The organism is Kitasatospora sp. NBC_00374 (assembly GCF_041434935.1).
GTDB lineage: Bacteria > Actinomycetota > Actinomycetes > Streptomycetales > Streptomycetaceae > Kitasatospora.
This window is the reverse complement of the sequence record NZ_CP107964.1, coordinates 7,688,773-7,743,996: the sequence shown is the minus strand read 5'-3', so window position 1 is coordinate 7,743,996 and position 55,224 is coordinate 7,688,773. Positions and strand designations below refer to the sequence as shown.

Here is a 55,224-nt window from a genome sequence, read left to right as displayed (position 1 = left end):
GCTGCAGACCTGGCTCGCCCCGCTGATCCTGGTCTGCACGCTCGGCTGCTGGCTGCTCGGCACCCTCACCGCGTACACGCTGCTGCTCTACGGCACCTCCGACCTCGGCTGGAACGTCTGCTTCCGGGAGGCCGGCTCAAGCCTCTTCACCCTCGGCTTCGCCAGCGGCGACCGGCTCCGGCTGTCGGCCCTCGACTTCCTGGCCGCCGCGACCGGCCCGCTGATCATCGCTCTGCTGATCGGCTACCTGCCGACCCTGTACGGCGCCTACAACCGGCGGGAGGTGGAGGTCACCCTGCTGCAGTCCCGCGCCGGAGCCCCGGCCTGGGGCCCCGAGCTGCTGGCCCGGCAGTCCCTGGTCGGCACCGAGACGGCGCTGCCCGAGCTCTACCGCGACTGGGAGCGGCTGGCCGCCGACATCGGCGAGGGCCATTCCAACTACCCGGTCCTGCTGTCGTTCCGCTCCCCGCAGCCGCACCGCAACTGGGTGGTCGGGCTGATCGCCGTCCTGGACGCCGCCGCGATGCAGCTCTCCCTCAATCCGCGCAGCGCCCCGCCGGAGGCCCGTCTGGTGCTGCGCGCGGGCTTCACGGCCATGCGCGACATCGCCGGCGCGCTGCGGATCCCCTACGACCCCGACCCCGAGCCGGACGGCCCGATCCGGCTCGGCTTCGCCGAGTTCGACGCCGCCGTCGCCATGGTGACCGCCAGCGGCTTCCCGGCCGAACGCGACGCCGCCGAGGCCTGGCCGCACTTCCGCGGCTGGCGGGTCAACTACGAGGCCATCGGCTACGAGCTGGCGCGCCGCAGCGACGCCGTCCCCTCGCTGTGGACCGGCCCGCGCGACTTCCCGGCCGTCCCGATCCCGCCCAGCCGCCCGGCCGACCGCCGGCCCAAGCCGGCCTGAGCCCGCCGCCGACCGGTCTCAGAGGGCGAGGCCGGCGCCGCCGTCCAGGGAGCGTTCGGCCGCCGCGAGGATCTCCACCACCCGCGCTCCGAAGGCCGCGTCACAGGGGTGTGCCGGGCCACCGGCGGCGGCCGTGTGCAGGGCGTCGATCGCCCGGCCGTAGGCCTCGACCGGGCCCTCGTTGCGGGCGGGCATCCTGGTCAGACCGGCGGCCCCGCGCAGTTCGAGGCCGACGCCGTCGACGGCGGCCTCGGGCGGGGTGCTCAGGCTGAGCGTGAGGGTGGAACTGGCGCCCGCGGCGTGCCGGAGCACCAGGTGCACGGTGTCGCCCGGGCCGCCGGCCGCGGTGACGTGCTCGACGTCTCCGAGGACGGGCAGCAGCATGGACAGCGCGTGCGGCCCGACGTCCCAGAGGGCGCCCTTCTCCTTACGCCAGGGCGAGGCCGCGTACGGGCTGTCCGGCGAGGTGAACACGGCGCCGAGCCACTCGCAGCGGGCCGTGAACCAGCCGTCCCGCGCGGCCTGCTCGGCCAGCCACCGGGACTGGTCGGCGTTGAAGCGCAGGGTGAAGAAGACGACCGAGGCCAGGCCCCGCCCGGCGGCGGTCTCCGCGACCCGGCGCGCCGCGGCGGGCTCCAGCGCGACGGGTTTGTCGAGCAGCAGATGACGCCCGGCCTGCGCCGCACGCAGGGCCAGCTCGCCCTGGACGGACGGCGGGAGCGCGACGGCGACCGCGTCCACCCCGGCCAGCAGCTCGTCCAGGTCCTCGTACACCGGTACGCCGTACGGCGCGGCCAGCTCGGCCGCCGCTGCGGGCCGCCGGCCCCAGACGCCGGCGAACTCGGTCCCCGGGTGGGCGGCCAGCGCGGGCGCGTGCACCCGGTGGGCCCAGGGCCCGGTGCCCAGCAGTCCGATCCTCATCGCGGCGGCCCTCAGTTCTCGACCCGGATCAGGGTGAAGCCGTCGTAGCCCTTGACCCCGACGGTCTGTACGGAGGTGGCGGTGACCCGGGGCTCGGCGGCGATCAGCTCGTGCATCCTGCGGACGCCGAGCACGGCGGCGTCGGTGGAGTCGGCGTCGGCGACCTTGCCACCGCGCACCACGTTGTCGACCACGATCAGTGCGCCGGGGCGGGTGAGCCGAAGGGCCCACTCGAAGTAGACCGGGTTGCTCGGCTTGTCGGCGTCCACGAAGACGAAGTCGAACGGCTCGGCGCCCTCCTCGGCGAGCCGGGCCAGGGTGTCGACGGCGCGGCCGACCCGGACCCGGGCCTGCCCGGCGAGGCCGGCGCGCTCCAGGTTGGCCTCGGCGACCTTGGCGTGTGCCGGGTCGATCTCCAGGGTGACCAGCGAGCCGTCGGCGGGCAGGGCGCGGCCGAGCCAGATGGTGCTGTAGCCGCCGAGGGTGCCGATCTCCAGGATCCGCCGGGCGCCCTGGGTGACGGCCAGCAGCTGGAGCAGCTTGCCCTGGTTGGGGGCGACGTTGATCTGCGGGAGCCCGGCCTCGTCGGCGGCGGCCAGCGCGTTCGCCAGCACCTCGTCCGGGCCGATCAGGACCTCGGAGAAGTAGTCGTCGACTGCCGTCCACTGCTGCTGGCTCATGGCCGCGCCTCCAGGCGTCCGCTCGGATGGATCGTCCGCAACCCTATCCGACCGGGGTGACAGCGGATCAGCTCCGGTCGGCGACCGGCTCCACCGGGGTTCCGCTCTTCTCCCCGACCACCTCGGGGTGGCCCTCCCTGGCCTTGGCCGCCCGGCGCTTCATCAGCCAGGCCGAGCCGCCGCCGACCAGCACGGCCGCCACCAGGCCGATCCAGGAGAAGCTCTTCAGCCACTTCTCGGCGACCTTGCCGACCTGGTAGACGAGCAGGGTGGTGCCGCCGGCCCAGGCGATGCCACCGAGCACGTTGGCGGTCAGGAACTTCCAGTACGGCATCCGCAGCGCGCCGGCCAGCGGCCCGGCGAAGATCCGCAGCAGGGCGACGAACCGGCCGAAGAAGACCGCCCACATCCCCCACTTCTGGAACGAGCGCTCGGCGCTCTCCAGGTGCTCGGGGCCGAAGTGCTTGGGGAACCTGCGGCCGAGCTTCTCGAACAGCGGTTTGCCGCCCTTGCGCCCGATCGAGTAGCCGATCGAGTCACCGATGATCGCACCGAGGATCGCGCAGATCGCCACCCACCACGGGCTGACGTGGCCCTGCGCCGCCAGCAGCGCGGCCGAGACGAGGGCGATCTCGCCGGGCAGCGGGATACCGAGGCTCTCCAGTCCGATGATCAGGCCGACGATGGCGTACACCGCGGCGGGCGAGACACCGTCGATCCACTGGTCGATGTGCAAGACGGACTACCTCCGTGGGCGTGGTGCGACAACTGCCGTGGTGCGAGAACGGCCCCACGCGCGCGGATACGGCGAGGCTCCCCCCGGAGAACCAGCCTAACCGGTCCGGCTGCCCCGACCTGAAACGCCTCGGGCCCGCCGCCGGTTCCCGCGCCGCGCCGGTCAGGGACGGCGCGCGGCCGGCGCGGGGGCGTCGGCGGCCAGCACCAGGCCGGTCCGGGCGCCGTCGGAGGAGCTGTCCGGCCCGGGCCACTCGGCCGCCGTCATGAACAGCGTCCGGCCGTCCTCGCCGCCGAGGGCGCAGGAGAAGCAGCCGCGGTCGAGCTCGATCCGGGCCAGTACGGCGCCGCCCTCGCGCACCCGGACGCAGCACCGGTCGGGCACGTCCGCGTACCAGACGGCGCCCTCCGCGTCGAGGCAGATCCCGTCGGGGGCGGCGCCCTCCACCGCGGCCCAGACCCGCCGGTTCGCCAGGCCGCCGTCGGGCCGGACGTCGAAGGCGGTGAGCCGGCCACCGTACGACTCGGCGACGATCAGGGTGGAGCCGTCGGGGGTGATCGCCATGCCGTTCGGGAACTCCAGCCCGTCCGCCACCTGCCGCGCGGAGCCGTCGGGGGCGACCAGGGCGAGGACGCCGGGGGCCGGTGGCTCGCCGGCCATCAGGTCGAAGCCGATGCTGTTGACGTAGGCGTTGCCGCGGCCGTCCGCGACCACCTCGTTCCACGGGCGGTCGCACACGCCCCGCAGGTCGGCGTGGGTGACCAGGGAACCGTCGGCGTCCTGGCGCAGCAGCAGCCGGTCGTTGCCGTGGACGACCAGCAGGGTGCCGTCCGGCAGCCAGTCGATGCAGAACGGGAAGGCCGCCACGCTCAGCACCACCTCGGGGCGGCCGGCCGCGTCCACGGCGACCAGTTCCCGGGCTCCCCAGTCGCAGAACCAGAGCCGCCCGTCGTGCCAGCGGGGCGACTCCCCGAGGACGAGGCCGGTCAGCAGCGTGCGGGGTTCGGTCACGGCGGGCTCCTGCGTCGGCGGAGGGGCTGGCGGCTCTCCCCATTGGACGACGGCGGGCGGCCCGGCCGGGTGTCCGACACGGGTGCGACACTGCCGCCCATGGATGCGAACCTGCACGGCGCCGCGCTGGTCGACCTGGTCGTCGCGACGGTGCGCCAGGACGGCTGGGCCTCCTGCGACGCCCCGATGCCCGATCGGCCCGTCCCGCTGCCGGCCGAGGTCCTCGACAAGCTCCGGCTGCCCGGAGGGCGTCCGCTGCCGCCGAGTCTGCGCCGCTGGCTGGCCTTCGACGCCTCCTGGTTGGCCGGCCTCGGCTGGTACCCGGATCCGGCCGCCCCCGATCTCGCCGGGCTCCCGTTGCAGGCCGCCACCGACCTGCTGTACGGCTTCGGCTCCGCGGACGCGGTCTGGTCGGAGATGGTCGGCGAGTTCGAGACGGTGCTGCCGGGCCGCTGCTTCCCGCTCGCGGGCGGCAGCGACTCCCGCCGGCTGCTGTACGTCGGCGAGCCGGACTCGGCCGGTGAGTACCCCGTCCTGGTCACCGACGTCGACGACCTGCCGTACGTGGCGGTGATGTACCCGGGGCTGGACGTGTACCTCGCCCACGAGGCCGGCGTGCTCGACCTCGACCTCGACACCTACACCGGCCTGGTCGAGCACCCCGAGTACGGGCCCCGGATGCGCGAGCACGCCGAACGCACCGGCCTCGGCCCGGACGGCCTGGAGATCCAGGACCTGTACGCGCGGTAGCGGCCCGGGGTCAGCGCGCCGGGGCGGTGCCCGGCCGGGCCGCGAAGCGCAGCGCCACCACCGAGGGGCGGTAGGAGGACACCACCGGCAGCCGGACGACCGCGTCCACGGCCGCACCGAGCAGGCCGGGGCCACCGGTCGGGCGGACGTCGCGGATCTCGACGACGGCCGGGTGGGCGGTGGCCAGCTTGGCCCGCTCGCCCGCGTCCATGGACCAGGGCATCGGCGGGGCCTGGTACCGGTGGCTGCGCATCTTCCCCTCGACGGTGAGCCGGCCGAACCAGCGCGGCACGGTGTCGAAGACCATGCCCGCGCCGGGGAAGCGCTCGGCGCAGCCCGCGATGAGGTCGCGGACCTGGCCCGGGCGCAGGTACATCAGCAGTCCCTGGGCGGTGATCAGGACGTCCTGGCCGGGCTCGACCTGGTCGGCCCAGCCGAGGTCGGTGGCCGATCCGGCCAGCAGGCGCTGCCGCGGACCGGCCGGGAGCACCCGCTCGCGCAGGGCGATCAGCTCGGGCAGGTCCACCGTGAGCCACTGGGCGCGGCCGTTGTCGACGCGCCAGTACTGGGTCTCCAGGCCCTCCCCGAGGCAGACGACCGTGCCGCGCGGGGAGCGGGCGAGGAAGTCCGAGACCTCCCGGTCGAAGCAGCGCACCCGCAGACCCTGCAGCCGGCTCTGGATCCGGCCGGCCCGGCTGTCGGCGGGGCCGAAGCGCTCGGCGAAGGGGAAGTCGAGGCTGTCGACGAGGTCGACGGCGGCCTGGTCGGGCAGCACGGTGTCGGGGCGGCGGGCCTCGGCCGCCCGGTGGTAGAGGGTCCAGAGCGCGGTCTCCGGGACCGCCTCCAGCTCGGCCCTGACCCGTGTCGGCTGATCGCCCGTCATGTCCCGCTCCTCCACCCGTCCGGTACTCCGGCATTGTGACATCAGGCCACCCGCTCGGCAGCCCAGGCGATCAGCCCACGCTGAACGCGCCGTCCGGGGGCGGCGGCGAGTCCTCGGCGCCGTCGTCGGTGACGGGCCGGGTGCGGCCGGCCAGCGCGGCGAGCTCGTCCTCGTCGGCGAGCCGGGCGGGGAACGGGTCGGCGGCCAGCCGGCGGCTGAGCTCCCGGACCGGCAGGGGTGCCGTGGAGCCGACCAGCAGGATGTTCCCGTACCGGCGCCCGCGCAGGACCGAGGGCTCGGCGACCAGGCAGGTGTACGGGAAGGCCTGGCGCAGGGTGGCCGCCTGGGCCCTGGCGAAGGCCAGCGGCGGACCGTCGGCGAGGTTGGCGGCGTAGCAGCCGCCGGGGCGCAGCGCGGCGGCTGCCAGGGCGAGGAACTCGACGGTGGTGAGGTGGGCGGGGGTGCGCGAGCCGTGGAAGACGTCGGCGACCAGCAGGTCCGCCGAGGCGGCGGGGGTGTCGGCGAGGGCGGCGCGGGCGTCGCCCACGGTGACCTCGATGCCGTCGGGCCAGGGCAGCCGGTCGGCGACGAACTCGACCAGCCGGCCGTCCACCTCGACGACCCGCTGCCGGGAGCCGGGCCGGGTGGCGGCCAGGTAGCGGGGCAGGGTGAGGGCGCCGCCGCCGAGGTGCAGGGCGGTCAGCGGCTGCCCGGCGGGCGCGAGGGTGTCGGCCAGGTGGGCGAGCCGCTGCACGTACTCGAATTCGAGGTGGGTCGGGTCGGCGAGGTCGACGTAGGACTGCGGGGTCCCGTCGAGGGTGAGCAGCCAGCCGCTCTCCCGGTCGAGGTCGGGCATCAGTCTGGCGGTGCCGAGGTCGACCGGCCGCTCGACCGGGCGCGGCTCCTCGCCGGGTGTGCTCACGCGCCGTCCGCCGGGAGGTAGGCGGTCAGCCAGCGGTCGAGCTCGGTGAAGACGCGGTTCCTGACCTGCTCGCCGGAGAGCACCAGGTCGTGCATGCCGCCGTCGATCCGGACCACGGTGACGCTGCGCCCGAGCCGGGGGCCGAGCGCGGCGATGTCGTCGGCGCGCAGGACGGCGTCGGTGCGGTGCAGGGCCGGGTCCCACCGGGTGGTGCTGGTGCTCGCGGTGGAGGCCATCAGCAGGATCGGGCACTCGATGCCCAGGCCTCGCCGGACGATGCGGTGGCCGCGCTGGATCGCCGCGAGCCAGCCGGCGTAGAGCGGGAAGCCCTCGGCGGGCTTGAGGGTGAGGTCGAAGTCCCAGTCGCCGCGGTGGTCGCGGTGCAGGCTGTGCACGTAGTGCGGGTTGAGCGTGGAGGGGAGCTTGCGGGTGCCGGCGAGCCGTCCCATCGCCTCCACGGCGGGGGCGCCGAGCGCGCGCACGGCGGGCGCGGCGGGCATCGACAGGAACGGGCTGTTGAGGAAGAGCGCGTCGACCAGGCCGCGCGCGGAGCGGCGGTCGGCCCACAGCGCGGTGATCAGTCCGCCGGTGGAGTGGCCGTTGACGAGCAGCCGGGTGTGGCCGTCGACCTCGCGGATGATCCGGACGGCCTCGTCCAGCTCCTCGTCGTAGGCGGTCAGGTCGCGGACGAAGTTGGGCGACTGGTGGGTCCGCAGCGAGCGTCCGTACTTGCGCAGGTCGAGGGCGTAGAAGGAGTAGCCCGCGGCGGTGAAGTGGTCGGCCAGGTGGGTCTGGAAGAAGTAGTCCACGTAGCCGTGGACGTAGAGCACGGCCCGCTCGGCGCCGGGCACCAGGCGGCGGACCAGGGTGGCGCTGACGTCGCCCTCCTCGTCGGGGCGCAGCGGGAGGACGGCGGCCTCGTAGGGCTCGCCGAGGATGTCCGTCCGAAACTCCATGCTCTGGTCAGCGCCCCTCTGATCCGTGCCGCGCCGCAGGTCCGTGCCTGCGGCGCCGTGACTTTCCCCGACCCTACCGCCCGGTTCGCCTCCGGGCTTCGGCGGTGCCGGTCAGCCGGCCCGGTGGGCCAGGAGCGTGGGGCGCAGCAGGGCGAGCGGTTCGGTCCAGTCGAAGGCGGTGCGGCCGCCGATCTCGGTGCCGCCCACCGGTGGCTGACCGCCGATCAGGACGCCGGTGGAGCGCAGGACGGCCAGGCTGGCGGGGTAGGCGGGGTGGGCGGCCTGGGCGGCGTTCAGGCAGGGCTGGACGGCGGTGGGGGTGCCCAGCCCCAGGGCCTCGCAGAGGATGCCGAGGGCGAGGGTGTCGCTGATGCCGGCGGCCCACTTGTTGACGGTGTTGAAGGTGGCGGGCGCGACGGCGATCGCGTCCGCCGGGGGCAGCGGCTTCGGCTCGCCCGGGGTGCGCAGGGCGGAGCGGACCGGGTGGCCGGTCAGCTCCTCGATCGCGGGCCGGTCGAAGAAGCCGAGGGCGGTGGGGGTGGCCACCACGCCGACCCGCCAGCCGTCGTCCCGGGCGGCGGTGATCAGCTCGCCGACGCCGCCGGCCACCCCGGCGGCGCAGACCACCACGTACAGGAACGGTGCGGCCGCCCGGCCGGGCACCGGGTCAGCTCCGCCCGGCATGCCACTCCTCGGCCAGCCGGCCGAAGATCACCTCGTCCAGGAAGGAGCCGTGGACCCACGCGGAGCGCCGCAGTTGGCCCTCCTGGGTGAAGCCGGCCCGCAGGGCGGCGCCGCGCATGGCCTCGTTGTCGGCGAGGGTCTCGATGCCCAGCCGCTGCAGGCCGCGCACGGCGAAGCCGTACTCGCAGAGCGTGCGGACGATGTCGGTGCCCAGGCCGCGGCCGCGGAAGGACGGGCGCAGGGCGAGGCCGATGTGGCCGGTGCGGTTGTGCGGGTCGATGCCCCAGAGGATCGCTTCGCCGGCGAGTTCGCCGGTGGCGAGTTCGACCGCGGAGAAGACGGCGGCGCCGTCGTCGTCGTCGGGCTTGCCGGGGGCGAACGGCGAGTGCTGGGCGGGGATCGGCCGCCAGGGCCGGGAGTCGCCGCGGGAGCGCCCGAGGACGTCCTCGTACAGCTCGGTGTGCAGGGTGGGGACGTCCGCCTCGGTGCGGGCCCGCAGTGCGATCTTGTCGCCGGTCATCATGCGTCAGTGCTACCGGAGTTCGCCGAGGCGTCGCAACAGGATTCCGGGTGGGCGGCGTCAGGGGGCCGGTCGGCCCAGCGGGCGGCCGCGCAGGACGGCGACGACGCCGAGGCCCGCGGCGCAGATCGGCACGGCGATCAGGGCGCCGATGATGCCGGCGATCCCGGCGCCGGCGACCACCGCGAACATGATGGTCGCGGGGTGCAGTTCGACGGTGCGGCTCTGGATCAGGGGTTGCAGGACGTTGCCCTCGACCATCTGGACCGCGAGGACGACGCCCAGGGTCCACAGCGCGATGCTGAGCCCGCCCTGGGCCAGCGCCACCAGGACGGCGACGGTGCCGGAGAGGAAGGCGCCGATGAACGGCACGAAGGCGCCGAGGAAGACCAGGGCGCCCAGGCCGGCGGCGCCGGGGACACCGAGGATCAGCAGGCCAATGGTGATGAACACCGCGTCGATCAGGGCGATCACGGTGGTGCCGCGCATGTAGCCGGCCATCGCCGTGAAGGCCTGCTGTCCGCAGGCGACGACGGTCTCGGCGTGGTCGGCGGACAGCACCGAGCGGACGAGGTCGGCGCTGCGGTGCCCGTCGCGGAGGAAGAAGAACACCAGGGCGAGGGCGAGGACGCCGCCGGTGACGAGTTGCACGGCGATGCCGAGGCCGGAGAGCACGCCGCCGGCCAGGGCGCCGACCAGCGAACTGCCGGCCGAGCTGCCGGAGGTCGCGGAGTCGGAGAGCGCCTGCTGGAGCCGGTCGCCGGCGGGCCCCAGCCAGGTGGCGAGCCGGTCGCCGGCCTGCCGCAGCGAGTCGGCGATCTGCGGGGCGCTGTGCACCAGGGAGTTGGTGAGGACGGCCAGCACGCTGCAGACCCCCGCCACCAGGACGACACAGGTCAGGCCGGCGGCGAGTCCGCGGCGCAGTCCGTGCGCCACCAGCCACGGCATCACGGGCTGCAGCAGCGCGGTGCCGAGCAGCGCGACGATCATCGGGATGGTGGCGGCGCGCAGCGCGACGAAGGCGTAGACGACCAGCGCGGCGACGGTGATGAAGAGGATCACCGCGACGGACCAGGCGGCGGCCGTCCGGACGGAGGGCGGAAGCGATTCGGAGGGTCGGCGCCCGCCGGGCCGCCCGGCGTCCGCGCCCGGTGGCGTGGGCTCCGCCGACATTCCCACCTCCGCCTGGCCGGCCGCTCCTGACCCGACCATCTCAGCAGACGATCTGCTGAACCGTCCGCAGGGCGGACTCCCGGCGCGTCCGCCGGCACGGCAGCGCCGCACGGGGCCTGACGGGAGGTCGGCGCGGCCCACGGCCGCCGGCGCCGCCCGCCCCGCGCTCAGGCCTCCCGGTCGACGGCCACCCGGCCGCCGGTGTCGCCGCCGAAGGCCAGGACCCGGGCGCCCTCGCCTTCGATCCCGGCCAGGTCCGACCGGCCGAGCCGGCCGAAGGCCCGCACCCGCAGGACGCCGTCCTCGATCCGCCAGACTCCGGCGACCAGGCCGTCGACCAGGACCGAGCCGAGCACGATGCCGTTCTGGGTCATGACCCGGGGCCGGTACTCCTCCGGGAGCACCCTGGTGCGGTCGGCGTGCGAGAGCAGCAGGTTGTCGAACGGGGCGAGCAGCCGGACCGGGGCGGGCGCCGACGGGTCGGGACGGGGGGCCTGCGGCAGGTCGTACAGGGTGCGGCCGTGGGCGTCCCGGAACAGCAGCAGCTGCGGGGCCAGACGTTTGAGGACGGCGCCGAGGCCGGTGAGCCCGCACCACTTCTGGGCGTCCGCCGCGGTGGCCGGGCCGAAGGCCGCGAGGTAGCGCAGCACCAGCTCGTCCGGCGAGGGGTCGGCGGCGAGCGGCCGGCCGAGCCAGTGCTCGGCGGTGGTGTGCGCGGCGGGCCCGCTGCGGCCCCACAGGCCGCGCGGCGGCACCTGGACGAGCGGCAGCCGGCAGCGGGCGGCCTGGGCGAGCGCGGCCGGGTCGCCGGCCGGGAACCGCTCGGCCAGCAGCGGGCCGAGGTGCTGGAAGGTCAGCGGCTCGGCCTCGACCAGGGTCCTGGCCCGCGACGCGACCCGGTCGAGGTCCACCCCGGGCAGCCGCTTGCCCCAGTTGGAGGCGAGACCGCGGTCCAGCATCGGCTGGAGCAACGGGCGCAGGGTCAGGCAGTCCTCGGCCGTGACCAGGTGGATGGTGCCGCGCTGGAGGGCGATCCGGACCACCCGGCGGCCTTCGATCAGGGTGGTCAGCTGCTCGGGGCGGAAGCCCTCGATCCGGGACAGCAGGCCGAGGTAGGGCGGCTCGGGGACGGCCTGGGCCTGGAGTCCGCCCAGGTGCCGGACCATCGCGAGGGGGTCGTGGGCCGTGCGCTCCAGCAGGTGCTGGCGGGCCAGCAGGGCCCGCCCGAGGGCCTGGGCACCGAGCTCGGGCAGCGTCTGCGACGCGGTCACCGGGCGGCGGCGCGGTCGAGGACCGAGCGCAGCAGCGCGATCCGGTTGGTGGTGACCGAGTCGACACGGGCCCGCAGCATCCGGACCATGGTGCGGCGCAGGTCGACCGTCCAGGTGGAGACGGCCAGGCCGGCGTCGTGCGCCGCCGCGGTGAACCCGGCGTCGACCAGGCCGAAGGGCGGGTTGATGGAGTGCGGCCGCAGGTCGTCCAGCAGGGCGCGGACGGGCAGGCGGGGCTGCTTCCAGGTGAGGGCGAGCTCGGCGGCGGGGGCGAGCTCGCGGACGGCCAGCATCGCGGTGGCCGGGCCGCAGTAGGCCACCCGGTCCTCGGCGCCCAGGGCGGCGACGGCCTCCACGGTGGCCGCGACCGGGCCCGGGGTATCCAGGTCGATCAGCAGCCGGGCGGCGGGGGTCTCGGCGGTGGCCTTGACGGCCTCGGCGAGGGTCGGCACCCGCAGGCCCGGGCTGCCGAGGTCGGCGAGTTGGTCCAGGGTGACCCGGTCGATCGGGCGCGGGTCGCCCCAGAGCCGCTCCAGGGTCGCGTCGTGCAGCAGGACCGGCACGCCGTCACGGGTGAGCCGGACGTCCACCTCGACCGCGTCGGCTCCGGCCGCGAAGGCCTGGACCACGGAGGGGAGGGTGTTCTCGCGGTGGCGGTAGGGATCGCCGCGGTGGGCGACGGCGAGCACGCGGCTCATGGACGGGACCTCTCTCGGTCGCGGGTCGGCCTGGCTTCGGGCTCGGGGTCAGCCGCGTTCGATCACGACGTTGGTCGACTTGATCACCGCGGTCGCCGGGGCACCCGGTACCAGGCCGAGCTCCTCGGCGGAGTCCCGGCTGATCAGGGAGACCACCCGGAACGGGCCGGCCTGGATCTCCACCTGGGCCGCGACGTCACCGAGCACCACGTCCGTGACGATGCCGGGGAAGCGGTTGCGGGCGGAGGACGGCCGGCCCTCGGCGACCGCGTTCTCCGGCTTGGCCAGTTCGCGGGCGAAGGCGGCGAGCTGGGCGCCGGGGATGATGCGGTGCCCGTGCTCGTCCCGCTCGGCGGCGACGCGGCCCGCGTCCACCCAGCGGCGCATGGTGTCCGCGCTGACGCCGAGCATCGAAGCGGCCTCGCCGATGCGGTACGGGTGGACCGGCCGGTGGGGCTGGGCCATGGGAGTGCTCCTGGCGGTGGTCGGACGGTGTCGCCGCCATCCTGCCCTACCGGGGGCGGCCCGGGCGACGTGCCGTCACCTCACGGGCGGTCAGCGACCCCTTCGGGTGCCCTTCGGCCCGGGCCGGAGGCTCACTCGCCCCCGAACAGGTCCCGCCTGGCCGCGTCGCCCGCCGTGAGCACCGCGCCCGCCAGTACCGCACCGCCGCCGGCCGTGCCGGCCCGTACCTCGGTGCGGAACGGCGAGAGTGCGGCCAGCCGCCGCTCCACCAGCTCCGCGAGCTCGGCGCCGCCCGCCCGGCCGAGCTCGCCGCCGAGCACGACGCAGCCCGGGTCGAGCACCACGCAGATCGCGGCCGCGCCGATGGCGATCCGTTCGGCGAGCTCCTCCAGGAAGGCGCCGGCGCCGGCCGTCACCGCCTGTCGCAGCACCAGCTCGGCCTGCTGGACCGGCCCGGCGCCGGGCTCGACCACGAGCCCGTGGCGTTCGGCCAGCGCGCACACCGCCGCGCTGCCGACCAGCGAGTGGAAGCCGCCCTCGCAGCCGGTGGCGCTCGGCAGCACCGCCGTGCCCGGCACCGGCAGGAAGCCGATCTCCCCGGTGCCGCCGGAGGCACCGCGGCGCAGCCGTCCGTCCAGGACGACCGCCGCGCCGACGCCGTGGCCGAGCCAGAGCAGCGCGAAGGTGTCCCGGCCGACGGCGGCGCCGAGCCGGTGCTCGGCGATGCCGGCCAGGTTGACCTCGTTCTCCAGGATCACCTCGGCGCGCTCCAGCGCCTCGACGCCCGTGCTGGAGCGCAGGGCCGCGAGCAGGTCGGTGTGCCAGCGCGGGAGTTGGCCGGAGTTGTTGAGCTCGCCGGTGGCCGGGTCGACCAGGCCGGGGGCGCCGACGGCCACGGTGTGCAGCCGGTCGGCGCCGGCCTCGGCGGCCGCGTCGAGCAGGGCCCGTACGGTGCGGCCGGCCAGGTCCTGGTCGTCCGGCCCGGCGGGTATCTCGGCGGTGGCGAGGGTGCGGCCGGTCAGGTCGGCGACGACCAGGGTGACGCCGGTGGAGCGGATGTCGATGGCCGCCAGGTGGGCGCGGTCGGCGGCCAGCGCGTACAGCCGGGCGTTGGGCCCGCGACGCAGTTGGGCGCTCTCCCCCGCCGGTGCCACGAGTCCGGCCCGTTGGAGGCGTTCCAGCAGGTCGGCGACGGTGGGCCGGGAGAGACCGGTGAGGCTGCGCAGCTCGGACGCGGTCAGCGGCCCCCGCTCCAGGAGGAGGTCGAGGGCCAGCCGGTCGTTGATGGCGCGGGCGGTGCTCGGGGTGGCCGTACGCGCGATGGTCATGAAGCTGCATCCTTCCAGAGGTTTCTATCAGGATCCCTTCCTGATAATTTATCGAACGTCCGCAGCACCACCGGCACGGGGAGGGCCCATCACATGGGACAGAAGTTGAAGGACGTGGAACGGGCCAGGGTCAGCGTGGCCCTGGTGTTCGCCGTGCACGGCGCCGTGACCGGCACCTTCGTCACCCGTATCCCGTGGATCCAGGACCACCTGGGGCTCAGCCCGGGCCGGCTCGGCCTGGCCCTGGTCATGCCCGCCATCGGCGCCTCGCTCGCCATGCCGCTGGCCGGGCGGCTGGTGCACCGCTACGGCGGCCGGGCCGCGGTGCGCGGTCTGCTGACGCTCTGGTGCCTGTGCCTCGTCGTGCCCGCGCTCTCCCCCAACCTGCCGGCCCTGTGCCTGGCCCTGTTCCTGTACGGGGCGACCGCCGGAATGGCCGACGTCGCGATGAACGCCCAGGGCGTGGAGGTGGAGGAGCGGCTCGGCCGGTCCGTGATGTCCGGACTGCACGGCATGTGGAGCGTGGGCGGACTGGTCGCCTCCGGGTTCGGCGTCCTCGCGGCCCACCGGCAGACCGACGCCAGGCTCCAGTTCGCGGTGACCGCGGTGATCCTGGCCCTGCTGGCGCAGGCGGTCTGCGCCGGCCTGCTGGACGTGCGGCCGGCCGCCGACGAGGAGGCGCCTCCCCGGTTCGCGCTGCCGCCCCGGGCCGCCCTGGCGATCGGCCTGGTCGGCTTCTGCGCGGTCTTCGCCGAGGGCGCCGCGATGGACTGGAGCGGCGTCTACCTGCGGGACGTCACCGGCTCCTCGGCCGGCACCGCCGCGGCCTGCTACTCGGCCTTCGCCGCCACCATGGCCGCCGCACGGCTGGCCGGCGACGCGGTGGTCCGGCGGTTCGGGCCGGTCCGCACCGTCCGCCTCGGCGGCGCCACCGCCGCTCTCGGCGGTCTGCTCGTGGTCGCCGCCGGCACCCCGTACCTCGCCATCCCCGGATTCGCCCTGATCGGCATCGGCATCGCGGTCGTCGTCCCGCTCGCCTTCGCGGCGGCCGGCCGGGCCGGCACCAATCCCAGTCAGTCCATCGCCGGCGTCGCCACCATCACGTACACCTCCGGGCTGGTCGCCCCGGCGATCGTCGGCGGCATCGCCCAGGCCAGTTCGCTGACCGCGTCCTTCGCCGTGGTCACCGTCCTGGTCGCCGCGCTGGTGCCGGGCGCACACGCCCTGCGGCAGCACACGACGGCCGAGCGCGAGCGCACCCCGGGGCTGGAACCGGCGGCCTGAGACCGCCCGAATCGGCCTGACCCGGCCCTCCCCACCCCTACGCTGGGCCCACGGGCCGTCGAGCCGGGCTCTTCGGCGGCGCGGTGGTCCCGGTCCCCGACCTCGCCGAGACCCTGCGCGGCCTCATCGCCCAGGTGCCGAGGGCAGCCGTCTGAACGCCGACGTACCGGGTCCCAGCGGGTCGCCGTCTCCGTTCGGCCGCATCCCGGGCCGATTCACCTCCCCGGCCGCCCTCGTGCGATGCTCCCCCGATGACTACCGCAGCCGCGCACCGCAACCCCGTCGGCGCCCACGTCCCGGTCGCCGGGCGCGGGCTGGTCGGGACGGGGCTGGCGTACGCGGAGAAGGTCGGTGCCGAGGCGGTGCAGGTGTTCGTCGCCAACCCGCGGGGGTGGGCGACGCCGGCCGGGAATCCGGCACAGGACGAGGCGTTCCGGGCGGCCTGTGCGGAGCGGGGCGTCCCGGCGTACGTGCATGCGCCGTACCTGATCAACTTCGGCTCGGGCTTGGCCGCGACCCGGGAGCAGTCGGTCGGATCGCTGCGCCACTCGCTGCTGCGGGGGCACGCGATCGGCGCGCTGGGCGTGGTGGTCCACACCGGCTCGGCGCTCTGCGCGGACGGGCGCACCGGGGCGCTGGCGCAGCTGCGCGCGGACGTGCTGCCCCTGCTGGACGAGCTGGACGGCCTCGGCCCGGACGCACCGTGGCTGCTGCTGGAGCCGACCGCCGGGCAGGGCAGCTCGCTCTGCTCGCGGATGGGCGACCTGGCCGAGTACGTCGAGGCGCTGGAGCACCACCCGAGGGTCGGCGTCTGCCTGGACACCTGCCACGCCTTCGCGGCCGGGCACGACCTGGCCGAGCCGGGCGGGGTCGCCGCGATGCTGGACGAGCTGGTGGCGGCCGCCGGCCCGGGGCGGCTGCGGCTCATCCACGCCAATGACTCCAAGGACGTCGCGGGCGCCCGCAAGGACCGGCACGAGAACATCGGCGCCGGGCACATCGGTGCGGAGCCGTTCCGGGAGCTGATGGCACATCCCGCGACGGCCGGCGTGCCGCTGATCATCGAGACACCGGACGGGCGGCACGACCCGGACCGGGTGGAGGGGGTCCGGCATGCCGCGGACATCGCCCGGCTGAAGGACCTGCGTGCACCCCTGCCGCAGGCCGCTGGTTAGGCTCGCCCCGTGCCCAAACTCCCGCCGATCACCCGCTCCGCCTGGCTGCGCCTCGCACTGCTGCTGGCCGTCCTGGCCGCGCTGGCCTGCTCCCTGCTGCTCTGGGACCCGGCCGCGGTGCTGTCCCGGGCCGGCGGGCCCTGGCGGCTGCCGATCGCCACGGTGGTGTACGCCGTGGGCACCCTGGCGTTCGTCCCCAAGCCTGCGCTGAACGCGGCCGCCGGGCTGCTGCTCGGGATGGTCCAGGGGCTGGCGCTGGCCGTCGTGGCCACCACGCTGGGCGCGGTCCTGGCCTTCTGGCTCGGCCGCGCGCTGGGCCGGGACGCGATCCGCCCGCTGATCCGCACGAGGTGGCTGACCGCGCTGGACCAGCGGCTCACCGAGCAGGGGTTCCGCAGCGTCCTGCTGATGCGGATCGTTCCCGGGCTGCCGTTCCAGGCGGCGAACTACGGGTGCGCGCTGTCCGGGGTGCGGTTCTGGCCGTACACCTGGGCCACGCTGCTCGGCGTGGCCCCGGGCACCGCCGCGTACGTGGTGGCGGGTGCGAGTGCGGGTTCGCCGACCTCGCCGGCCTTCCTGATCTCCGCCGCGGTGATCGTGCTGATGTGCGCGATCAGCGTGGTGACCCTGTGGCGGGCGCGCGCCGCGGCCCGGGCCGCGCGGCCTGCGGACGCTACCGCGTGATCGACGGGTGCCACTCCCCGAGCACCCGCAGGATCGCGGTGTTGACCACCGTCACGGCGCCCAGCATGGTCGCCCACGCCGGGTACCCGCCGAGCGCGAGCGCGGCCACGGCCCCGCCGAACACCAGCAGCTGGGTCAGGTACCAGGCGGGCGGGGACTTCACGGTCGCCCGCGGCGAGGCGTAGCGGCCCCAGAGCAGCGCCGCCGCGAGGGGCAGAGCCACCGCCAGCAGGACCCGCACCGCGAGCGGCGCGTCCACCCGGTAGCCGCCGATCCCCAGCGCGACCAGCGCGCAGATCTCCAGCAGGAAGCGGAGCGCCAGGTTGGCTCCGGTCATCGCCTTGCGCACGGACGTGCCCCCGTCCCCGGCCGCCACGGCCGAAACGCGGCACATCCTAGGCGAGACCCGCCGCCGATCGGCCCCGGTTCGACGGATCGGCCTTGACGGAGCAATTGATTAGGTGCCATATTACTTCTCATGAACGAGGACGCACCGGGCGAGGACGCGCCGACACTGGACCAGGCCCGGCGCCAGATCCGGCACTACGGCCTCGACGCGGACCCGCAGTCCGTCCTGGTCGCCGTCCGGCTGATGGCGGCCGGTGCCCGGCTGGGCCAGGCGAGCGAGGCGCACTTCGCACGGTACGGCCTGTCCACGGGACGCTACCGGCTGCTGGCCGAGCTGGAGGACAGCGGCGGGGAGAAGTCCCCCTCGCGCCTGGCCGCCGGCCTCGGCGTGTCCCGCGCCACGGTGACCGGCCTGGTCGACGCCCTCGCACGGGACGGGCTGGTGGTACGGCGCCCGTCGGCCGAGGACGGGCGCTCGGCCGAGGTGGTGCTGACCGCCCGGGGCGCGCAGAAGCTGCGCGACCTGGCCCCCGACCACTTCGGCCGACTGCAGGCGATGGTCGGTGAGCTCAGTACCGAGGAGCGCACCGTCTTCCTGGATCTGCTCGCCCGCGTCACGCGGGGCATCACCGCACTGACCGAGCCGTAGCCGCAGCCACGGCCGCGGGCCCCGTGCGGGCCCACGGCCCCGCACGCCGGGCGGGGCCTTCGCGCGCCCATATAGTTAGGCACCTAATCACATGCACTCAATCGCAGGCCCCGAGCAGCACGCCCGGGCGGAAATCGAGGACACCATGGGAAAGCGACGCGGCGGCCCGACCGACCGGGCCGGCACCGCCCCCAAGCGCTTCGCACTCGGGCGCGAGGTACTGGTCGCGTACGCCGCCCCGGCGCTCAGCGCCGGCGCGGGTGGCCTGATCACCGGGCAGACCGGCCTGGCCATCGCCGCCGGCACCTCCATCGCCGGCGGCTCGGCCCTGGCCGCCGCCCTGACCGGCGGCTGGCTCCAGCGCGGCCGCACCCGCCGGCGATGGCCGGCCAGAGCGCCGAAAGCGCTGCTCGCCGGGGGCGCCGCCCTGGCCGCCGCCGCCGTCGCCGCCCTGGCCGCCCACCTCACCACCACCGGCCTCGACGGCCGGACCGGCGTACACCTCACCCCCGTGCTCGACCGCCTGCCCATGGACCTCCCGGTCTCGGCCGCCCTCGCCGCCGCCATCGTCAGCTGGCGCTGGCGCGTCCTGCACCGCGAGCCGGACGGCGGCCCGCACAGCGCGTCCTGACCCACCGTCCGCCACACCCCCCTGAGAGGAACCACCGATGATCGTCGTCATGGGAGCCACCGGAGCCACCGGCAGCGCACTGCTGCACCGCCTCACCGAGCTGGGCGTACCGGCCCGGGCGCTGAGCCGCGACCCCGACCGGCTCCGGGCCCGGCTCGACCCCGCCGCCCCCGTCGAGGTGCGGGCGGCCGACGCCGCGGACCCGGCATCCCTGCGGGCCGCGTTCGAGGGTGCCGACCAGCTGTTCCTGACCATGGCCAACAGTCCGTTCCAGGTCGAGTTGGAGATCCGGGCGGTCGAGGCCGCGGCCGCGAGCGGCATCGGACACGTCGTCAAACTCTCCGCCCCGGCGGTCGGTCCGGACTCCCCCGTCGCCGTCTCGCGCGGGCACCACGCGATCGAGGAACGCCTGCGGGCCCACGGCCTCGCGCACACCCTGCTGCGGCCGTACGCCTTCATGCAGAAGCTGCTCCTGCTCGCACCGGGGATCGCCGCGCGGGACGTCGTGCACGGCACCCTGGGCGACGCCGCCCGCAACTACGTCGACTGCCGTGACATCGCCGACGTCGCCGCCGCGGTCCTGACCCGTCCCGAGCTCGCCGGGCGGATATACCCGCTGACCGGCGACCGGGCCTACAACCACCCCCAGCTCGTCCACCTGCTGGGCAGCCTGCTGGAGCGCCGGATCCACTACGCCGACCTGCCCGCCGACGCGTTCCGCCGGCACCTGGTCGAGCAGGCGCGGATGCCCGGCTGGCTCGCCGACCACGTGGTGGAGATCCAGCGACTGGCGGCCGCCCGGCCCGAGCGGCCCGACGACACCGTCGCACGGGTGCTGGGCCGGCCTCCGCGCAGCCTGGAGGCCTTCCTGCGCGAGCACCTCGGCCACTTCCACGAGGGTTCGCCCCGGGAGCCCGGGGCGGCGCCGGCCCGCGGATAACTACTGGCCGCCTCCGCACCGGTCGAGCATCATGGCGGCCATGACGACGACTCCCCGCATCGACCCCCCGTTCGCCGCCGACGAGAGCACCATGCTCCACTCCTGGCTCGACTACCACCGCGCCACCCTCGCCGTGAAGTGCGAGGGCCTGACCGACGATCAGCTGCGCGCGCGCTCGGTCGAGCCGTCCACCCTCTCGCTGCTCGGCCTGGTGCGACACATGGCCGAGGTCGAGCGCCAGTGGTTCCAGGGCATCCTGGCCGGCACCGACCTCGGCGGCAGCGGCCTGTACTGGAGCGAGGCGGAGCCGGACGGCGACTTCGACGGTGTGGACACGGCGGACGTGGCGGCGGACTTCGCCGCCTGGCGGGCCCAGGTCGAACTGGCCCGCCGGGCGGCGGCCGGTCTCCCGCTGGAGACGGTGGGCAAGTCGCTGCGCCGGGGCGAGGAGGTGACGCTCCGCTGGATCCTCGTCCACATGATCGAGGAGTACGCGCGGCACAACGGGCACGCCGATCTGATCCGCGAGCGGGTCGACGGCGCCACCGGCGAGTGAACCCGTTACACGATTGTTGACAGGCAGTCAACCACGGCCTGACGCACACCGATATGGTCTACGCGCGCAACCAGCACCGGACCTGGGGCGTCGAATGGATCATCCGGACAATCACGGATTTCCCGCTCGCCACAACTCGTCCGGCGGTCGCGAGCGGGCACCAGACCGGTGATCAATGCGATACTCGGACAGTTCCAACAAGTGGATGACGTGTCAAGAAGACGCGGAAACCCGGGGGACACGTACGGGACGGGACAGGGAGGCGCGGCATGGGAGCACTTCGCGACGAGCACCACAACGGGTGGCTGATGCCCTCCGGAAACTACTCGGCTGCGGTGTACGAGGAGCCGTGGGACGGCGAGGAGACCCTTCAGAACGTGGCGCCCGCGCCCGCGAAGATCGTCTCCCTGCGGCCGACCGGCTTCGAGTCCGCCCGCACCGTCGGTGAGCACATCCGGGCCTCGGTGCCGGTCGTCATGGACCTCACCGAGATGAGCGAGGCGGAGGCCAAGCGCATGGTCGACTTCGCCTCCGGACTGATCTTCGGCACCCGGGGCGGGATCGAGCGGATCGCCCGCCGGGTCTTCCTGCTCACCCCCGCCGACGTCGAGGTCACCGTGATCGACCGGCCGCTCGACGAGACCGGCTTCTACAACCAGAGCTGACCGGAGCCAGAGCCGACCGGCCGGGTCGGAGCTCCTCCCGGCCACGACTTCCGATCTTCCGAAACCGGGGGCGGCACCACGCCGACCCCGGTTTCCTGCTGTCCGCTCACAGCCCCACCACCCCCGGACGGCTCTCAGATGAGTCGCCATTGAATCTCGTGAGACATTGATGTCTCAGATGCTCTACACTCGGCTCATGGCCACCGATCGTGACTCCGTCCTCGAAGCCGCCGTCGGCGTGCTCTCCCGCCGCCCGACCGCCCACCTGGACGAGATCGCCCGGGCCGCCGGCATCAGCCGCGCCACCCTGCACCGGATCTTCCCGGGCCGGGAGGCCCTGATCCGCGAGGTCGGCGCCCTCGGCCTGCGCAGGTTCGCCGACGCGCTCGACACCGCCCGGGTCGAGGAGGGCGACGCCCAGGCCGCGCTCAGACGACTGATCGACGCGCTGGTGCCGGACGCCGCGCTCTGTGCCTTCCTCGCCGGCGAGAACCAGCTCTACGACGACCCGGAGATCAACGAGCTCTGGGAGCTCCAGGACGCCCGCGTCCGCGCCCTCTTCCTGCGCGGCCAGCAGGAGGGCGTCTTCCGGATCGAGCTCTCGGCCGGCTGGCTGAGCGAAGCCTTCTTCGACCTCGTCGCGGGCGTGGGCTGGGCCGTCCAGGACGGACGCCTGGCCCCCCGCGACAGTGCCCACTCGCTCGCCGAGCTCTTCCTCGGCGGCGCTCTCAGGAGACCTGATAACTCATGACCGGCAAGCCCCACCTCCCTGCGGTCGCCCGGCGGCGCTGGGCCGGTCTCGGCGTGCTCGTGCTCGCCGTCACCCTGGTCGCGGTCGACGCGACCGTCCTGTCCCTGGCCATCCCCTCCATCAGCGAGACCCTCGACCCCAGCGGCACCCAGCTGCTCTGGATCGGTGACAGCTACTCCTTCGTCCTGGCCGGCCTGCTGGTCAGCATGGGCGCGCTCAGCGACCGGATCGGCCGCAAGAAGCTCCTGCTGATCGGCTCCACCGGCTTCGGCGCCGCCTCGCTGCTCGCCGCGTACGCCCCCGGCCCCGGCTGGCTGATCCTCGCCCGTGCCCTGCTCGGCGTGGCCGGCGCCACCATCATGCCGTCCACCCTCTCGCTGATCCGCACGCTGTTCCCGGACGCCCGGGAGCGGGCCACCGCGATCGGCATCTGGGGTGCCGGCGCGACCGCCGGCGCCGCCCTCGGCCCGCTGGTCGGTGGCGTGCTGCTGGAACACTTCTGGTGGGGCTCGGTCTTCCTGCTCAACCTGCCGGTGCTCGCCCTGCTGCTGGTGTTCGGCTCCTGGCTGCTGCCGGAGTCCAAGGACCCCGAGCCGGGCCGCTGGGACGTGCTCAGCGTGCTGCTCTCCATGGTCGGTGTGATCAGCGCGGTCTACGCCGTCAAGGAGGCGGCCGCGCACGGACTCGACACCTGGGCGGTGCCGGTCACCTTCGCCGTCGGCGTCACCGCGCTGACCGCCTTCGTCCGCCGCCAGCTCCGGCTGGAGACCCCGCTGCTGGACGTCCGGCTGTTCGCCGACTCGCGGTTCACCGCGGCCGTGGTCGCCTCGCTGACCGCGCTGATCGGGCTCTCCGGTGTGATCTTCTTCATGTCGCAGTACCTGCAGCTGGTCCGCGGCTACAGCCCGCTGGAGGCCGGCGTCGCCGAGATGCCCGCCTTCGTCGGCGCCGTCGTCGGCGGCCTGCTGACGGCGCAGGTGGCCCGGCGCACCGGCAGCCGGGCCACCCTGACGGCCGGCCTGCTCGCCATGGGCGCGGGCATCGGCCTGCTCGGCTGGGTCCACGAGGACACCACGTACCTGCTGCTCGGCGTCTCCTTCCTGGTGGTCGGCACCGCCGAGGGCGTGGTCTACACGCTCGCCTCCGACCTCGTGCTCGGCGCCGCCCCCGCCGACCGGTCCGGCGCCGCCTCGGCCGTCTCCGAGACGGCGTACGAGCTGGGCACCGCGCTCGGCATCGCGCTGGTCGGCTCGGTGCTCACCGCGATCTACACCGGGGCGCTGGCCGTTCCCGCGGGGACGGATCCGGCCGCGGTGGCCCGGGCCGGCGAGTCCATCGGCGGCGCGGTGGAGGCCGCCGGCTCGCTCCCGCAGCCGCTCGGCGACCAGCTGCTCACCAGTGCCAAGGACGCCTTCGTCCAGGGCATGAACCTCGCCGCCTGGCTGGCCGCCGGCCTGCTGCTGCTGTCCGCGGGGCTGTCCTGGTACCTGCTGCGCGTCCGCGGCCGGAAGCCCGGCCCGGGCGGCCCGACCGGTCCGTACGGCTCGGGCGTCCCGGGCACCGTGGAACCCGCGGCGGACCGCCTCAGCGCCTGACACCGGGCCGGCGCGCCCTACGGCCGCGGTCGGTGGACGACGTCCGCCACCAGATCGCGGACGAAACCCAGGCCGGCCATCACCCCGAACAGACCCAGCGCCACGGCTCCGCCGACCACCGTCCCGACCGCGATCAGGCCGACCACCAGCGCGGAGATCCGGGCGCCCGAACGCTCGGCGCGGCCGTCCCGGTCCTCCTCGACGTCCCCGTCCATCGCCACCCCCGCAGCAGCATGCCCCCGGGCGGCGGCCGCGGCACCATCCGCGACGGACACGATCGGGCGACGGTCGCCGGGCAGCGGCCCCGGCCGTCCGGTGCCCCCGGACGGCCGGGGTCACTGCCGGTTGAGCGAGCGGCTGACCCCCGCCAGCAGGGCCGTGGTGAGCACCCAGCCGGCCGCGACCAGCCCGTAGCCGAACCACTCCTGCGGGCCCGTCCAGTACCAGGCGGTGCGCTGGCCGAAGCCGCCGATCGGGAGCAGCAGGTCGAGGGTGTAGATCAGCCGGTTGAACGGCGCCCCGCCCTCGGCGGACGCGGGGGTGGGGTCGGCGGTGCTGAAAACGGCGCAGCCCAGGGCCGTCAGGGCGAGCAGCCAGACACCGGCCAGCCAGGGGCGGTAGCCGTACCCGACCGTCACGTCGAGCAGGCGGCCCCAGGCGCGGCCGACCGGGTGCAGGGTCCGCCGGCGGCGGCGCTGCTTGGCGAGCAGGACCCGGCGGGCGGCGTCGTCCTCGCCGGACCGGCGGTACCAGGCGGCCAGTTGCTCGTACGGCTGCGGCGCGTAGCTCGGCAGCGCGGCGAGCCAGGCCAGCCGGCGGGCCGGCGAGGCGGGGGTGGCGCTCTGCAGGGAGGTGTAGGTGAGGCCGTCCAGGCGGGTGTCCCCGGGCCAGCTGCGTTCGTCGTCGTGGAGGACGGAGAGCTGGGCCTCCCGCAGGTCAACGGTGCCGAGGGGAGTCGCGACCGGGGTGAGCCGCAGCTCGCCGACGTGCAACCGGCCGGCCTCCAGGGCCACTTCGGTGCCCCCGAGGACGGCGCCGGCCAACGAGAGCCGGCTGCGGACGGTGGCCCCGGGCAGCCGGATCGCGCCGTTGGCGGTGAAGCCGTCGGCGAGCACCATGGAGCTCGCGCTCAGGTCGTCGCCGCTCAGGGCGTCGCCGCCCGGGTTGTCGATCCGGGCGCCCTCCATGAACAGCCCGCCGTTGAACTGGGCGCCCACCAGCCGCAGTCCGCCGCGGGAGGTGAAGCCCTTGCGGGCGAAGCAGCCCCCGTCCAGGACCATGCCACCGGCCCACAGCGCCCAGACGCCGGGGGCGCGGGCCTCGTCGGGGTCGGTGGTGTCGACGAGTTCGGCAGCGGTCAACCGGACGCCGCTGAGGCGGAGTTCGCCGGTGATGTGGGCCCGGGTGAGGGTGAGGCGGCCGTCGATGACCGAGCCCTCGAAGAACAGGTTGCCGTCCAGGTTGAGCAGCCAGCCGTCCAGGCCGGGTATGCGGCAGCCGACCAGTGCGGTCGAGCGCATCGCGGCTCCCCTGAGGTTCACCTGCTGCTCGAAGTGGCAGCCGCTCAGCGCCAGTTCGTGCTCCGTCCGGGCGCCCGCGAGGTCGAGCCGGCCGGTGATCCGGGCGCCGGTCAGCCGCAGCGCGGCCACCGAGCCGGGAGCGGCGGTGTGTGCACCGAGCAGCAGTGCCGAGAGCACCTCGGCCCGGACGGTGCGCGGCGGCCCCCATCCGGCGCCGCCGGCCGGGTCGTCCCGCTCCGCCCGCCCCTCGCTCAGGTCCACCGCGGCACCGGTCGGGAACGCGTCCCACACCTGCCGCTCGGCCCCGGTCAGTTCGTCGTACGCCAGCACCGCGCCTCCCCCGTTCCGCCCCGACCGGATGCACCCTAGCGAACCCGGCCTCGCCGGAGCGGGTGCGGTCGGGGTCAGAGCTGCAGGTCGCCGCGGTGGCCGAGGTCGATCTCGGCCCAGACCACCTTGCCGTTCCGGGTCTGACGGGTGCCCCAGCGGTGGGCGAGTTCGCTGACCAGGTGCATGCCGCGGCCGCCCTCGTCCTCCTCCGCCGAACTGCGCATCCGGGGCGACTGCCGTCCGGCGTCGGAGACCTCCAGGGTGAGGTAGCGGTCGCGGAACAGCCGCAGCCGGCGCGGCGCGTCGGCGTGCAGCATGGCGTTGGTCACCAGCTCGCTCACCATCAGTTCGGCGTAGTCGCTGACGGCGGACAGGCCCCAGGCCGCCAGGGTGGCGCGGGTGAAGCGGCGGGCCCGGCCGGGCAGCGGCCCGTCGCCGGCGAGCGGGAGGGTGGCGATCCGGTCGGAGGGCACCGGGAGCACCCGCGCCATGATCATGGCGATGTCGTCGTCGGTGCCGTCGGCGACCAGGGCGGCGAGCGCGGCGTCGCAGCTCTCCTCCAGGGTGCGGCCGCGCACCGCGAGGGTGCGTGAGAGCAGGCCGATGCCCTCGTCCAAGTCCCGGCCGCGCTTCTCGACCAGGCCGTCGGTGTACAGGGCGATCAGTCCGCCCTGCGGCAGGGTGAACTCGACCGCGCTGAAGGCCACCCCGCCGACGCCGAGCGGGACGCCCGGGGGCACGTCCAGGGTGCGGGCGGAGCCGTCGGGCGCGACGGCCACCGGCGGCAGGTGGCCCGCGGAGGCGATGGTGCAGGTGCGCTCGACCGGGTCGTAGACCGCGCAGACGCAGGTGGCGAACTGGCCCTCGCCGATGCCCATGGCGGTCTCGTCCAGCCGGGTGAGGACCTGCTCGGGTGCCAGGTCGAGGGTGGCCAGTGTCCTGGCGACGGTCCGCAGTTGGCCCATCGTGGCGGCGGCCCTGATGCCGTGTCCCATGACGTCGCCGACCACCAGGGCGACCCGCCCGCTGGACAGCGGCACCACGTCGAACCAGTCGCCGCCGACCTCGCTCACCACGCTGCTGGGCAGGTAACGGTGGGCGATCTCCAGGCCGAGGGTGCGGTGGATCTCCTGCGGCAGCAGGCTGCGCTGCAGCGTCAGCGCGGTCTCCCGCTCGCGGCGGTAGAGCCGGGCGTTGTCGATGGCCAGCGCCGTGCGGGCGACCAGTTCCTCGGCGAGCGCGACGTCGGCGGCGGTGAACGCGTCGGGGTTGCGGGTCCGGACGAACTCGGCGCCGCCGAGCACCATGCCGCGGGCGATCACCGGCACCAGCAGGTACGAGTGGATGCCGGCCGCCATGGCGGGCCGGACCCGGTCGGGCGAGGGCACCAGGCCGCTCAGCGTCTCCTCGTCCACGTGCGCCCTGAGCAGCGGCCGGCCGCTGAACAGCGTCCGGGCGTACATCCGCTTGGCGTCGTACCGGGAGACCAGGCCGACCGCGTCCGCGGCCTGGGTGAGGCCCGAGCCGAAGGCCTCGCCGACGGCGACGGCCCGGACCTGGACCGAGCTGTCCTGGCGCAGCGGGCCGGGCTCCTCACCGCCGAGCACGGACTCCAGCAGGTCGACGGTGGCGAAGTCGGCGAACCGCGGGACGACCGCCTCGATCAGCTCCTCGGCGGTGCGCTGCAGGTCGAGGGTGGTGCCGATCCGGGCGGTGGCGGCCGCCAGCATGGTGAGCCGCTCCTGGGCGCGGGAGGCCCGGGCCTCGGCCTGGAAGCGCTCGGTCACGTCGATGATCGAGGAGCTGACGCCGAGCACCCGGCCGGTGGAGTCCTCCAGCCGGAAGTAGGACGCGGACCACGCCCGGTCGCGCCGCGGGTCGCCGGGGGTCTGGCCGTGCGAGCGGGCGTCCACCACCGGTCTGCCGGTCAGCAGGACCTGGCGCATCACCGCCTCGATCTCGCTGCTGTTGATACCCGGCAGTACCGCGCTGATCCGCCGCCCGAGGTGGTCCTCGACGGGCAGGCCGTTGATCCGCGCGAGCGCGTTGTTCAGCCGGACGTAGCGCAGGTCGGTGTCGTAGACCGCCAGCCCGATCGGCGACTGGGTGAAGAAGCCGTCGAGCACCGCCAGGTCGGCCTCGACCTCGCGCAGCACGTTGAGGTCGGAGGCGGTGGCGAGCAGCAGGGGCCGGCCGTCCGGGCCGCCGAGCGGGTAGGTGTGGAACTCCAGCTCCACCAGGTGACCGTCGCGGTGCCGGACCGGGTAGCTGCCCGACCAGCCGCGGCCGGACATGATCTGCCGGAACAGGCCGAGCACCTTGGGCCGCTCCGAGTCGCCGAGCAGCAGCTGAGCGGCGTAGGAGCCGATCGCCTGGGCGGCGGGGTAGCCCAGGAGCGCCTCGGCCTCCTGGCTCCAGTGCAGGATCCGGCCGTCGTCCTGGAGCAGTACCGTGGCCAGCGGCACGAGCCGGTGGCCGGCCAGGCGCGCCGAGGCGGCGCCTGCCGCGCCCCGGCCGGCGCCGTCCGGCGCGCTCCGCTCGAATCCGTGCATGATCAGGTGGTCACCTGCCAGGTACCTTCCCGCTCGGAGCCCGGGCAACCCGGCTTTCCACCAGACTGCACGGCGTCCGCCCGGACGGCTAGTCAGCTCACACGGGCAATTGGATCGATCGACATCGCGGGGTACGGCGCCGGGGCGCCCGGCACGGCGATCCCGGGCGTCGGCGTGGGAGCCCCGCTCATCCGCGCCAGACGGATGTACCAGGGGCTCCGGCGGCCTCCGGGGCCGGTCGCCGGTGGGCTCAGCCGCCGGTGAGCACCGTGTCGAGCATCCGGGCCCACTGCCGGACGATCCCGGCCCGGCGCGGGCCGTCGTCGGTGAGCAGATTGGCCAGCCCCAGGCCGCGGGCCAGGTCGAGGGTGGCCTGGACGGTCTCGCGGACCCCGGGCACGCTCTCGTCGGCGCCGAGGAACTCCACCGCCGCCAGGTGGGCCTCCCGGCCCACCTGGTTCTCCAGGGCGACGATCCGCTCCCGCAGCGGCTCCTCGGTGGCGGCGGCCACCCACAGGTGCAAGGCCGCCCGGAACAGCGGACCGGTGTAGAGGCGGACGATCATCTCGGCCACCGCCTCGGTCCTGGCCGGCCCGGCCGGCGGCAGCTGTCCGCTGTGGGCGCGCACCGCCGCCAGCCGCTCGGCCGCCACGTGCTCGACGGCCGCCGTGAAGAGGTCCTCCCTGGTCGGGAAGTGGTGCTGGGCGGCGCCCCGGGTCACCCCGGCCCGTTCGGCGACCACGGTGACGGTGCTGCCGTTCCACCCGAGCTCGGCCAGGCACTCCACGGCCGCCTCCAGCAGCCGGCGCCGGGTGGCGCGGCTCCGGGTCTGCTGGGGGGTGCGGGAGGCGGCATGGGTGGCGTTCATGGCTGCTTTCCGATGGGGGCCGGTGTCCGCCCGATACTGTCAGACCTGCCGGGACAGGGCGCGCAGCTCCCTGCGGAGGATCTTGCCGGCCACCGACTTCGGCACGGCCGGGATGAACTGCACCGACCGCACCTTCTTGTACGGGGCGACCTGGGCCGCGACGAACTCCGTCACCTGCTGCTCCGTCAGTGCGCTGCCGGGCGCCCGCACCACGTACGCCCTGGGGCGCTCCTCGCCGTCCTCGCCGATGACGCCGATCACGGCCGCGTCGGCGATCTCCGGGTGGGTCAGCAGCAGCGCCTCCAGCTCGGCGGGGGCGACCTGGTAGCCCTTGTACTTGATGAGCTCCTTGACCCGGTCGACCACGAAGAGGTAGCCGTCCGCGTCGACGTGGCCGATGTCGCCGGTGTGCAGCCAGCCGTCCTCGTCGATCATGGCGTCGGTCTCGGACTGGCGGCCGAAGTAGCCCTTCATCACCTGAGGTCCGCGGAAGACCAGTTCGCCGTCCTCGCCCGGGCCGAGGTCCTTGCCGGAGCCGTCCAGGGCCACCACCCGCAGCTCGGTGCTGGCCACCAGCCGCCCGACCGTGTCACGCGGGGCGCCGGTGTCGGCCAGCGGCAGCACGTTGGTGACCGGGGAGAGCTCGGTCATGCCGTAGCCCTGGCGGATGTTGGGCAGGCCGAGGCGGCGGGCACAGGCGGCGGCCAGGTCGGCGTCCAGCGGGGCGGCCGAACAGAGCACGAACTTCAGCGAGGAGAGGTCGAAGCTGTCCACCAGCGGATGCTTGGCCAGGGCCAGGGCGATCGGCGGCGCGACGAACACGCCCTCGATCCGCTGCTCCTGGATGGTGCGCAGGAACTGCTCCAGGTCGAAGCGGGGCAGCACCACCACCGTGGAGCCGCAGCGCAGCGGGTGGTTGAGCAGCGCGGAGAGCCCGTAGATGTGGAAGAACGGGAGGACGGCGAGGATCCGCTCCCCGGGCCCGGTCGAGTGGACGGGGTCGACCTGGGCCATGTTGGAGGCGATCGACCGGTGGGTCAGCATCACCCCCTTGGGCAGGCCGGTGGTGCCGCTGGAGTACGGGAGCGCGGCGACGTCCTCGGCCGGGTCGATCAGCGGGGTCGGCTCGGGCGCCGTGGTGGCGGCCAGGTCGGCCAGCGAGCGGTGGCCCGGGGCCGTGTCGCAGACCAGGATCTCCGCGATCGGGGTGCCCTCCGCCGCGAGTGCGGCGGCCGCCTCGGTGGCCACCGGGAGGAACGGCGAGACGGTGATGATCCAGCGGGCCCGGCTGTCCCGCAGCTGGCCGGCCAGTTCGTGCGCGGTGGTCATCGAGCTGACGGTGGTGACGGTCGCGCCGGCCCGGGTGGCACCGTAGAAGGCGACCGGGTACACGATGGTGTTGGGGCTGTACAGCGCCACCACGTCGCCCTTGCGCACACCCGCCTCGGCGAGCCCGGCGGCGGTGCGGCGGGTGGCGGCGTCCAGCTCAGCGTAGCTGATCGACTGCCCGGTGATCCCGTCGACCAGGGCCGGTATGTCGGCGTACGCCGCGGCTCCGCCCAGCACCGCCTCGTGGATGGGCAGGTCGATCGGGTCGATGTCCGGGTAGTCACTGCGAAATGCCATGCTGCTGGTCTCCTGACCGGTCGGGTGCAGCCTCAAGAGTGGCGGCTGCGGGCGGCCGCGGACAGGGTGCGTGCCGATCGCGACCCGTGCGACCAAGGAACACTGCCCCGCCCGGGCCCGCCCCACCGCGCCCGCTCAGTACGACCGGGGCAGCCCCAGGGTGTGCTGGGCGACGTAGTTGAGGATCATCTCCCGGCTGACCGGCGCGACCCGGCCGACCCGGGTGGCGGTGAGCAGCGCGCCCAGACCATACTCCTGGGTGAGGCCGTTGCCGCCCAGGGTCTGCACCGCCTGGTCGACGGCGCGGCAGGCGGCCTCGCCCGCCGCGTACTTGGCCATGTTGGCGGCCTCGCCGGCGCCAGGGTCGTCACCCGCGTCGTAGAGGTGTGCGGCCTTCATCATCATCAGCCGGGCCAGCTCGACCTCGATGGTGCACTGGGCCAGCGGGTGGGCGATGCCCTGGTGCGCGCCGATCGGGGTGTCCCAGACGGTACGGGACTTGGCGTACTCGACCGCGGTGTGCAGGGCCTGGCGGGCGACGCCGAGCGAGAAGGCCGCGGTCATGATGCGTTCGGGGTTCAGCCCGGCGAACAGCTGGAGCAGACCGGCGTCCTCGTCCCCGACCAGGGCGTCGGCGGGGAGCCGGACGTCGTCCAGGAAGACCTGGAACTGCTTCTCGGGGGTGACCAGCTCCATCGGGATGGCCGTGTACTCGAAGCCCGGGGTGTCGCGCGGGACGACGAACAGGGCGGGCTTGAGCCGTCCGGTGCGGGCGTCCTCGGTGCGGCCGACGAAGAGCACCGCGTCCGCCCGGTCGACACCGGAGATGAACACCTTGCGGCCGCTCAGCACCCAGCCGTCGCCGTCCCGGCGGGCGATCGTGCTGATCCGGTGCGAGTTCGACCCGGCGTCGGGCTCGGTGATGCCGAAGGCCATCCGGCGGGTGCCGTCGGCGAGGCCGGGCAGCCAGCGCTGCTTCTGCTCGTCGGTGCCGAAGCGGGCGATCACGGTGCCGCAGATCGCCGGGGAGACGATCATCATCAGCAGCGGACAGCCGGCCGTGCCCATCTCCTCCAGCACGATGGCGAGTTCGGCGATCCCCGCGCCACCGCCGCCGTACTCGGTGGGCAGGTTGACGCCGAGGTAGCCGAGCTTGCCGGCCTCGGCCCAGACCTCGTCGGCGGGCTCGCCGGCCCGGGCCTTGGCCTGGAAGTAGCTGGGGCCGTAGCGGCGGGCGAGGTCGCCGACGGCCTGGCGCAGGGCGCGCCGTTCGGCGGACTCGATCAGGGGGTTCTCGGTGGCGTCGGTGGTGTCGGCGGCTTCGGTGGTGGTGCGCGGTGCGGACATGGTGGTCCTTCCGGGCGGAGGGTGGTGGTGGCGGGGCGTGGGTGTGAACGTGCGTGTGGGAGTGGCGCGTTGGAAACGGGCTCGGGCTCAGGCGGGCTCGGCGACGACGGCGAGCAGGGTGCCGGGCTCGACCTGGTGGCCGGGGGCGACGTGCAGGTCCGTGAGGACACCGTCGGTGGGGGCGGTGATGCGGTGCTCCATCTTCATCGCCTCCAGCCAGAGCAGCGGCTGGCCCGCCACGACCCGTTCGCCGACGGCCGCGGCGACCCGCACCACGGTGCCGGGCATCGGGGCGAGCAGGGCGCCGGGCTCGGTGTGTTCGACCGGATCCGGGAAGCGGTCGAGGGCCGTGAGCACGGTGGCGCCGGCCGCCGAGTCCAGGTGGACGGTGGTTCCGTACACGGCGACCGCGTAGCTGCGGCGCAGCGGTCCGACGGTCAGGACCACCCGGTCCGGGGCGGCTTCGACCAGCGCGGTGTCGGGATGGCCCTCGGCCCGCAGGCCGTCCCGGGTGAGGCGGTAGCGGACCTCGTGTTCGGTGCCGTCGGCGGCGAGGTACCGCTTGACCTGCGGCTGGGAGGGCAGGTTGCGCCAGCCGGACGGCAGGTGGGTGCGGCGCCCGGCAGCGTCGGCGAGGGCGGCGGCGAGGGCCGCGAGCGGGGCGTCCTTGTCGGCGGGGCCGGCCGGCTCGGCGGTGAGTTCCGCGGCGTGTTCGGTGAGGAATCCGGTGTGCAGCCGTTCGGCCAGGAACGCGGGGTGGCGCAGGGTCCGGGCGAGCAACTCCCGGTTGGTGCGCGGTCCGTGGAGCCTGGCCCGGGTGAGTGCGTCGGCGAGCAGGCGGGCGGCGGCCGGGCGGGTGGGCGCCCAGGCGATGACCTTGGCGAGCATGGCGTCGTAGTGCACGGTGACGGTGGAGCCGGCGCTGACGCCCGAGTCCAGCCTTAGGCCGGAGGCCGTCCGGCCGGTGGTGAACTCGACGGGTGCGCCGGGGAGTTCGATGTGGTGGAGGCGGCCCGTCTGCGGCTGCCAGTCCTGGTCCGGGTCCTCGGCGTAGAGCCGGGCCTCGATGGCGCAGCCGCTGGTCGCGGGCGCCTGCTCGGGGAGCTTCCCGCCTTCGGCGACGGCGAGTTGGAGGGCGACCAGATCGAGCCCGGTGACGCACTCGGTGACGGGGTGCTCGACCTGGAGGCGGGTGTTCATCTCCAGGAAGAAGAAGCGGCCGTCGGGGGCCAGCAGGAACTCGGCCGTGCCGGCGCCGGTGTAGCCGATCGCCCGGGCCGCGGCGACGGCGGCGGCGTGCAGGTCGGCGCGCAGGGTGTCGGACAGACCGGGTGCCGGGGCCTCCTCGACGACCTTCTGGTGGCGGCGCTGCAGCGAGCAGTCGCGGTCGCCGAGGGCCAGCACGGTGCCGTGGGTGTCGGCCATCAGCTGGACCTCGATGTGCCGGCCGGCCGGCAGGTAGGGCTCGCAGAACACCTCGTCCGATCCGAACGCCTTGGCGGCCTCGGCGCGGGCGGCGAGCAGCGCGTCGGGCAGTTCGGCGAGGGCCCGCACGATCCGCATGCCGCGCCCGCCACCACCCGCGGCCGCCTTCACCAGCAGCGGCAGGTCGGCCTCGGTGGGCTGCGCGGACGCGGTGAGCACGGGCACCCCGGCGGCCGCCATCAGCCGCTTGGCCTCGGTCTTGGAGCCCATCGCGGCGATGGCGGCCGGCGGCGGGCCGATCCAGGTCAGACCGGCGTCCTCGACGGCCCGGGCGAACTCGGCGTTCTCGGACAGGAAGCCGTACCCGGGGTGGACGGCGTCCGCCCCGGCGGCGCGGGCGGCGGCGACGATCAGGTCGGCGCGAAGGTAGGTGTCGGCGGGGGCCGCGCCGGGCAGCCGGACGGCGGTGTCGGCCTCGCGGACGTGCGGGGCGTCGGCGTCCGGGTCGGAGTACACGGCGACGGTGGCGATGCCGAGGTCGCGGCAGGTGCGGAAGACCCGGCGGGCGATCTCGCCCCGGTTGGCGACCAGCAGTGAGGTGATCATGTGTGAGTTCGCCCTTACATCCGGAAGACGCCGTAGCCGCGCGCGCCCTCGACCGGGGCGCTGTGCACGGCGGAGAGGCAGATGCCCAGTACGGTGCGGGTGTCGCGGGGGTCGATGACGCCGTCGTCGTACAGCCGCCCGGACAGGAACGCCGGCAGCGACTCGGCCTCGATCTGCTGCTCGACCATGGCGCGGATCGCCGCGTCCGCGTCCTCGTCGTACGGCTGCCCCTTGGCTGCCGCCGACTGCCGGGCCACGATCGACAGCACGCCGGCCAGCTGCTGCGGCCCCATCACGGCCGACTTGGCGCTCGGCCAGGCGAACAGGAAGCGCGGGTCGTAGGCCCGGCCGCACATGCCGTAGTGGCCGGCGCCGTAGGAGGCGCCCATCAGCACCGAGATGTGCGGGACCCGGCTGTTGGCCACCGCGTTGATCATCATCGCGCCGTGCTTGATGATGCCGCCCTGCTCGTACGCCTGGCCGACCATGTAACCGGTGGTGTTGTGCAGGAACAGCAGCGGAATGTCGCGCTGGTTGGCGAGCTGGATGAACTGTGCGGCCTTCTGCGACTCGGCGCTGAACAGCACGCCCTGGGCGTTGGCCAGGATGCCGACCGGGTAGCCGTGCAGGGTCGCCCAGCCGGTGGCCAGGCTGGTGCCGTAGAGCGGCTTGAACTCGTCGAAGTCGGAGCCGTCCACGATCCGGGCGATCACCTCCCGAGGGTCGAACGGGACCTTGAGATCGCCGGGGACGATGCCCAGCAGCTCGTCCTCGTCGTACTTCGGCGGTTCGACGAGCCCGGCGGGCGCGGGGCCGGACTTGGTCCAGTTCAGCCGGCGGACCACCCGGCGGGCGAGCCTGCAGGCGTCCGGCTCGTCCAGCGCGAAGTGGTCGGCCAGGCCGGAGGTGCGGGCGTGCATCTCGGCGCCGCCGAGCGACTCGTCGTCCGACTCCTCGCCGGTGGCCATCTTGACCAGCGGCGGGCCGCCGAGGAAGACCTTGGCGCGCTCCTTGACCAGGATGGTGTGGTCGGACATGCCCGGAACGTACGCGCCGCCGGCGGTGGAGTTGCCGAACACCACCGCGACGGTCGGGATGCCGGCCGCCGAGAGCCGGGTCAGGTCGCGGAAGAGCGCCCCGCCCGGGATGAAGATCTCCTTCTGGCTCGGCAGGTCCGCGCCGCCGGACTCCACCAGGTTGACCAGCGGGAGCCGGTTGCGCAGCGCGATGTCGTTGGCGCGCAGGGCCTTGCGCAGGGTCCACGGGTTGCTGGCGCCGCCGCGCACGGTGGCGTCGTTGGCGGTGATCACGCACTCGGTGCCCTCGATCACCCCGATGCCGGCCACCATCCCCGCACCGACCGGGTACTCGCTGCCCCAGGCGGCGAGCGGGGAGAGTTCGAGGAACGGCGAGTCCGGGTCGACCAGCAGCTCGATCCGCTCGCGTGGCAGCAGCTTGCCCCGACTGCGGTGGCGCTCGACGTACTTGGGGCCGCCACCGGCGAGCGCCTTGGCGTGCTCGGCGTCGAGGTCGGCCAGCTTGGCGAGCATCGCGTCGCGGTTGGCGCGGTGGTCGGGGGCCGCCGGGTCGAGGCGGCTGGGCAGCACGGTCACAGCAGGGCCTCCGGGATGTCGAGACGGCGGGCCCGCAGCCACTCCCCCAGGGCCTTGGCCTGTGGGTCGAAGCGGGCCTGGGCGGCAACTCCCTCGCCGAGCAGTCCCTCGACGGTGAAGTTGACGGCGCGCAGGTTGGGCAGCAGGTGCCGGGTGACGGTCAAGTCGGCTGTTTCGGGCAGTAGTTCGCGGAGCAGCTCGGTGGTCAGGGTGTGCGCCAGCCAGCGCCAGCCCTCCTCGCTGCGGGCCCAGACGCCGAGGTTGGCATCGCCGCCCTTGTCGCCGCTGCGGGCGCCGGCCACCAGGCCGAGCGGGGCCCGGCGGGTGCGGCCGGGCGCGAGCGGCTCCGGCAGCGGCGGCTCGGGCAGGGGCTCCAACTCCCGTACGGCCGGGGGCGGGGGCACCGCGATCCGGAGGCCGTCGGGGGTCACCGCCGTGTGCTCGACGCTCTTCGCGTCCAGGAAGGCGGGCTCGAAGACACCGTACGGGCTGCCCGGCCCGGGCAGGGCGGCGAGGTGGAAGCCCGGGTAGCTGGCGAGCCCGAGTTCGACGGCGGCGGCGCCGACGGCCCGGCCGACCTTCTCGGCGTCCCGGTCGCGGACGGTGAGGTGCAGCAGCGCGGCTGCGGCCTGCTCGGTGTCCGCGTCCGGGTGGTCGGTCCTGGCCAGGGTCCAGCGCAGCTCGGCCGGCGGGTCCGTGAGCGCGTCCGTCAACTGCCGCTGGACGAGCGCCGACTTGGCCTCGATGTCCAGCCCGGTGAGGACGAACACCACCTCGTTGCGCCAGCCGCCGAGCCGGCTGAGACCGACCTTGACGGTGGGGGGCGGCGCCTCGCCGCGCACCCCGTCGATCCGCACCCGGTCCGGGCCGTCCTGGGTCAGCCGCACGGTGTCCAGCCGGGCCGTCACGTCCGGACCTGCGTAGCGGGCTCCGCCGGTCTCGTACAGCAGCTGGGCGGTGACGGTCTCCGTGGTGACGGCGCCGCCGGTACCCGGGTGCTTGGTGATCACGCTGCTGCCGTCGGCGCTCAACTCGGCGATCGGAAAGCCCGGGTGAGCGATGTCGTGCTCGGCGAAGAACGCGTAGTTGCCGCCGGTCGCCTGCGCCCCGCACTCCAGCACGTGCCCGGCGACCACCGCCCCCGCCAGCGCGTCCAGGTCCTGCGGCCCCCAATCGAAGTGGGCGATGGCCGGGCCCACCACCAGCGCCGCGTCGGTGACCCGGCCGGTCACGACGACGTCGGCGCCGCCGCGCAGGCACTCGGCGATGCCCTGCGCGCCGAGATAGGCGTTGGCGGCAAGCAGCCCGGAGCGCCCGAACTCGGCCGCCCGGGGCAGCAGATCGTCGCCGACCACCTGGCCCACCCGCAGCGGGATGCCCTGCTGCGCTGCCAACTCGGCGAGCTCCTTGGCGAGTTGTGGCGGATTGAGGCCGCCGGCGTTCACCACGATGCGGACGCCGCGCTCGACCGCGATGCCCAGGCACTCGGCCATCTGCCGCAGGAAGGTCTTGGCGTAGCCGAGTTCGGGGTTGCGGAGTCTGTCCTTGGCCAGGATCAGCATCGTGAGCTCGGCCAGGTAGTCGCCGGTCAGGACGTCGAGCGGCCCCTCGGTGAGCATCTCCCGGAACGCGCTGAACCTGTCGCCGTAGAACCCTGACGCATTGCCGATCCTCAGCACCGCAAGCCTCCTTGCCGCCGATGTCGTGAGCAGCCTGGCAGTGGGCGGGAGATAAATCAAGCATGCATGCTTGTTTTTGGCGGGCCACCACGGGCGGGGCAGTCACCTGCTGTGACCGGAACTCATGGTTGGCCACTGGAAGTGGTAGCCGGCCACGCCTGGGACCGGCTACGACGGGTCACCCTCTGGGCCATGACGCCGCCGTGGGAAGCTGGTTGCGACCGTTGGAGCTGGGCACCCGTCCCTGCGAATGTCGGCCTCGCGGAGAGGCCAACCAGCCGGAAGCCACCGGCTCACCCGAGTTGCGGCCCCATGACGCGGTTCGTCGGTGGCGTGCCATAGGGTCCGCTCATGATCGCGCGTCCCACTGGGCAGGCGGAGGGGCCGCACGACGCCGCCTTCCTGCCACGCCAGCAGATGATCCTCACCGCCGCCGAGCAGCCGATCGCCGAGCCGGTGGCGAAGTTCGGTGGCCAGCCCGTCTGGCTGTCCGAACCGGCCTGGCCGGTGGACCCCACCTCCGGTGAGCCACTGGTGTTCATCGGGCAGTTCCCCATCCCGGGTCCCGAGCTCCGGCTGGCCTACCTGTTCCTCCACGAGGAAGGCGTCATCATGGGAGGCGTCCACCCGGAGGCCGGCGACGCCGTACTGCTGGTCCAGCCGGATGGTCGCATCCCGCACTTCGCGGTCATCGGGCCACCCGGAACACGCGGGCGGACTCTGTGGCGCTGGGGGCCCGACGACACCGAGATCCCCGTCGAATGGCGCGTCGACCTGCAGCCGGTACCGCCCGAGATCGACCGCTCGATCGACGAGATGGCGGCATACCAGCGGGGCATGCGCGGCGACGGTCCCGATGTCGAGCTCCCCGGCGGGGAGGATCTGCACGACTACCTCGGCGGCACCGCCTGCTACCCCAACGACGAAGCGCGAGTCGACTCCCCCTGGCGGTTTCTCTTCAAGATCAGTGACGCCGGCGAAGGCGAGGACGATCCGTACTTCCTCAACTTCGGATACGGCTACGGCTTCGCCTTCGTCAGCCCTGACCACCGCGAAGGCCGCTTCTTCTGGGAGTGCTCATAAGGTGGCAGCCCAGACTGTCCGCATGTCTGCCCCATCAGAGCTCCCGGGACGGCCGGCTCGCGGCGTGGACTGCCCCGTCGCCGGCCGATGCCTTCGAAGCAGCCGGGAAACCCACGCGACCGCCGTCGGCCTGTGATGCGAGACTCGGCCCCATGAAGCCCAATGATCCCAAAGGCGATCTGCACCGCTACCTCAAGGCGGCCCGCGAAGCCGTCGTCTGGAAGCTGGACGGACTGTCCGATTACGACAGCCGCCGCCCCCTGACGCCGACCGGCACCAACCTCCTCGGCCTCGTCAAGCACCTCGCCAGCGTCGAACTCGGGTACTTCGGCCCGACCTTCGGCCGCCCACACAACGAATCCCTCCCCTGGCACGAGGAGGAGGCCGAGCCCAACTCGGACATGTGGGCACGCGCCGACGAGTCGCGCGAGGACATCCTCGGCCTCTACCACCGCGCCTGGGCACACGCGGACGCGACGATCGAGGAGCTGCCGCTCGATGCGATGGGCCACGTCGCGTGGTGGGGCGAGAACGGCGACGTGACGCTTCAGCGGATCATGCTGCACATGACTGCCGAGACGAACCGTCACGCCGGCCACGCCGACATCGTCCGCGAGCTGATCGACGGCAGAACCGGCATGCGGGAGACCAACAGCAACATGGACGGCGGCGACGAGGCCTGGTACCGGGAGTACTGGACCAGGCTGGAGGCGTCCGCCAAGGAGGCCCAGGCCAAGTACGACAAGACCCCGGACGGCTACTGAGACTGTCGGCGGTTCCGGCTCGGCCGGGCCGGTTCCGGGTAGGGTCCGGGCATGACGAGTGACCCGGCCGACGGTGGCTTCGTCGTCGTGACGACCACGCACGACGAGGAACCGAAGGCCCGCGCCCTGGCCGGCGCCGTGGTCCGCGCGCGGCTGGCGGCCTGCGCCCAGCTCTACCCGGTCCGGTCGGTCTACCGGTGGGACGGCGAGGTGCAGGGCGCCGCCGAGTGGCGCATCGACTTCAAGACCCGCGCCGAACTCTTCGACCGGCTGGCCGCGTTCATCGGTGAGCAGCACGACTACGACACTCCCGAGATCCTCGCCGTTCCCGTCACCACCGGCTCCGCCGCCTACCTGGCCTGGGTGGAGCGCGAGACCATGGGCTGAGGTCGGCGGCGGCGCGGAGATCCGGTGGCGGGCCGCCCTTCGGCGGGGCACCCAGCGACCAGGGTGGGGACGCCACCATGGCCTCGGCCAGTCCGGGGGCGGTCTTGACCTCAAGTGCGGTTCACCTTCTACGGTCGTAGCCGACCCGCCTCCCCACCCCGAACGGAGCACCGCAGCCATGATCTTCACCCCCGAGGAGCTCGACTACCTGGCCGGCCAGCGGCTCGGCCGGCTGGCCACCGTCGGGCCGGACGGCTCACCGCAGGTCAGGCCGGTCGGCTTCCGGCTGAACGAGGACGGCACCGTCGACATCGGCGGGCCGGGGATGACGGCCAGCCAGAAGTACCGCAACGTGGTCCGCGTCCCGCAGGTCTCGTTCCTGGTGGACGACATGACACCGGCCGACGACCCGGACGCGCCGGCGCCCGGCTGGGGGCGCGGGGTGGAGATCCGCGGGCGCGTGGAGCTGCTGACGGTGGAGGTGCCGCCGGTGGCGCCGGGATTCTTCTCGCACGAGATCATCCGGGTCCACCCGGAGCGGATCATCAGCTGGAACCTGGCCGAGAAGGGCAGCACCGCGCATAACGTCGGCCGGTGAGGCGGGCCGGGCATCGGCGCGCAGCGTTCAGACCGCCGGCGGGTCGACCAGCCGGGTGCCGTCCATCAGCATCCCGGCGCGTTTGACCGTCCGGAGCACGGGCACCACCTCGACCTGCTGGACGGCCTTCAGTCCCCCGATCCGCTCGGTGAGATAGCTGTAGAGCGCGTCGGTGTCGCGGCAGACGACCACCGCCAGCAGGTTGGCCGAGCCGGTGATGGCCGCCGCGAACGGCACCTCGGGGTGGCTCGCGAACGCGGCACCGGTGGCCGCCAGTTCCGCCGGTGGCACCGAGACCAGCAGCGCGGCCTCGGCGTGGTAGCCGAGCAGGACGGGGGCGATCTCCACGTCGAAGTAGATCGCACCGCTGTCCCGGAGCTGCTCCAGCCGGCGGCGGACGGCGGATTCCGACAGTCCGGTGGCACGGGCCAGTTCGGGGTAGCCGGCGCGGCCGTCCCGGCCCAGCACGGTGAGCATGGCGAGCGCCGCGTCGTCCAGTTCGACCCGCAGGCCGGGGCCGAACACCCAGGGCCGCTCCAGGTCCTGGACCTGACGATCCGTCAGGATGTCCAGCCCCGCCCAGCGGCCCGGGCCGCCGATGAAGGTGCGCAGGATGCTGTGCGCGGAGATGCCGGTGACCCGCCGGGTGCCGGGCAGTTTCTGCAGCAGCAGGGCGTCCCGGTCGCCCCGGTTGCGAGCCTTGCTGACGCAGTGGATCTCGGTGCCGCCGGAGTTGAGCGTCACCCAGGCGATGTCCCGCCGCCGGGCCAGCCCGTCGGCGACCTGGACCGCGGCGTCCGGGGTGCACTGCACCCGCAGCCAGGACTCGTACAGGCCCACCCGGTGGCCCACCGGCAGGCCGACCACCCGCAGCAGCCCGGTGGTGCGCAGCCGCCGGTAGCGCCGGATCACCGTCTGGTCGGATACCTCCAGGACCTCGGCCAGTCGGCTGAACGGGGCCCGGCCGTCCATCATCAGCGCCTGGACGAGGGCCTTGTCCAGGCCGTCCAGCTCCTCCACCTCATGCATGGTTTCCATCATTCCACGGCATGCCTGTGTCGGATTCCGCCGTGAAGTCCGGCCTGGTTCGGCCGATCCGCGACCCACCTGCCAGGTTCTGCGGTGTGAGACCGGGCGGCGGACGCCCGGCCGCGAGTACGAGGAGAACCCGATGCGCAAATGGCTGCCGCTGATCGCGGTCTGCCTGGGAGCGTTCATGCTGCTGGTGGACGTCACCATCGTGACGGTCGCGCTCCCCGACATGGCCACCAGCCTGCACACCACCTTCGCCGACCTGCAGTGGGTGATGGACGGCTACGCGCTGGCCCTGGCCGCACTGCTGCTCGGCGCCGGCTCGCTCGCCGACCTGATCGGACGGCGCCGGGTGTACGTCGCCGGGCTGGTCATGTTCGCGGTCGCCTCGCTGGCCTGCGGACTGGCGTCGGGCCCCGGGCAGCTGATCGCCTTCCGGGCCCTGCAGGGGGTGGGCGGCGCCGCGATGTTCGCCACCACGATGGCCCTGCTCAGCCACGCCTACCAGGGCCGTGACCGGGGTGTCGCGTTCGGTGTCTGGGGTGCGGTCAACGGCGCCGCCGCGGCGGCCGGTCCGATCGTCGGCGGTCTGCTCACCGAGCACCTGGACTGGCGGTGGATCTTCTGGGTCAATCTGCCGGTGAGCGTGGTCGCCGTGGCCGTGACCCTGCGGGTGGTCAAGGAGTCCCGCAACCCGCAGGCGGCCGGGGTCGACCTGCCCGGGACCGCGACCTTCACGCTGGCCGCCGGGTCCGTCACGTACGCGCTGATCAAGGCCGGGGACAACGGCTGGGGCTCCACCACCACGCTCGGCCTGCTCGCGTTCGGCGCGCTCGCGCTGCTGGCCTTCGTGCTGATCGAGGCCCGCAGCAGCCGGCCGATGCTGGACCTGCGGCTCTTCCGCAGCCCGTCCTTCGTCGGGATCATGATCGGCGGGCTGCTGCTCTCCGCCTCGGCCTTCGCCTACCTGGTCTACGCCTCGCTGTGGTTGCAGTCGGTGCGCGGCATGGGCCCCGTGACGGCCGGCCTCGCCCTGCTGCCGATGAGCGTCCTGGCGTTCCTGACGGCCGGTATCGGCGGGCGCAGACTGCACGGCGTCCCGCCGCGGCTGACCATCGGCGGCGGCCTGCTGCTGATCGGCGTCGGCGCGCTGCTCCAGGCCGTCATCGACGCCGACTCCGGCTGGAGCGTGCTGGCCGCCGGTCTCGCCGTCAGCGGCATCGGGGTCGGCCTCGCCACCCCGGCGATGGCCGCGGCCGCGATGGCCGCCGTCCCGCCCGCCCGGGCCGGCATGGCCGGCGGGGCGCTCAACACCGCCCGTCAGCTCGGCCACGCGCTCGGCATCGCCCTGCTGGGCGCGGTCTTCCAGGCGGGCCTGGCCCGCTCGCTGGAGGGCGGCAGCGGCGTCGACGACCCGCACGGCATGGCGCAGGCGCTCAGCGGCGGGCAGGCCGGAGCGGTCGTCGCCCGGGCGGCGGACGGTTCGCGCCCGGCGGTCGAGCACCTCGTCCACGGTGCCTTCGCCGACGGCCTGCGGGACACCTTCCTGGTGTCGGCGGCGTTCGGGCTGGCGGGCGGCGTGCTGGTGCTGCTGATGCTGCGCCGCCCGGCCGTCCCGGCGGCCAACGCGCCCGTCCCGGCCGGCGGCACGGCGGGCGACCCGGCCGTGGCCCCGCGCTGACCCCGCCCGCACCGGGCCGCCCCGCCGTACACCAGGCGGGCGGCCCGGTGCGGTGGCGAGAATGGAGTGATGTCCCGCCGCGGCTGGAGGCCCCATGGCGAGCGAAGACGACCCCCGCCGCCGGCTGCCCCCGGCGGCCTCCCCCCGCTGGGGGAAGCTGGTCGTCTGCGCCTACCTGCTGATCGCGCTCGCCCTGCTCGGCGACATCCTGACCGCGCCCGACGTCACCTTCTCCCCCCTGCTCGCCGCCGTGCCCGTGCTCGCCGGCACCGGCACCCGACGGGCCTGGGTCCCGCTGGTCGCGGGCTTCGCGGCACTGGCCGGGGTCGCCGTGCTGGCCCTGCTGAACAACCAGGTGGACTCCGTGGTGCACGCGACCTCCGCGGCGGCGGTCGCGGCGGTCACGGTCTCCAGCGCCGCCTCGGTCGCCCTGGTGGCCGACCGGGAGCGGCGGCTGGCCCGGCTGCGCTCGGTGGCCGAGGCCGCCCAGCAGGCGCTGCTGCGCCCGGTCGAGCCCCGGGTCGGCGGGCTGGAGGTCGCCGTGCGGTACGCGCCCGCCATGGCCGAGGCCCGGATCGGCGGCGACCTCTACGCGGTGGTGGACTCCCCGTTCGGGGTGCGGGTGCTGCTGGGCGACGTCCGGGGCAAGGGGCTCGGCGCGGTCGAGACCGCGGCGGACGTCATGGGGGTCTTCCGGGAGGCCGCCGTCTTCGAGTCCGACCTGTCGGCCGTCGCGGGCCGGCTCGACGCGGTGGTCGCCCGGCGGCCCGGCGACGAGGAGTTCGTGACCGCCGTCCTGGTGTCCGTCCCCGCGGACGGCTCACCGGCCGGGCTGGTCAACTGCGGCCACCCACCGCCCCTGCTGCGCACCGGCCACCTGGTCAGTGAGGTCGACCCGCCCGCCTGGTCGCCGCCGCTGGCGCTGCTGGGGCTGACCGGCGGGCGCTACCCCGTCCAGCGGCTCCCGCTGGACCCGGGCGACGTGCTGCTGCTGTACACGGACGGCGTGTCCGAGGCCCGCGACGCGTCCGGGCGCTTCTACCCCGTGGCCGAGCGGCTCTCGGCGATGCCTCCCGCGGAGAGCCCCGAACCGCTGCTCGACCGGCTGCTCGGCGACGTGCGCGCGTACACCGTGAACGGGCTCACGGACGACGCGGCGATGCTCGCCCTGACCCGCGCGGGCTGACCCACGGTGGCTGGCCGGCGGTGGCTGGCCGGCGGGGCCGGGGCGTGGCCGTCAGCGGCGGAGCGTGGCCCGCGCGGACGCCGTCGACCCGGCCAGCGCTCCGGACGGCACCGGCCGGGCGGCCTGAGCCGCAGCCGCCGTCCTGGCCCGGGCGACCCGCAGGGCCCGGTGGTCCAGCACCCGGCTGAGGACGTACCAGAGGACCACGGCGTAGGCCCAGCCGGCGAGGATGTCCACGATGAAGTGCTCGGCGCCGTAGACCAGGGTGAACGCCATCGCGAGCGGATAGGCGGCCAGCACCACCCGGGTCAGGCGGCCCGCGCCCCGCCAGAAGAAGAGCGCCAGCAGCATCGGGTACGCGGCGTGCAGCGAGGGCATCGCCGCGACGTCGTTGGCGAACTGACTGCCGTTCTCGAAGACCGACCCGGCCCGGGGCAGACCGCTCTGGTTGAGGACGTCCCCGACGATCCGGGTGACCGCGGGCATGTGCCCCTCCTGGGCCGTCAGCCACGGCGGGTCGGCGGGGTAGAGCACATACGTGGCGAAGCCCACGAAGGTGACCGCGAGATAGAGCGCGAGCAGCCGGCGGAAACCCCGGTACCTGCGCTTCCAGAGCACCGCGAGGACCAGAAAGACCGCGAAGAAGTGCGACATGTAGACGGTCACGACCAGGTAGTCGTACCAGTGCGCGCTGCCGGGCGTGTAGAGCCAGTGCTGGAGGCGGACGGTCCAGGTCTCCCCGCCGCCGAGGAGTGCGTCGATGCCCAACTGCGGTTCGTAGCGGGCCGGCCAGGGCGTGTGCGCGCCGTAGCCGCGCAGCAGGGAGTAGACCCAGACCACCGCCATCACCGGTACCCAGTCCCGCAGGACCAGCAGCCAGCCGTAGCGGCCACCGCTGTGCACCGACGCGGCCACCAGGGCCGCGATCAGCCAGCAGAACACCACGTCGTTGGCGTAGGGCAGGCCGTAGGTCCACAGGTACCAGGCGAAAGCGAGCGCGAACAGCGGCCAGGCCAGCAGGCGCGGGCGGAGGAACCGCCGCCCCATCCGGTCGGCTCTGCCCGGCCCGCCCTGCGACGGCTCGTTCCGGGTACCCGAATGTGCAGGTCGGAGCAGGTCGGTCATGGCGCCCGAAGCTAGCACCGCATTCTTGGAGGAACCTTTGGAAACCTCGCGCCATGCCCAGGAAACAATCAGAAGACGAACGGACGACGGCCGGGCGCCGGAGGCGGTCGCCCCCGCCCGGGCCGAGGTCCCGGCCGGGCGCCCACTCTCCTGCCGCTGCTGTTCCACCATGGGACCTGCGCTCGGGGGACGGACTCCTCCCTCCGAGGCTAGCCCCGGCGCGGCGGGCATGCCGCGCCGGGACGGCCGGTCGCCCCGGGCGATCCCGCCGGGCGGTCCACCGATCACGGTGTCACTCGGACGAGTGAGGCCGCTCAGGACGAGTGAGACCGCCCGGAAGGACGAGTCGGCCCGGGTGCCGGCCCGGGGGTCGGCACGTTCTCGGACGGACTCGACCTCAGACGGACTCGACCGCCTCAGCCCGGATGCACCGGTCTGATCTCCGTGTGATCGCTTCGGCGTCCTGTGGTCGATCGCCTGCCCCGAGGCTGCTACTGGGTGTGGCCTTCGAGCTGGTGGATCAGGGTCTTGAGCGTCGCGATCTCGTCGTGCAGGGCCTTCTTGCCCGCTTTGGTGAGCTGGATCCAGGTGCGGGCTCGTTTGCCCTCGTAGCCCTTGTCGATCGTGACCAGACCCGCCTTCTCCAGGACCCCGAGGTGCTGGGAGAGATTGCCGGCGGTGAGACCCAGCGTGGTGCGGAGGAACGTGAACTCCACCCGCTGGGCTTCCTTGGCCACCGCGAGGATGCCCAGGCGGACACGTTGGTGCACGACGTCGTCGAGGCTGCTGGTGGGGTGTTCGGTCATGCGGCCGACCGCCCCTGGACCCGTTGCAGCAGGGCGAGGCCGACGCCGCCGAGCAGCAGCACACCTCCCTCGAACAGGATGTACGGGAAGCCCCCCCACGGCGATGGGTCGGGAAGGTCGCCGGCACTGAGCATGATGCCAAGGTACCCGCAGGTGATGGCGAGGAGCGGCCAGCTGCGCTCGATCCGGGCGAGCAGCAGCAGCGCCAGGCCGATCGTGCCGGCCGGGCTCACCACCGTGTTGAAGAACAGGGCGACGGGCGACGGCCCGTGGAGATCGGCGAGGAACCCCGGGTGCATCGCCTGCCACGCCACGCAGGCGGTGATGAGGACGACCAGGACGATCCCCAGCGCCAGGTACGGTCCGACCCGGGTACCCAGGCCGAGCCGGTCGGAACGGCGCAGGTAGAACCAGCCGATCGCGGCGTAGGCGAGCACCAGCGCCACCGGCCAGTACCACATCGCCGGCGGCAGGTCGCCGGCGATGTGGTCGCCCTGGCCGTAGCGGACCACCGGCGCCGCGCCGAACCGCACGGCGGCGAAGACGAGGAGGGGGAACCAGGCGCCGCGCTGCTCACGACGGACGTGGTGGACCAGCGCCCGCCTCATTGCCAGAAGGTTCTGGGGGTCGCTCGGAGACGGGACAGGGGGAGTCGTCATGGCAACTAGGTTTGCATGACAAACTAATTGTGTCTAGAGATCTATTTGCGATGTGCTCATCGAGGACGAGCGGCGCTCCCCGACCGACCCCGCCCGCCGACCCGTCGGGGCCGGCTCGCCACCCGCTGCGCCGTCCCGCGGCAGCCCTGCCGTTGACCCGGGTGAACGCCTCTCCTCCTGAATTGCGGCCGATGGATCCGGGCTCAGACGGACTCGATCCGCTCGACGATCAGCTCGCACAGTTCGTGGGTGCGCAGCGCGTCCTGCGCGGAGAGGGTCTTCCCGGCGCGGACGGCGTCCAGGAAGGTGGTGACGATCTGCTCGATACCGCGCTGACGCGCGACCGACACCCAGTCCCCGCGCCGGCGGATGCTGGGCTGGCCCTTGTGGTCGATCACCTCGGACAGGTTGACCACCACGCGCTTGGCGTCGCCGCCGGAGACCTCCAGTACCTCCTCGGTGGAGCCGCTGACCCGGTTCATGATCCCGAGCGCGGTGAAGCCGTCACCCGCCAGCGTGAGCACGAGGTGCTCCAGCAGCCCGCCCCGGATGCGCGAGCGGACGTCCACGTGCTCGATCTCGCCGGGAACCAGGAAGCGCAGGGTGTCAACGACGTGGATGAAGTCGTCGAAGACCACGCTGCGGGCGGCCTCCGGCAGGCCTTCGCGATGCTTCTGCAGCACGATCAGGTCACGCGGGCGCTCGGCCGCGAGCAGGTAGCCGGGGGCATGCCGGCGGTTGAAGCCCACCAGCAGCGAGCGCCCGGAGCGGTCGGCCAGGTCGACCAGGCGCCGGGCCCCGTCCAGGTGGTAGTCGAGCGGCTTGTCCACGTACACGTCGACCCCGGCGGTGAGCAGCTGCTCGACGATCGGGACGTGCTGGTCGGTGGCGGCGTGCACGAAAGCCGCCCGGATACCGCTGTCGATCAGCTCGCCGAGGTCCGTGTACCGGTGCGGCAGCCGGTAGGTGTCGCCGATCCGGTCGAGCTTGGCGCGGTCCCGGGTCATCAGCCGCAGGTCGAGCCCCGGCTGGGCGGCGAGCACCGGCAGGTAGGCCTTCTGGGCGATGTCGCCGAGGCCGACCACACCGACCGGGATGGCCGCGCTGTCGGGGTCGAGGTGGTGGTCGCTCATCGGGGCGCTCCTGCTGAGGGTGGGGTGGTGGCGGCCGGGACCGGTCAGCAGGCCCGACCACCCGGCAGCATATGCCAGACGTGCCGCTGATCAGTCAGGATGCGCCAGGATGCGCCGACTTGGCGGACCACGCCCGGGAACTCCCGGAAGCCCGCACAATGGTGGGATGACGACTGCGCGTTGGAACGGCGAGATCCTGGCGGTCAGCGACCGCGCCGTCCTGGTGGAGGGCAACCACTACTTCCCGCCCGAGGCCGTCCGGACGGAGTTCCTGGACGCGTCCGCCACCACCACCCACTGCTCCTGGAAGGGCGCGGCCTCGTACTACACCCTCCGGGTGGCCGGCGCCGAGAACCCGGACGCCGCCTGGTACTACCCCGACCCGAAGCCGGAGGCCGCCCACCTGGCCGGGCTGGTCGCCTTCTGGCGCGGCGTCGAGGTCGTCACCGACTGACCCGGGCGCGGGGGTCGGCGGGTCGGTTGGCCGGCGGGCCGGCGGGCGTTCAGCTGTCGGCCAGGCCCGCCGCGGCCTCGGTCAGGGCGGCCAGCACCGGCCGGATCAGCGGATGCTCCTGGGCACCGCTGCGCACGGCCGCGAACACCCTGCGGGTGGCCAGCGCACTGTCCACCGGGCGGACCGCCACCCGCGACAGGTCCGTGCCGCGCAGCGCCGAACGCGGCACCAGCGCCACCCCGGCCCCCGCCGAGGCGAGCGCCACCACCGCCCGGAAGTCGTCCGAGGAGTGCACCAGCCGGGGCTGGAACCCGGCGTACTCACAGGCGAGCAGCACCACGTCGTGGCAGGGGTTGCCCGGGTACGGGCCGATCCACGGCTCGGCGGACAGCTCGGCGACGGCGACCGGCCCGGGGCCGTCCGCCAGCGGGTGCCCCAGCGGCAGCACCGCCTCGAACGGCTCCGCGTACAGCGGCACCCTGGTCAACCGCAGGTCGTCCGCCCGCGGGGCACCCCGGTACTCGACAGCCACCGCGATGTCGGCCCCGCCGTCGAGCAGCATCGGCAGGCTGGCGTCGCCCTCCGCGTCCAGCACCTTCAGCCGCACCCCGGGCGCCGACCCCGCCAGCACCGCGATCGCCGGCGCGAGGACCAGCGCGATCCCGGTCGCGAACGCCGCCACCGTCACCTCCCCGGCCGCCCCGTCCCGGTACGCCGCCAGATCCGCCTCGGCCCGCTCCAGCTGCGCCAGCACCGCGTCCGCGTGGGTCAGCAGGATCTCCCCGGCGGCAGTCAGCCGCACCCCCCGGCCGTCGCGCGCGAGCAGGTCGTGCCCGGTCTCCAGCTCCAGCGCGGCCAGCTGCTGCGAGACGGCGGAAGGGGTCAGGAAGAGCGCGGCCGCGGCGGCCGTCACGGTCCGGTGGTCGGCCACGGCCCGCAGGGTCCGCAGCCGTCGTGCGTCGATCACCCGGCCATTGTGCCAGCGTGCGGGGGCGCTACGGCGCGGGCGGCGGCAGCAGGCAGGGGGTGATCACCCGAAGCAGCAGGCGGTCCTCGCCTCCCGCAGTCGACGAGACGCTCAGGAAGTAGTCGCTCGGGTGCTCGGCGTCGAGGATCGTGTCCGGCCGGCCGCCGAGCGTCTCGCGGTAGTTCTTGATCGTAAGCCCCTCCTTCGTCAGCATGTCGCGGACCTTCCGGACAGCCTCAGGGTGCTGGGCCAGCGGCACCGTGCTGTGCACGGAGTACATCAGGACGTAGCGGTCGTCCCGAGCGGTCTCACCGTTCCTCCCCGTGCACGGCGTGAACAGCGGCCGGACGGTGGCCGGGTCGATCCGAATTCCCGCACCCTCCGCCATGTGCTCGGTCATCTGCTGCGCCCACGCCTGGGCGTCGGACTTGTCCTTGACGGGCAGCGGATCGTCCTTGCCTGTTCCGGTGGTGGACATACACGCTCCAAGGGTGAGGGTGAGGGCACCGGCAAGAAGGAGCACGCGCAGGCTCCTCCGGGTGCTCCTCGGACTACGGTTCGACCGGGTCACGATGAGCTTCCTAGTGATGGCTGGTCTCCGGCATCAACGCGGAATCTCCGGGATAAGCTTCGGCTCCTTGCCAGCGATGATCTTGCCCTGGCTGCCGAGACTGTCGCTCCCGGCCGTCCAGTAGCCACCGTGACCGCTGGTGTCGATGGCCAGTCGCTGCGCACCGAACTGGCGCGACTGCGGCTCGGTCCCGAAGACCGTGCCCGCGACCGCTTGGATCCCGTCGTCGCGAGCGGTTCCGACCCAGACATGGCCAGGGTCCACATTGAGATCGGCTGCATTGTCGACACCCATGCCGGGGCTGGCGAGGCTGACGATCTCGTCCGCATGCAGGCCCCCGCCGTCACGGGCCGCAGCGCCGACGGCGTAGGTGCCGTAGCTGTGGCCGATCACCGTGAGATGACCGGGAGGGTTGCCGCTCTGCGCCACCCTCACGCCCCCGGTGAAGCGGCGCATGGGCTCGGCGGCCTCGTCCCCCCGCGTGGAGGTTGCCACACTGCCGTTGTCCCACTCGGGGGTGTCGTAGCCGAGCCAGGAGATCACGGCGACGTTCTCACCGGATCGAGCCTCCCCCTCCGCGGCTCCCTGCAGGCGTTTGATGTGGTCGATCTGCCCAGGTACGCCCGCCAGTACGGTGTTGGTGCCCGGGACGAAGACGGCGGTGTGGCGGGAGTTGTCCGGGTTGCCCGTGGAGACGATGGCGCGGCCGTCGCCCTCGGGGTCGATGCCGAGGAGGAAGAGTCTGTGGGCCTCGTCGTTGCCGTCGGTCTCGTCGAGCTTGAGTTTGATGGTTTTCAGCGCGGCCTGGCGTTCGTTGTACGCGTCGTCGGTGATCCCGAAGTCCCTGGGGTTGCCCTGCTGAAGGGCGTCGAGTCGCTGGTCGAGCACCAGGCGGTTGGCCTCGTCGCGGACGGTGGAGGGCAGGCCGTCCAGCCGGCCGATCTCCGCCGGGTGCAGGGCGAGGTGGCTGCGCTGCTGGTCGGGGGTGAGGGACTTCCACCAGTCGGCCGATCGGCCGGGGTCCTTGCCGTCGGGGATGGACGGGTCGACCAGGCCGAGGCCTTTGAGGACGGCGGCGGTGTCGGTGGCGGTCTCGGCGGTGGCGCCGAACGGGCGGGGGCCGGTCAGGATGTCCGCGTCGAGTTGTGCGAGGGCGCTGCGGCCCTGGTCGCTGGCTTCCCGGGCGGCCCGGAGTGCGGCGTTGATCCGTTCCTGGAGCTCGCCCGCACGGCCGGCGAGTTCGCGGCGCGGTCCGGCGGCGTCGGGGTCGTGCTGTTCGGCCGGGTCGGCGGGCGGGAGACCGACGCTGCCGTCGGCGGAGACCCGCAGGCCCCACTCCCCCGCGCGGTGCACGGCGTTGAGGAGGTTGGTCTGCGCCTGCTGCATCCGGTCGGCGACGGTGTCCAGGGTGAGCGCCGCCGCCTCGGCCTCCACCTTGACGATGTCCAGCTCCTGCTCGGTGCGCTCCATGGCCAGGAAGGCCGCCTCGGCGTCGCGCCCCTGCCAGCTGTGCCGCAGCGGGCCGTTGACCTTGGTGCGGTGGCGGCCGCCGGCGTCCTCGACGGCGTGGGCCAGCCCGCGCCAGGTGCTGGAGGCCTCCCGCACGGCGTTCGGGTCGAAGGCCACCAGCAGCTCGTAGGGATTGCTCACCGGCGTACCGGTGCCTTCCAGGCGTCGGCGATCTCGCGGTCGTTGAGTTCGTGGTTGTGGGCCGTGGTCTCCAGGTTGGCCGCGGTGTCGTCGAGCCGTCGGCGGAGCGCCGCGAGCGGGGCGGCCCAGCCGTCGGCGAGTTGGTGCAGCCCCTGGGCGAGTGACCAGCCGGCCAGGCGGCCCGCTGCGGCGGTGCTGCCGCCGATGGTGCTGTCCACCGGCGCGGCGAGTTCCTGCCCGAGTGTCCGGGCCGCCGCTGCCGAGGCCCTCAACTCCGCTGGTGCGACCTTGATTTCGCTCATCCTCTGCCCCCTTCTGCCGACGTCGTTCCGTGCACCAACCTACACAGTCCGCGACGGAGCGTGTCCGGCCGGACACGATCGTGGCAATTCCGTACCGGGGTGCTGACGGAACGGCCGACGGACGGCGCGGGCGGGTGCCCGGCCGTCCGTCGGAAGGGGGTTGGGGTGCTCAGGCCTCCAGGGCGGCCCGGGCGTCGATGAAGGCGGCGACGGCGCGCTCGACGTCCTCGGTCGAGTGGGCGGCCGAGAGCTGGACCCGGATCCGGGCCGCGCCGTGCGGGACGACCGGGTAGGAGAAGCCGATCACGTAGACGCCGCGCTCCAGCAGGAGTTCGGCGAGGCGGCCGGCCTTGGCGGCGTCACCGATCATGACCGGGGCGATGGCGTGCTCGCCGGGGAGGATCTCGAAGCCGGCCTCGGTCATCCGGCGGCGGAACAGCTCGGTGTTGGCGGCCAGCCGCTCGCGCAGGTCGCCGGACTTCTCCAGCAGGTCGAGCACGGTGAGCGAGGCGGCCGCGATCACCGGGGCGAGCGAGTTGGAGAACAGGTACGGGCGGGAGCGCTGGCGCAGCAGGGCGACGATCTCGCGGCGGGCGGCGACGTAGCCGCCGGAGGCGCCGCCGAGGGCCTTGCCGAGGGTGCCGGTGATGATGTCGACGCGGTCCATCACGCCGTGCAGTTCGGGGGTGCCGCGCCCGTTCGCGCCGACGAAGCCGACGGCGTGCGAGTCGTCGACCATCACCATGGCGTCGTAGCGGTCGGCGAGGTCGCAGATCTCGCGCAGCGGGGCGATGTAGCCGTCCATCGAGAAGACGCCGTCGGTGACGATGAGTCGGCGGCGGGCGTCCTGGGTGTCCTTGAGCTGCTGCTCCAGGTCGGCGAGGTCGCGGTTGGCGTACCGGTGGCGGCGGGCCTTGCAGAGGCGGATGCCGTCGATGATGCTCGCGTGGTTGAGCGCGTCGGAGATCACGGCGTCGCGCTCGTCGAGGAGGGTCTCGAAGACGCCGCCGTTGGCGTCGAAGCAGGAGGAGTAGAGGATCGTGTCCTCCTGGCCGAGGAAGCCGGAGAGTCGCTCCTCCAGCTGCTTGTGGACGTCCTGGGTGCCGCAGATGAAGCGGACCGAGGCCATGCCGTAGCCCCAGCGGTCGAGGGCGTCCTTGGCGGCGGCGACCACGGCGGGGTGGTCGGCGAGGCCGAGGTAGTTGTTGGCGCAGAAGTTGAGGACCTCTTCGGAGCGGCCGGAGACGGAGACGGCGGCGCTCTGCGGGCTGCCGATCACGCGCTCGGGCTTGAACAGGCCGGCCTCGCGGATCTCGTCGAGGGTGGTGGCGAGGTCGTCGCGGACGTTGTCGAACACAGTGGCTCCTAGCTGCGGGTCAGAGGGTCGGACGGTCCGGTCTCAGGCGGTCCAGTCAAGGATGACCTTGCCGCAGTTGCCGCCGGCGGCCTCGTCGAAGGCGGCTGCGAAGTCGGCGGCGGGGTAGCGTCCGGTGATCACCGGGCTGAGGTCGAGGCCGCCCTCCAGCAGGACGGACATGGCGTACCAGGTCTCGAACATCTCGCGGCCGTAGATGCCCTTGATGGTGATCATCGAGGTGACGATCCGGGCCCAGTCGACGGGGAACTCGTCGGCGGGCAGGCCGAGCATGGCGATCTTGCCGCCGTGGGTCATGTTGGCGATCATCGACTGCATCGCCTCGGGGCGGCCGGACATCTCCAGGCCGACGTCGAAGCCCTCGCGCAGGCCGAGCTTCTGCTGGCCCTCCTCGATGGTGTGCTCGGCGACGTTCAGCGCCAGCGTGACGCCGACCTCGCGGGCCAGGTCGAGGCGGTACGGGGAGACGTCGGTGATCATGACGTTGCGCGCGCCGGCGTGCTTGGCGACGGCGGCGGCCATGATGCCGATCGGGCCGGCGCCGGTGACCAGGACGTCCTCGCCGACCAGCGGGAAGGAGAGCGCGGTGTGCACGGCGTTGCCGAACGGGTCGAAGATCGCGGCGACGTCCAGGTCGACCGGCACCCGGTGCACCCAGACGTTGGAGGCGGGCAGGGCCACGTACTCGGCGAAGGCGCCGTTGCGGTTGACGCCCAGGCCGACGGTGTTGCGGCACAGGTGACGGCGGCCGGCCAGGCAGTTGCGGCACTTGCCGCAGACCAGGTGGCCCTCGCCGGAGACCAGGTCGCCGACGGTGATGTCGGCGACGGCCGCGCCGATCGCGGCGACCTCGCCGACGAACTCGTGGCCGAGCACGAGCGGGGTCCTGATGGTGTTCTGCGCCCAGCCGTCCCACTTGCGGATGTGCAGGTCGGTGCCGCAGATGCCGGTGCGCAGCACCTTGATCAGCACGTCGCCGGGGCCGATCTCGGGCTCGGGGACGTCCATCAGCCAGAGCCCGGGCTCGGCCTTCTGCTTGACGAGTGCCTTCACGGGGTAGCTCCTGACGCACGCGGGGACGGGCCTGGTGGACCGGCCGAGACCGCCCGATCCGTGGCGCGCGCGAGGGAGCGCAGCCGACCGGGCATCGGTAATCTGCCTGGTCGGAGGGGGTCCGGTCCATCGAGGAATTCTTAACGGCGGCCACAGCAGGGCTTCACGATCGTGCCCGAGCTGGGGGCGGGCGGTACCGGTGGCGGGCCGGGGTCCACCCGTTCGGCTCAGCGGGCGGCGCCGTTCACCGCTCCGACGTGGGGTCGAGCACGTGCGCCAGGGCCGGGAGCAGCCCGTCCAGGGCGGCCGGGAACCCTCGCTCGGAGGGGGCGGCGAAGCCGATCAGCAGGCCCTCCGGGCGTCCGGCCGGGTCGTGGTGGAGCTCGGTGAGTCCGCGCAGGGCGATGCCCCGGCGGGCGCAGGCGGTCAGCGCCGCCGGCTCGCCGGGCCCTTCGGCGGGGAGGGTGAGCAGGGTGTGCAGGCCGGCGGGGACGCCGTGGGCGGTGAGCGCGGGAACGGCGGCCAGCCGGTCGAGGAGGATTTCGCGGCGCCGGCGGTAGCGCATCCGGGCGGCCCGGACGTGGCGCTCGTAGGCGTGGGTGGCGATCAGGTCCGCGAGGACGAGCTGGCCCAGCGTCTCGGTGTACAGGTCGTCCTCCGCCTTGGCCCGGACGACGTCCGCCACCAGGGCGCGCGGCAGGACCAGCCAGGCCAGCCGGAGCGCGGGCCCGAGGGTCTTGGAGGCGGTGCCGCAGTAGACGACCTGCTCGGGGGCCGCGCCCTGGAGGGCCCCGACCGGCCGGCGGTCGTAGCGGAACTCGCCGTCGTAGTCGTCCTCGACGACCGGGCCGCCGGTGGCCCGCGCCCACCCGAGGAGCTGTTGGCGGCGGCGCGGGTGCAGCGGCACCCCGGTCGGGTACTGGTGCGAGGGGGTCAGCAGGACGGCGTCGGTCTGCCGGTCCAGTTCCTCGACGCGGGCGCCGTGCGCGTCGACGGGCAGTGCGGCGGCCGTGAGCCCGGCCCTGCGGATCACGCCGCGGTGGAGGTTGTGGCCCGGGTCCTCGGTGGCGACGGTGCCGGCGCCGCGTGCCCGCAGTACGGCGGCGAGCAGGCCGAGGGACTGGTAGAAGCCGGACGTGATCACCACCCGGTCGGCGGTGGTGATCACGCCGCGGGTCCGGCCGAGGTGGTCGGCGAGCGCGGTGCGCAGCTCGATCCGGCCCTGGGGGTCGGCGGCGCCGAAGACCTCCGGACGGGCGCGGTCCAGCACCCGGCGGGTGGCGGCGAGCCAGGCCCTGGTCGGGAAGGAGCTGACGTCGGGTCGGCCGGGGCGCAGGTCGTGGACGGGCTGCGCGGGGTCCGTGGCGGCCGGGGGTGCGGGGGCGGGCGCGGCCGGCGGCAGGTCGGCGACGGTGGTCCCGGAGCCGGGGCGGGTGGTCAGGTAGCCCTCCTCGACCAGCTGGTCGTAGGCGGCGGTCACGGTGCCCCGGGCGAGTCCGAGTTCCCCGGCGAGCCCGCGGGTGGACGGCAGCGGGGTGCCGGCGGCCAGCCGGCCCGTGCGGACGGCCTCGCGCAGGGCGTTCTCGACCGCGGTCCGCCGCCCGCCCGCCGGGTCCAGGTCGAGGTGGAGGTCCGGACCGGAACTGGAC

55 protein-coding genes (2 of these 55 cut by a window edge) are annotated in these 55,224 nt (G+C 74.0%); 19 read left to right on the top strand and 36 right to left on the bottom strand.

The window, feature by feature from the left end; all coding sequences use genetic code 11:
* On the top strand, window positions 1-907 hold the 3' portion of the coding sequence (locus OG871_RS33725; protein ID WP_371502014.1) for a hypothetical protein. Its footprint begins 182 nt before the window's first position; 907 of the gene's 1,089 nt are visible here — the last part of the coding sequence; its start codon lies off the left edge, out of view; the stop codon is at window positions 905-907.
* Window positions 908-925: 18 nt separating this feature from the next.
* On the opposite strand, the gene OG871_RS33720 is transcribed toward OG871_RS33725, so the two are convergent.
* The 4 genes from OG871_RS33720 to OG871_RS33705 form a co-directional block, all read right to left on the bottom strand.
* The gene (locus OG871_RS33720) at window positions 926-1,828 is read right to left on the bottom strand and encodes a Gfo/Idh/MocA family protein (RefSeq protein WP_371502013.1); all 903 of its coding nucleotides are present in this window, start codon (window positions 1,826-1,828) and stop codon (window positions 926-928) included.
* A gap of 11 nt (window positions 1,829-1,839) precedes the next feature.
* On the bottom strand, window positions 1,840-2,508 hold the full coding sequence (locus tag OG871_RS33715; RefSeq protein ID WP_371502011.1) for an O-methyltransferase: 669 nt from the start codon (window positions 2,506-2,508) through the stop codon (window positions 1,840-1,842).
* 67 nt (window positions 2,509-2,575) lie between these two features.
* Entirely contained in the window at window positions 2,576-3,244 is a 669-nt protein-coding gene (locus OG871_RS33710) for a DedA family protein (protein ID WP_371502009.1), read from the bottom strand.
* Window positions 3,245-3,406: 162 nt separating this feature from the next.
* On the bottom strand, window positions 3,407-4,255 hold the full coding sequence (locus tag OG871_RS33705; protein WP_371502008.1) for an SMP-30/gluconolactonase/LRE family protein: 849 nt from the start codon (window positions 4,253-4,255) through the stop codon (window positions 3,407-3,409).
* 99 nt (window positions 4,256-4,354) lie between these two features.
* Here OG871_RS33705 and OG871_RS33700 point away from each other — a divergent pair, with 99 nt between their 5' ends.
* Window positions 4,355-5,005: a hypothetical protein gene (locus OG871_RS33700; protein WP_371502007.1), complete on the top strand. Its 651-nt coding sequence runs from the start codon at window positions 4,355-4,357 to the stop codon at window positions 5,003-5,005.
* A 10-nt stretch (window positions 5,006-5,015) separates the two neighbouring features.
* Here the strand turns inward: OG871_RS33700 and OG871_RS33695 are convergent, their stop codons facing one another.
* From OG871_RS33695 to OG871_RS33650, 10 genes are all read right to left on the bottom strand, one after another.
* Window positions 5,016-5,888, bottom strand: coding sequence for a class I SAM-dependent methyltransferase (locus OG871_RS33695; protein WP_371502006.1), 873 nt, complete (start codon window positions 5,886-5,888; stop codon window positions 5,016-5,018).
* 70 nt (window positions 5,889-5,958) lie between these two features.
* Complete coding sequence (locus tag OG871_RS33690; protein WP_371503494.1) at window positions 5,959-6,744, bottom strand: spermidine synthase; 786 nt, start codon at window positions 6,742-6,744, stop codon at window positions 5,959-5,961.
* A 62-nt stretch (window positions 6,745-6,806) separates the two neighbouring features.
* A complete protein-coding gene (locus tag OG871_RS33685) occupies window positions 6,807-7,766 on the bottom strand; it encodes an alpha/beta hydrolase (RefSeq protein ID WP_371502005.1) in 960 nt (319 codons plus the stop codon).
* A 111-nt stretch (window positions 7,767-7,877) separates the two neighbouring features.
* Window positions 7,878-8,450 (bottom strand): flavoprotein, encoded by a 573-nt coding sequence (locus OG871_RS33680; RefSeq protein ID WP_371502004.1) that lies wholly within the window; start codon window positions 8,448-8,450, stop codon window positions 7,878-7,880.
* Window positions 8,434-8,973: a GNAT family N-acetyltransferase gene (locus OG871_RS33675; RefSeq protein ID WP_371502002.1), complete on the bottom strand. Its 540-nt coding sequence runs from the start codon at window positions 8,971-8,973 to the stop codon at window positions 8,434-8,436. The genes OG871_RS33680 and OG871_RS33675 overlap by 17 nt, the downstream gene beginning before the upstream one ends.
* A gap of 57 nt (window positions 8,974-9,030) precedes the next feature.
* Window positions 9,031-10,143, bottom strand: a complete 1,113-nt coding sequence (locus OG871_RS33670; protein ID WP_371502000.1) for an AI-2E family transporter — start codon at window positions 10,141-10,143, stop codon at window positions 9,031-9,033.
* A 167-nt stretch (window positions 10,144-10,310) separates the two neighbouring features.
* Window positions 10,311-11,414 (bottom strand): winged helix DNA-binding domain-containing protein, encoded by a 1,104-nt coding sequence (locus tag OG871_RS33665; RefSeq protein ID WP_371501998.1) that lies wholly within the window; start codon window positions 11,412-11,414, stop codon window positions 10,311-10,313.
* Window positions 11,411-12,112 (bottom strand): glycerophosphodiester phosphodiesterase, encoded by a 702-nt coding sequence (locus OG871_RS33660; protein WP_371501997.1) that lies wholly within the window; start codon window positions 12,110-12,112, stop codon window positions 11,411-11,413. The genes OG871_RS33665 and OG871_RS33660 overlap by 4 nt, the downstream gene beginning before the upstream one ends.
* A 48-nt stretch (window positions 12,113-12,160) precedes the next feature.
* Window positions 12,161-12,577 (bottom strand): molybdopterin-binding protein, encoded by a 417-nt coding sequence (locus OG871_RS33655; protein ID WP_371501996.1) that lies wholly within the window; start codon window positions 12,575-12,577, stop codon window positions 12,161-12,163.
* 131 nt (window positions 12,578-12,708) lie between these two features.
* On the bottom strand, window positions 12,709-13,905 hold the full coding sequence (locus OG871_RS33650; protein WP_371501995.1) for an ROK family protein: 1,197 nt from the start codon (window positions 13,903-13,905) through the stop codon (window positions 12,709-12,711).
* Window positions 13,906-13,998: 93 nt separating this feature from the next.
* On the opposite strand from OG871_RS33650, the gene OG871_RS33645 reads away from it, so the two are divergent.
* The 3 genes from OG871_RS33645 to OG871_RS33635 all read left to right on the top strand — a co-directional run bounded on the left by OG871_RS33645 (window position 13,999) and on the right by OG871_RS33635 (window position 17,048).
* Entirely contained in the window at window positions 13,999-15,189 is a 1,191-nt protein-coding gene (locus tag OG871_RS33645) for an MFS transporter (RefSeq protein ID WP_371501994.1), read from the top strand.
* 251 nt (window positions 15,190-15,440) lie between these two features.
* Window positions 15,441-16,364 (top strand): deoxyribonuclease IV, encoded by a 924-nt coding sequence (locus tag OG871_RS33640; protein ID WP_371501992.1) that lies wholly within the window; start codon window positions 15,441-15,443, stop codon window positions 16,362-16,364.
* A gap of 9 nt (window positions 16,365-16,373) precedes the next feature.
* The gene (locus OG871_RS33635) at window positions 16,374-17,048 is read left to right on the top strand and encodes a TVP38/TMEM64 family protein (RefSeq protein WP_371501990.1); all 675 of its coding nucleotides are present in this window, start codon (window positions 16,374-16,376) and stop codon (window positions 17,046-17,048) included.
* Here OG871_RS33635 and OG871_RS33630 read toward each other — a convergent pair.
* Complete coding sequence (locus OG871_RS33630) at window positions 17,038-17,385, bottom strand: YrdB family protein (RefSeq protein WP_371501989.1); 348 nt, start codon at window positions 17,383-17,385, stop codon at window positions 17,038-17,040. The two genes, OG871_RS33635 and OG871_RS33630, sit on opposite strands and share 11 nt — an antisense overlap.
* A gap of 141 nt (window positions 17,386-17,526) precedes the next feature.
* On the opposite strand from OG871_RS33630, the gene OG871_RS33625 reads away from it, so the two are divergent.
* From OG871_RS33625 to OG871_RS33595, 7 genes are all read left to right on the top strand, one after another.
* Complete coding sequence (locus OG871_RS33625) at window positions 17,527-18,045, top strand: MarR family winged helix-turn-helix transcriptional regulator (protein ID WP_371501988.1); 519 nt, start codon at window positions 17,527-17,529, stop codon at window positions 18,043-18,045.
* Window positions 18,046-18,136: 91 nt separating this feature from the next.
* The gene (locus OG871_RS33620) at window positions 18,137-18,676 is read left to right on the top strand and encodes a hypothetical protein (protein ID WP_371501987.1); all 540 of its coding nucleotides are present in this window, start codon (window positions 18,137-18,139) and stop codon (window positions 18,674-18,676) included.
* 49 nt (window positions 18,677-18,725) lie between these two features.
* Window positions 18,726-19,616, top strand: a complete 891-nt coding sequence (locus OG871_RS33615) for an NAD(P)H-binding protein (RefSeq protein ID WP_371501986.1) — start codon at window positions 18,726-18,728, stop codon at window positions 19,614-19,616.
* 40 nt (window positions 19,617-19,656) lie between these two features.
* Complete coding sequence (locus tag OG871_RS33610; RefSeq protein WP_371501984.1) at window positions 19,657-20,172, top strand: DinB family protein; 516 nt, start codon at window positions 19,657-19,659, stop codon at window positions 20,170-20,172.
* 269 nt (window positions 20,173-20,441) lie between these two features.
* Window positions 20,442-20,837, top strand: a complete 396-nt coding sequence (locus tag OG871_RS33605) for a cell division protein SepF (protein WP_371501983.1) — start codon at window positions 20,442-20,444, stop codon at window positions 20,835-20,837.
* A 196-nt stretch (window positions 20,838-21,033) separates the two neighbouring features.
* Window positions 21,034-21,588, top strand: coding sequence for a TetR/AcrR family transcriptional regulator (locus tag OG871_RS33600; protein ID WP_371501982.1), 555 nt, complete (start codon window positions 21,034-21,036; stop codon window positions 21,586-21,588).
* The gene (locus OG871_RS33595; RefSeq protein ID WP_371501981.1) at window positions 21,585-23,183 is read left to right on the top strand and encodes an MFS transporter; all 1,599 of its coding nucleotides are present in this window, start codon (window positions 21,585-21,587) and stop codon (window positions 23,181-23,183) included. Before OG871_RS33600 ends, OG871_RS33595 begins: the two co-directional genes overlap by 4 nt.
* 17 nt (window positions 23,184-23,200) lie before the next feature.
* Here the strand turns inward: OG871_RS33595 and OG871_RS33590 are convergent, their stop codons facing one another.
* The 9 genes from OG871_RS33590 to OG871_RS33550 form a co-directional block, all read right to left on the bottom strand.
* Window positions 23,201-23,458: a hypothetical protein gene (locus OG871_RS33590; RefSeq protein ID WP_371501980.1), complete on the bottom strand. Its 258-nt coding sequence runs from the start codon at window positions 23,456-23,458 to the stop codon at window positions 23,201-23,203.
* Between the two features lie 60 nt (window positions 23,459-23,518).
* The gene (locus tag OG871_RS33585; RefSeq protein ID WP_371501978.1) at window positions 23,519-25,033 is read right to left on the bottom strand and encodes an oxidoreductase; all 1,515 of its coding nucleotides are present in this window, start codon (window positions 25,031-25,033) and stop codon (window positions 23,519-23,521) included.
* A gap of 74 nt (window positions 25,034-25,107) precedes the next feature.
* A complete protein-coding gene (locus tag OG871_RS33580; protein ID WP_371501977.1) occupies window positions 25,108-27,585 on the bottom strand; it encodes a SpoIIE family protein phosphatase in 2,478 nt (825 codons plus the stop codon).
* A gap of 250 nt (window positions 27,586-27,835) precedes the next feature.
* Window positions 27,836-28,453 carry a TetR/AcrR family transcriptional regulator gene (locus OG871_RS33575; protein WP_371501976.1) on the bottom strand — a complete coding sequence of 206 codons (618 nt, stop codon included), beginning with the start codon at window positions 28,451-28,453 and terminating at the stop codon, window positions 27,836-27,838.
* A 39-nt stretch (window positions 28,454-28,492) separates the two neighbouring features.
* Window positions 28,493-30,079 carry an AMP-binding protein gene (locus OG871_RS33570; RefSeq protein ID WP_371501975.1) on the bottom strand — a complete coding sequence of 529 codons (1,587 nt, stop codon included), beginning with the start codon at window positions 30,077-30,079 and terminating at the stop codon, window positions 28,493-28,495.
* Window positions 30,080-30,214: 135 nt separating this feature from the next.
* The gene (locus OG871_RS33565; RefSeq protein WP_371501973.1) at window positions 30,215-31,426 is read right to left on the bottom strand and encodes an acyl-CoA dehydrogenase family protein; all 1,212 of its coding nucleotides are present in this window, start codon (window positions 31,424-31,426) and stop codon (window positions 30,215-30,217) included.
* A gap of 87 nt (window positions 31,427-31,513) precedes the next feature.
* Window positions 31,514-33,457 (bottom strand): biotin carboxylase N-terminal domain-containing protein, encoded by a 1,944-nt coding sequence (locus OG871_RS33560; RefSeq protein ID WP_371501972.1) that lies wholly within the window; start codon window positions 33,455-33,457, stop codon window positions 31,514-31,516.
* A 14-nt stretch (window positions 33,458-33,471) separates the two neighbouring features.
* Complete coding sequence (locus tag OG871_RS33555) at window positions 33,472-35,070, bottom strand: acyl-CoA carboxylase subunit beta (protein ID WP_371501970.1); 1,599 nt, start codon at window positions 35,068-35,070, stop codon at window positions 33,472-33,474.
* A complete protein-coding gene (locus OG871_RS33550) occupies window positions 35,067-36,749 on the bottom strand; it encodes an acyclic terpene utilization AtuA family protein (protein WP_371501968.1) in 1,683 nt (560 codons plus the stop codon). The genes OG871_RS33555 and OG871_RS33550 overlap by 4 nt, the downstream gene beginning before the upstream one ends.
* Before the next feature lie 351 nt (window positions 36,750-37,100).
* Between OG871_RS33550 and OG871_RS33545 the strand changes: the two genes are divergently transcribed.
* From OG871_RS33545 to OG871_RS33530, 4 genes are all read left to right on the top strand, one after another.
* On the top strand, window positions 37,101-37,832 hold the full coding sequence (locus OG871_RS33545) for a hypothetical protein (RefSeq protein WP_371501966.1): 732 nt from the start codon (window positions 37,101-37,103) through the stop codon (window positions 37,830-37,832).
* Window positions 37,833-37,984: 152 nt separating this feature from the next.
* Window positions 37,985-38,596, top strand: coding sequence for a DinB family protein (locus OG871_RS33540; protein WP_371501965.1), 612 nt, complete (start codon window positions 37,985-37,987; stop codon window positions 38,594-38,596).
* 51 nt (window positions 38,597-38,647) lie between these two features.
* The gene (gene cutA / locus OG871_RS33535; RefSeq protein ID WP_371501963.1) at window positions 38,648-38,983 is read left to right on the top strand and encodes a divalent-cation tolerance protein CutA; all 336 of its coding nucleotides are present in this window, start codon (window positions 38,648-38,650) and stop codon (window positions 38,981-38,983) included.
* Between the two features lie 178 nt (window positions 38,984-39,161).
* Window positions 39,162-39,581 (top strand): PPOX class F420-dependent oxidoreductase, encoded by a 420-nt coding sequence (locus tag OG871_RS33530; protein WP_371501961.1) that lies wholly within the window; start codon window positions 39,162-39,164, stop codon window positions 39,579-39,581.
* Between the two features lie 27 nt (window positions 39,582-39,608).
* Here the strand turns inward: OG871_RS33530 and OG871_RS33525 are convergent, their stop codons facing one another.
* Window positions 39,609-40,610 (bottom strand): Lrp/AsnC family transcriptional regulator, encoded by a 1,002-nt coding sequence (locus OG871_RS33525; RefSeq protein WP_371501959.1) that lies wholly within the window; start codon window positions 40,608-40,610, stop codon window positions 39,609-39,611.
* Between the two features lie 142 nt (window positions 40,611-40,752).
* On the opposite strand from OG871_RS33525, the gene OG871_RS33520 reads away from it, so the two are divergent.
* Together OG871_RS33520 and OG871_RS33515 are read left to right on the top strand one after the other, a co-directional pair.
* Window positions 40,753-42,294: an MFS transporter gene (locus OG871_RS33520; protein ID WP_371501958.1), complete on the top strand. Its 1,542-nt coding sequence runs from the start codon at window positions 40,753-40,755 to the stop codon at window positions 42,292-42,294.
* Window positions 42,295-42,388: 94 nt separating this feature from the next.
* Window positions 42,389-43,480, top strand: coding sequence for a PP2C family protein-serine/threonine phosphatase (locus tag OG871_RS33515; RefSeq protein ID WP_371501957.1), 1,092 nt, complete (start codon window positions 42,389-42,391; stop codon window positions 43,478-43,480).
* A gap of 51 nt (window positions 43,481-43,531) precedes the next feature.
* Here OG871_RS33515 and OG871_RS33510 read toward each other — a convergent pair whose 3' ends face one another.
* The 4 genes from OG871_RS33510 to OG871_RS33495 form a co-directional block, all read right to left on the bottom strand.
* Window positions 43,532-44,527 carry a phosphatase PAP2 family protein gene (locus OG871_RS33510; RefSeq protein WP_371501956.1) on the bottom strand — a complete coding sequence of 332 codons (996 nt, stop codon included), beginning with the start codon at window positions 44,525-44,527 and terminating at the stop codon, window positions 43,532-43,534.
* A gap of 569 nt (window positions 44,528-45,096) precedes the next feature.
* Window positions 45,097-45,411 carry a transcriptional regulator gene (locus OG871_RS33505; RefSeq protein ID WP_371501955.1) on the bottom strand — a complete coding sequence of 105 codons (315 nt, stop codon included), beginning with the start codon at window positions 45,409-45,411 and terminating at the stop codon, window positions 45,097-45,099.
* The gene (locus OG871_RS33500) at window positions 45,408-46,019 is read right to left on the bottom strand and encodes a hypothetical protein (RefSeq protein ID WP_371501954.1); all 612 of its coding nucleotides are present in this window, start codon (window positions 46,017-46,019) and stop codon (window positions 45,408-45,410) included. The genes OG871_RS33505 and OG871_RS33500 overlap by 4 nt, the downstream gene beginning before the upstream one ends.
* A 254-nt stretch (window positions 46,020-46,273) precedes the next feature.
* Window positions 46,274-47,167 carry a Gfo/Idh/MocA family protein gene (locus OG871_RS33495; protein ID WP_371503493.1) on the bottom strand — a complete coding sequence of 298 codons (894 nt, stop codon included), beginning with the start codon at window positions 47,165-47,167 and terminating at the stop codon, window positions 46,274-46,276.
* Window positions 47,168-47,369: 202 nt separating this feature from the next.
* Here OG871_RS33495 and OG871_RS33490 point away from each other — a divergent pair, with 202 nt between their 5' ends.
* Window positions 47,370-47,657, top strand: coding sequence for a DUF427 domain-containing protein (locus OG871_RS33490; RefSeq protein WP_371501952.1), 288 nt, complete (start codon window positions 47,370-47,372; stop codon window positions 47,655-47,657).
* Window positions 47,658-47,706: 49 nt separating this feature from the next.
* On the opposite strand, the gene OG871_RS33485 is transcribed toward OG871_RS33490, so the two are convergent.
* The 7 genes from OG871_RS33485 to OG871_RS33455 form a co-directional block, all read right to left on the bottom strand.
* Complete coding sequence (locus OG871_RS33485) at window positions 47,707-48,624, bottom strand: LysR family transcriptional regulator (RefSeq protein ID WP_371501951.1); 918 nt, start codon at window positions 48,622-48,624, stop codon at window positions 47,707-47,709.
* Window positions 48,625-48,652: 28 nt separating this feature from the next.
* The gene (locus OG871_RS33480; RefSeq protein ID WP_371501950.1) at window positions 48,653-49,147 is read right to left on the bottom strand and encodes a hypothetical protein; all 495 of its coding nucleotides are present in this window, start codon (window positions 49,145-49,147) and stop codon (window positions 48,653-48,655) included.
* Window positions 49,148-49,228: 81 nt separating this feature from the next.
* Window positions 49,229-50,845, bottom strand: coding sequence for an alpha/beta hydrolase (locus tag OG871_RS33475; protein WP_371501948.1), 1,617 nt, complete (start codon window positions 50,843-50,845; stop codon window positions 49,229-49,231).
* Window positions 50,842-51,147, bottom strand: coding sequence for a hypothetical protein (locus OG871_RS33470; protein WP_371501947.1), 306 nt, complete (start codon window positions 51,145-51,147; stop codon window positions 50,842-50,844). The genes OG871_RS33475 and OG871_RS33470 overlap by 4 nt, the downstream gene beginning before the upstream one ends.
* 169 nt (window positions 51,148-51,316) lie before the next feature.
* Window positions 51,317-52,504 carry a glycine C-acetyltransferase gene (locus tag OG871_RS33465; RefSeq protein ID WP_371501946.1) on the bottom strand — a complete coding sequence of 396 codons (1,188 nt, stop codon included), beginning with the start codon at window positions 52,502-52,504 and terminating at the stop codon, window positions 51,317-51,319.
* 42 nt (window positions 52,505-52,546) lie between these two features.
* Window positions 52,547-53,575, bottom strand: coding sequence for an L-threonine 3-dehydrogenase (tdh, locus tag OG871_RS33460; RefSeq protein WP_371501944.1), 1,029 nt, complete (start codon window positions 53,573-53,575; stop codon window positions 52,547-52,549).
* Window positions 53,576-53,819: 244 nt separating this feature from the next.
* Window positions 53,820-55,224 carry the 3' portion of a PLP-dependent aminotransferase family protein gene (locus OG871_RS33455; protein ID WP_371501942.1) on the bottom strand. Its footprint extends 14 nt past the window's final position, so the window shows 1,405 of its 1,419 coding nt (coding positions 15-1,419); its start codon lies beyond the right edge, outside the window — the gene reads right to left on this strand; it ends in the stop codon at window positions 53,820-53,822.

Coding starts and splice junctions, on each gene's coding strand:
- OG871_RS33720 (WP_371502013.1), bottom strand. CDS start 1,828: ATGAGGATCGGACTGCTGGGCACCGGGCCCTGGGCCCACCGGGTGCAC.
- OG871_RS33715 (WP_371502011.1), bottom strand. CDS start 2,508: ATGAGCCAGCAGCAGTGGACGGCAGTCGACGACTACTTCTCCGAGGTC.
- OG871_RS33700 (WP_371502007.1), top strand. CDS start 4,355: ATGGATGCGAACCTGCACGGCGCCGCGCTGGTCGACCTGGTCGTCGCG.
- OG871_RS33695 (WP_371502006.1), bottom strand. CDS start 5,888: ATGACGGGCGATCAGCCGACACGGGTCAGGGCCGAGCTGGAGGCGGTC.
- OG871_RS33690 (WP_371503494.1), bottom strand. CDS start 6,744: ATGCCCGACCTCGACCGGGAGAGCGGCTGGCTGCTCACCCTCGACGGG.
- OG871_RS33685 (WP_371502005.1), bottom strand. CDS start 7,766: ATGGAGTTTCGGACGGACATCCTCGGCGAGCCCTACGAGGCCGCCGTC.
- OG871_RS33680 (WP_371502004.1), bottom strand. CDS start 8,450: ATGCCGGGCGGAGCTGACCCGGTGCCCGGCCGGGCGGCCGCACCGTTC.
- OG871_RS33675 (WP_371502002.1), bottom strand. CDS start 8,973: ATGATGACCGGCGACAAGATCGCACTGCGGGCCCGCACCGAGGCGGAC.
- OG871_RS33670 (WP_371502000.1), bottom strand. CDS start 10,143: ATGTCGGCGGAGCCCACGCCACCGGGCGCGGACGCCGGGCGGCCCGGC.
- OG871_RS33660 (WP_371501997.1), bottom strand. CDS start 12,112: ATGAGCCGCGTGCTCGCCGTCGCCCACCGCGGCGATCCCTACCGCCAC.
- OG871_RS33655 (WP_371501996.1), bottom strand. CDS start 12,577: ATGGCCCAGCCCCACCGGCCGGTCCACCCGTACCGCATCGGCGAGGCC.
- OG871_RS33650 (WP_371501995.1), bottom strand. CDS start 13,905: ATGACCATCGCGCGTACGGCCACCCCGAGCACCGCCCGCGCCATCAAC.
- OG871_RS33645 (WP_371501994.1), top strand. CDS start 13,999: ATGGGACAGAAGTTGAAGGACGTGGAACGGGCCAGGGTCAGCGTGGCC.
- OG871_RS33640 (WP_371501992.1), top strand. CDS start 15,441: ATGACTACCGCAGCCGCGCACCGCAACCCCGTCGGCGCCCACGTCCCG.
- OG871_RS33630 (WP_371501989.1), bottom strand. CDS start 17,385: ATGACCGGAGCCAACCTGGCGCTCCGCTTCCTGCTGGAGATCTGCGCG.
- OG871_RS33625 (WP_371501988.1), top strand. CDS start 17,527: ATGAACGAGGACGCACCGGGCGAGGACGCGCCGACACTGGACCAGGCC.
- OG871_RS33620 (WP_371501987.1), top strand. CDS start 18,137: ATGCACTCAATCGCAGGCCCCGAGCAGCACGCCCGGGCGGAAATCGAG.
- OG871_RS33615 (WP_371501986.1), top strand. CDS start 18,726: ATGGGAGCCACCGGAGCCACCGGCAGCGCACTGCTGCACCGCCTCACC.
- OG871_RS33610 (WP_371501984.1), top strand. CDS start 19,657: ATGACGACGACTCCCCGCATCGACCCCCCGTTCGCCGCCGACGAGAGC.
- OG871_RS33605 (WP_371501983.1), top strand. CDS start 20,442: ATGGGAGCACTTCGCGACGAGCACCACAACGGGTGGCTGATGCCCTCC.
- OG871_RS33600 (WP_371501982.1), top strand. CDS start 21,034: ATGGCCACCGATCGTGACTCCGTCCTCGAAGCCGCCGTCGGCGTGCTC.
- OG871_RS33595 (WP_371501981.1), top strand. CDS start 21,585: ATGACCGGCAAGCCCCACCTCCCTGCGGTCGCCCGGCGGCGCTGGGCC.
- OG871_RS33580 (WP_371501977.1), bottom strand. CDS start 27,585: ATGCACGGATTCGAGCGGAGCGCGCCGGACGGCGCCGGCCGGGGCGCG.
- OG871_RS33575 (WP_371501976.1), bottom strand. CDS start 28,453: ATGAACGCCACCCATGCCGCCTCCCGCACCCCCCAGCAGACCCGGAGC.
- OG871_RS33570 (WP_371501975.1), bottom strand. CDS start 30,079: ATGGCATTTCGCAGTGACTACCCGGACATCGACCCGATCGACCTGCCC.
- OG871_RS33565 (WP_371501973.1), bottom strand. CDS start 31,426: ATGTCCGCACCGCGCACCACCACCGAAGCCGCCGACACCACCGACGCC.
- OG871_RS33560 (WP_371501972.1), bottom strand. CDS start 33,457: ATGATCACCTCACTGCTGGTCGCCAACCGGGGCGAGATCGCCCGCCGG.
- OG871_RS33545 (WP_371501966.1), top strand. CDS start 37,101: ATGATCGCGCGTCCCACTGGGCAGGCGGAGGGGCCGCACGACGCCGCC.
- OG871_RS33540 (WP_371501965.1), top strand. CDS start 37,985: ATGAAGCCCAATGATCCCAAAGGCGATCTGCACCGCTACCTCAAGGCG.
- cutA (WP_371501963.1), top strand. CDS start 38,648: ATGACGAGTGACCCGGCCGACGGTGGCTTCGTCGTCGTGACGACCACG.
- OG871_RS33530 (WP_371501961.1), top strand. CDS start 39,162: ATGATCTTCACCCCCGAGGAGCTCGACTACCTGGCCGGCCAGCGGCTC.
- OG871_RS33525 (WP_371501959.1), bottom strand. CDS start 40,610: ATGCATGAGGTGGAGGAGCTGGACGGCCTGGACAAGGCCCTCGTCCAG.
- OG871_RS33520 (WP_371501958.1), top strand. CDS start 40,753: ATGCGCAAATGGCTGCCGCTGATCGCGGTCTGCCTGGGAGCGTTCATG.
- OG871_RS33515 (WP_371501957.1), top strand. CDS start 42,389: ATGGCGAGCGAAGACGACCCCCGCCGCCGGCTGCCCCCGGCGGCCTCC.
- OG871_RS33510 (WP_371501956.1), bottom strand. CDS start 44,527: ATGGGGCGGCGGTTCCTCCGCCCGCGCCTGCTGGCCTGGCCGCTGTTC.
- OG871_RS33505 (WP_371501955.1), bottom strand. CDS start 45,411: ATGACCGAACACCCCACCAGCAGCCTCGACGACGTCGTGCACCAACGT.
- OG871_RS33500 (WP_371501954.1), bottom strand. CDS start 46,019: ATGAGGCGGGCGCTGGTCCACCACGTCCGTCGTGAGCAGCGCGGCGCC.
- OG871_RS33490 (WP_371501952.1), top strand. CDS start 47,370: ATGACGACTGCGCGTTGGAACGGCGAGATCCTGGCGGTCAGCGACCGC.
- OG871_RS33470 (WP_371501947.1), bottom strand. CDS start 51,147: ATGAGCGAAATCAAGGTCGCACCAGCGGAGTTGAGGGCCTCGGCAGCG.